At 30.7% G+C, this 57,671-nt stretch carries 58 protein-coding genes and 1 pseudogene (1 of these 59 only partly in view); 49 read left to right on the top strand and 10 right to left on the bottom strand.

The window, feature by feature from the left end; genetic code table 11:
- Positions 1–182: 182 nt before the first annotated feature.
- The 6 genes from J2S72_RS06690 to J2S72_RS06665 all read right to left on the bottom strand — a co-directional run bounded on the left by J2S72_RS06690 (position 183) and on the right by J2S72_RS06665 (position 2,941).
- Positions 183–530: a S24 family peptidase gene (locus J2S72_RS06690; RefSeq protein ID WP_023056474.1), complete on the bottom strand. Its 348-nt coding sequence runs from the start codon at positions 528–530 to the stop codon at positions 183–185.
- A 3-nt stretch (positions 531–533) separates the two neighbouring features.
- Complete coding sequence (locus J2S72_RS06685; protein ID WP_023056540.1) at positions 534–1,331, bottom strand: DnaA ATPase domain-containing protein; 798 nt, start codon at positions 1,329–1,331, stop codon at positions 534–536.
- Entirely contained in the window at positions 1,303–2,043 is a 741-nt protein-coding gene (locus J2S72_RS06680; protein WP_023056498.1) for a hypothetical protein, read from the bottom strand. The genes J2S72_RS06685 and J2S72_RS06680 overlap by 29 nt, the downstream gene beginning before the upstream one ends.
- A 10-nt stretch (positions 2,044–2,053) precedes the next feature.
- Positions 2,054–2,362 carry a phage replisome organizer N-terminal domain-containing protein gene (locus J2S72_RS06675; protein WP_023056501.1) on the bottom strand — a complete coding sequence of 103 codons (309 nt, stop codon included), beginning with the start codon at positions 2,360–2,362 and terminating at the stop codon, positions 2,054–2,056.
- A gap of 168 nt (positions 2,363–2,530) precedes the next feature.
- Positions 2,531–2,716, bottom strand: a complete 186-nt coding sequence (locus tag J2S72_RS06670; protein WP_023056513.1) for a hypothetical protein — start codon at positions 2,714–2,716, stop codon at positions 2,531–2,533.
- Between the two features lie 15 nt (positions 2,717–2,731).
- A complete protein-coding gene (locus tag J2S72_RS06665; RefSeq protein WP_023056521.1) occupies positions 2,732–2,941 on the bottom strand; it encodes a helix-turn-helix domain-containing protein in 210 nt (69 codons plus the stop codon).
- A gap of 169 nt (positions 2,942–3,110) precedes the next feature.
- Here J2S72_RS06665 and J2S72_RS06660 point away from each other — a divergent pair, with 169 nt between their 5' ends.
- From J2S72_RS06660 to J2S72_RS06650, 3 genes are all read left to right on the top strand, one after another.
- Positions 3,111–3,803: a helix-turn-helix domain-containing protein gene (locus tag J2S72_RS06660; protein WP_023056547.1), complete on the top strand. Its 693-nt coding sequence runs from the start codon at positions 3,111–3,113 to the stop codon at positions 3,801–3,803.
- Positions 3,804–3,965: 162 nt separating this feature from the next.
- On the top strand, positions 3,966–5,048 hold the full coding sequence (locus J2S72_RS06655; RefSeq protein WP_023056461.1) for a site-specific integrase: 1,083 nt from the start codon (positions 3,966–3,968) through the stop codon (positions 5,046–5,048).
- 480 nt (positions 5,049–5,528) lie between these two features.
- Positions 5,529–6,206, top strand: coding sequence for a hypothetical protein (locus J2S72_RS06650; protein ID WP_307495214.1), 678 nt, complete (start codon positions 5,529–5,531; stop codon positions 6,204–6,206).
- A gap of 126 nt (positions 6,207–6,332) precedes the next feature.
- On the opposite strand, the gene J2S72_RS06645 is transcribed toward J2S72_RS06650, so the two are convergent.
- Entirely contained in the window at positions 6,333–6,869 is a 537-nt protein-coding gene (locus J2S72_RS06645; protein WP_023056560.1) for a helix-turn-helix domain-containing protein, read from the bottom strand.
- A gap of 177 nt (positions 6,870–7,046) precedes the next feature.
- Here J2S72_RS06645 and J2S72_RS06640 point away from each other — a divergent pair, with 177 nt between their 5' ends.
- The 11 genes and pseudogenes from J2S72_RS06640 to J2S72_RS06590 all read left to right on the top strand — a co-directional run bounded on the left by J2S72_RS06640 (position 7,047) and on the right by J2S72_RS06590 (position 15,756).
- Positions 7,047–7,232, top strand: coding sequence for a hypothetical protein (locus J2S72_RS06640; RefSeq protein ID WP_023056570.1), 186 nt, complete (start codon positions 7,047–7,049; stop codon positions 7,230–7,232).
- Positions 7,232–8,335, top strand: a complete 1,104-nt coding sequence (locus tag J2S72_RS06635) for a site-specific integrase (RefSeq protein WP_023056510.1) — start codon at positions 7,232–7,234, stop codon at positions 8,333–8,335. Before J2S72_RS06640 ends, J2S72_RS06635 begins: the two co-directional genes overlap by 1 nt.
- Positions 8,307–8,756: a plasmid mobilization protein gene (locus J2S72_RS06630; RefSeq protein ID WP_023056534.1), complete on the top strand. Its 450-nt coding sequence runs from the start codon at positions 8,307–8,309 to the stop codon at positions 8,754–8,756. Before J2S72_RS06635 ends, J2S72_RS06630 begins: the two co-directional genes overlap by 29 nt.
- Positions 8,757–8,862: 106 nt before the next feature.
- Positions 8,863–9,795: a hypothetical protein gene (locus J2S72_RS06625; RefSeq protein ID WP_023056545.1), complete on the top strand. Its 933-nt coding sequence runs from the start codon at positions 8,863–8,865 to the stop codon at positions 9,793–9,795.
- Complete coding sequence (locus tag J2S72_RS06620) at positions 9,788–10,249, top strand: hypothetical protein (RefSeq protein ID WP_023056561.1); 462 nt, start codon at positions 9,788–9,790, stop codon at positions 10,247–10,249. The genes J2S72_RS06625 and J2S72_RS06620 overlap by 8 nt, the downstream gene beginning before the upstream one ends.
- Positions 10,162–11,178, top strand: coding sequence for a VapE domain-containing protein (locus J2S72_RS06615; RefSeq protein WP_307495237.1), 1,017 nt, complete (start codon positions 10,162–10,164; stop codon positions 11,176–11,178). Before J2S72_RS06620 ends, J2S72_RS06615 begins: the two co-directional genes overlap by 88 nt.
- Positions 11,179–11,488: 310 nt before the next feature.
- Positions 11,489–11,869, top strand: coding sequence for a hypothetical protein (locus J2S72_RS06610; RefSeq protein ID WP_023056470.1), 381 nt, complete (start codon positions 11,489–11,491; stop codon positions 11,867–11,869).
- A pseudogene (locus tag J2S72_RS06605) lies at positions 11,869–13,329 on the top strand (relaxase/mobilization nuclease domain-containing protein). Before J2S72_RS06610 ends, J2S72_RS06605 begins: the two are co-directional and overlap by 1 nt.
- A gap of 191 nt (positions 13,330–13,520) precedes the next feature.
- A complete protein-coding gene (locus tag J2S72_RS06600; protein ID WP_023056537.1) occupies positions 13,521–13,730 on the top strand; it encodes a helix-turn-helix domain-containing protein in 210 nt (69 codons plus the stop codon).
- 3 nt (positions 13,731–13,733) lie between these two features.
- Positions 13,734–15,266, top strand: a complete 1,533-nt coding sequence (locus tag J2S72_RS06595) for a type I restriction-modification system subunit M (RefSeq protein WP_023056530.1) — start codon at positions 13,734–13,736, stop codon at positions 15,264–15,266.
- Complete coding sequence (locus J2S72_RS06590) at positions 15,256–15,756, top strand: restriction endonuclease subunit S (protein ID WP_307495213.1); 501 nt, start codon at positions 15,256–15,258, stop codon at positions 15,754–15,756. Before J2S72_RS06595 ends, J2S72_RS06590 begins: the two co-directional genes overlap by 11 nt.
- Here the strand turns inward: J2S72_RS06590 and J2S72_RS06585 are convergent.
- Positions 15,753–16,484 carry a restriction endonuclease subunit S gene (locus J2S72_RS06585; protein ID WP_307495212.1) on the bottom strand — a complete coding sequence of 244 codons (732 nt, stop codon included), beginning with the start codon at positions 16,482–16,484 and terminating at the stop codon, positions 15,753–15,755. The two genes, J2S72_RS06590 and J2S72_RS06585, sit on opposite strands and share 4 nt — an antisense overlap.
- A 34-nt stretch (positions 16,485–16,518) precedes the next feature.
- Here J2S72_RS06585 and xerA point away from each other — a divergent pair, with 34 nt between their 5' ends.
- The 15 genes from xerA to J2S72_RS06510 all read left to right on the top strand — a co-directional run bounded on the left by xerA (position 16,519) and on the right by J2S72_RS06510 (position 34,802).
- Positions 16,519–17,502, top strand: coding sequence for a site-specific tyrosine recombinase/integron integrase (xerA, locus tag J2S72_RS06580; protein WP_023056538.1), 984 nt, complete (start codon positions 16,519–16,521; stop codon positions 17,500–17,502).
- 13 nt (positions 17,503–17,515) lie between these two features.
- The gene (locus J2S72_RS06575) at positions 17,516–18,700 is read left to right on the top strand and encodes a restriction endonuclease subunit S (protein ID WP_307495211.1); all 1,185 of its coding nucleotides are present in this window, start codon (positions 17,516–17,518) and stop codon (positions 18,698–18,700) included.
- Positions 18,693–18,899 (top strand): hypothetical protein, encoded by a 207-nt coding sequence (locus J2S72_RS06570; protein ID WP_036740022.1) that lies wholly within the window; start codon positions 18,693–18,695, stop codon positions 18,897–18,899. Before J2S72_RS06575 ends, J2S72_RS06570 begins: the two co-directional genes overlap by 8 nt.
- 38 nt (positions 18,900–18,937) lie before the next feature.
- Positions 18,938–19,468 carry a hypothetical protein gene (locus J2S72_RS06565; RefSeq protein WP_023056472.1) on the top strand — a complete coding sequence of 177 codons (531 nt, stop codon included), beginning with the start codon at positions 18,938–18,940 and terminating at the stop codon, positions 19,466–19,468.
- A 5-nt stretch (positions 19,469–19,473) separates the two neighbouring features.
- Positions 19,474–22,617, top strand: coding sequence for a type I restriction endonuclease subunit R (locus tag J2S72_RS06560; RefSeq protein ID WP_023056557.1), 3,144 nt, complete (start codon positions 19,474–19,476; stop codon positions 22,615–22,617).
- 45 nt (positions 22,618–22,662) lie between these two features.
- A complete protein-coding gene (locus J2S72_RS06555; RefSeq protein WP_023056512.1) occupies positions 22,663–23,340 on the top strand; it encodes a DUF4357 domain-containing protein in 678 nt (225 codons plus the stop codon).
- Between the two features lie 46 nt (positions 23,341–23,386).
- The gene (gene dinD, locus J2S72_RS06550) at positions 23,387–24,247 is read left to right on the top strand and encodes a DNA damage-inducible protein D (RefSeq protein ID WP_023056541.1); all 861 of its coding nucleotides are present in this window, start codon (positions 23,387–23,389) and stop codon (positions 24,245–24,247) included.
- An 896-nt stretch (positions 24,248–25,143) separates the two neighbouring features.
- Complete coding sequence (locus J2S72_RS06545; RefSeq protein WP_307495210.1) at positions 25,144–27,120, top strand: hypothetical protein; 1,977 nt, start codon at positions 25,144–25,146, stop codon at positions 27,118–27,120.
- A 526-nt stretch (positions 27,121–27,646) separates the two neighbouring features.
- Positions 27,647–30,178 (top strand): magnesium-translocating P-type ATPase, encoded by a 2,532-nt coding sequence (gene mgtA / locus J2S72_RS06540; protein ID WP_307495209.1) that lies wholly within the window; start codon positions 27,647–27,649, stop codon positions 30,176–30,178.
- Between the two features lie 143 nt (positions 30,179–30,321).
- Positions 30,322–30,750: an ArsR/SmtB family transcription factor gene (locus J2S72_RS06535; protein WP_023056495.1), complete on the top strand. Its 429-nt coding sequence runs from the start codon at positions 30,322–30,324 to the stop codon at positions 30,748–30,750.
- A 77-nt stretch (positions 30,751–30,827) separates the two neighbouring features.
- Positions 30,828–32,063, top strand: coding sequence for an MFS transporter (locus J2S72_RS06530; protein WP_023056562.1), 1,236 nt, complete (start codon positions 30,828–30,830; stop codon positions 32,061–32,063).
- Between the two features lie 117 nt (positions 32,064–32,180).
- The gene (locus tag J2S72_RS06525) at positions 32,181–32,708 is read left to right on the top strand and encodes a YgjV family protein (RefSeq protein ID WP_023056467.1); all 528 of its coding nucleotides are present in this window, start codon (positions 32,181–32,183) and stop codon (positions 32,706–32,708) included.
- 130 nt (positions 32,709–32,838) lie between these two features.
- The gene (locus J2S72_RS06520) at positions 32,839–33,525 is read left to right on the top strand and encodes an AzlC family ABC transporter permease (RefSeq protein ID WP_307495208.1); all 687 of its coding nucleotides are present in this window, start codon (positions 32,839–32,841) and stop codon (positions 33,523–33,525) included.
- Complete coding sequence (locus tag J2S72_RS06515; RefSeq protein ID WP_023056496.1) at positions 33,526–33,849, top strand: branched-chain amino acid transporter permease; 324 nt, start codon at positions 33,526–33,528, stop codon at positions 33,847–33,849.
- A 23-nt stretch (positions 33,850–33,872) separates the two neighbouring features.
- Positions 33,873–34,802, top strand: coding sequence for a glutathione S-transferase family protein (locus tag J2S72_RS06510; protein ID WP_023056477.1), 930 nt, complete (start codon positions 33,873–33,875; stop codon positions 34,800–34,802).
- A 43-nt stretch (positions 34,803–34,845) separates the two neighbouring features.
- Here J2S72_RS06510 and J2S72_RS06505 read toward each other — a convergent pair whose 3' ends face one another.
- Positions 34,846–35,769, bottom strand: a complete 924-nt coding sequence (locus tag J2S72_RS06505) for a lactate/malate family dehydrogenase (protein WP_023056464.1) — start codon at positions 35,767–35,769, stop codon at positions 34,846–34,848.
- A gap of 185 nt (positions 35,770–35,954) precedes the next feature.
- Between J2S72_RS06505 and J2S72_RS06500 the strand changes: the two genes are divergently transcribed.
- The 8 genes from J2S72_RS06500 (at position 35,955) to J2S72_RS06465 (ending at position 44,899) form a co-directional block, all read left to right on the top strand.
- Entirely contained in the window at positions 35,955–36,893 is a 939-nt protein-coding gene (locus J2S72_RS06500; protein WP_023056544.1) for a putative ABC transporter permease, read from the top strand.
- A 13-nt stretch (positions 36,894–36,906) separates the two neighbouring features.
- The gene (gene pip, locus J2S72_RS06495) at positions 36,907–37,872 is read left to right on the top strand and encodes a prolyl aminopeptidase (RefSeq protein ID WP_023056473.1); all 966 of its coding nucleotides are present in this window, start codon (positions 36,907–36,909) and stop codon (positions 37,870–37,872) included.
- Between the two features lie 2 nt (positions 37,873–37,874).
- Complete coding sequence (locus tag J2S72_RS06490; RefSeq protein ID WP_023056504.1) at positions 37,875–38,162, top strand: thioredoxin family protein; 288 nt, start codon at positions 37,875–37,877, stop codon at positions 38,160–38,162.
- Positions 38,163–38,377: 215 nt separating this feature from the next.
- Positions 38,378–39,532, top strand: a complete 1,155-nt coding sequence (cytX, locus tag J2S72_RS06485) for a putative hydroxymethylpyrimidine transporter CytX (RefSeq protein ID WP_023056523.1) — start codon at positions 38,378–38,380, stop codon at positions 39,530–39,532.
- Positions 39,533–39,653: 121 nt separating this feature from the next.
- Complete coding sequence (locus J2S72_RS06480; RefSeq protein ID WP_023056558.1) at positions 39,654–41,159, top strand: Hsp70 family protein; 1,506 nt, start codon at positions 39,654–39,656, stop codon at positions 41,157–41,159.
- A 7-nt stretch (positions 41,160–41,166) separates the two neighbouring features.
- Positions 41,167–42,426, top strand: a complete 1,260-nt coding sequence (locus J2S72_RS06475; RefSeq protein ID WP_023056531.1) for a hypothetical protein — start codon at positions 41,167–41,169, stop codon at positions 42,424–42,426.
- A gap of 11 nt (positions 42,427–42,437) precedes the next feature.
- Complete coding sequence (locus J2S72_RS06470) at positions 42,438–44,645, top strand: AAA family ATPase (RefSeq protein WP_307495207.1); 2,208 nt, start codon at positions 42,438–42,440, stop codon at positions 44,643–44,645.
- Positions 44,642–44,899, top strand: a complete 258-nt coding sequence (locus tag J2S72_RS06465) for a DUF1294 domain-containing protein (protein ID WP_023056519.1) — start codon at positions 44,642–44,644, stop codon at positions 44,897–44,899. The genes J2S72_RS06470 and J2S72_RS06465 overlap by 4 nt, the downstream gene beginning before the upstream one ends.
- Before the next feature lie 7 nt (positions 44,900–44,906).
- Here the strand turns inward: J2S72_RS06465 and J2S72_RS08755 are convergent, their stop codons facing one another.
- On the bottom strand, positions 44,907–45,908 hold the full coding sequence (locus J2S72_RS08755) for an acyltransferase (protein ID WP_370869447.1): 1,002 nt from the start codon (positions 45,906–45,908) through the stop codon (positions 44,907–44,909).
- Positions 45,909–46,114: 206 nt separating this feature from the next.
- Between J2S72_RS08755 and J2S72_RS06460 the strand changes: the two genes are divergently transcribed.
- The 12 genes from J2S72_RS06460 to J2S72_RS06405 all read left to right on the top strand — a co-directional run.
- The gene (locus J2S72_RS06460) at positions 46,115–46,651 is read left to right on the top strand and encodes a helix-turn-helix domain-containing protein (protein ID WP_023056536.1); all 537 of its coding nucleotides are present in this window, start codon (positions 46,115–46,117) and stop codon (positions 46,649–46,651) included.
- A gap of 8 nt (positions 46,652–46,659) precedes the next feature.
- Entirely contained in the window at positions 46,660–47,697 is a 1,038-nt protein-coding gene (potA, locus tag J2S72_RS06455; RefSeq protein ID WP_023056506.1) for a spermidine/putrescine ABC transporter ATP-binding protein, read from the top strand.
- Position 47,698: 1 nt separating this feature from the next.
- Entirely contained in the window at positions 47,699–48,535 is an 837-nt protein-coding gene (locus J2S72_RS06450; RefSeq protein ID WP_023056486.1) for an ABC transporter permease, read from the top strand.
- Entirely contained in the window at positions 48,529–49,323 is a 795-nt protein-coding gene (locus tag J2S72_RS06445) for an ABC transporter permease (protein ID WP_023056490.1), read from the top strand. The genes J2S72_RS06450 and J2S72_RS06445 overlap by 7 nt, the downstream gene beginning before the upstream one ends.
- Positions 49,310–50,374, top strand: coding sequence for an ABC transporter substrate-binding protein (locus J2S72_RS06440; RefSeq protein ID WP_307495206.1), 1,065 nt, complete (start codon positions 49,310–49,312; stop codon positions 50,372–50,374). The genes J2S72_RS06445 and J2S72_RS06440 overlap by 14 nt, the downstream gene beginning before the upstream one ends.
- 142 nt (positions 50,375–50,516) lie before the next feature.
- Complete coding sequence (locus J2S72_RS06435) at positions 50,517–51,254, top strand: YebC/PmpR family DNA-binding transcriptional regulator (RefSeq protein WP_307495205.1); 738 nt, start codon at positions 50,517–50,519, stop codon at positions 51,252–51,254.
- Positions 51,255–51,905 (top strand): deoxyribose-phosphate aldolase, encoded by a 651-nt coding sequence (gene deoC / locus J2S72_RS06430; protein WP_307495204.1) that lies wholly within the window; start codon positions 51,255–51,257, stop codon positions 51,903–51,905.
- Complete coding sequence (gene lgt, locus J2S72_RS06425; RefSeq protein ID WP_307495203.1) at positions 51,902–52,633, top strand: prolipoprotein diacylglyceryl transferase; 732 nt, start codon at positions 51,902–51,904, stop codon at positions 52,631–52,633. Before deoC ends, lgt begins: the two co-directional genes overlap by 4 nt.
- Before the next feature lie 24 nt (positions 52,634–52,657).
- A complete protein-coding gene (gene hemZ, locus J2S72_RS06420; RefSeq protein ID WP_307495202.1) occupies positions 52,658–54,007 on the top strand; it encodes a coproporphyrinogen dehydrogenase HemZ in 1,350 nt (449 codons plus the stop codon).
- Positions 54,008–54,047: 40 nt separating this feature from the next.
- The gene (locus J2S72_RS06415) at positions 54,048–55,586 is read left to right on the top strand and encodes a Mur ligase family protein (RefSeq protein ID WP_307495201.1); all 1,539 of its coding nucleotides are present in this window, start codon (positions 54,048–54,050) and stop codon (positions 55,584–55,586) included.
- Between the two features lie 263 nt (positions 55,587–55,849).
- Positions 55,850–57,622 carry an aspartate--tRNA ligase gene (gene aspS, locus J2S72_RS06410; RefSeq protein ID WP_307495200.1) on the top strand — a complete coding sequence of 591 codons (1,773 nt, stop codon included), beginning with the start codon at positions 55,850–55,852 and terminating at the stop codon, positions 57,620–57,622.
- A 4-nt stretch (positions 57,623–57,626) separates the two neighbouring features.
- On the top strand, positions 57,627–57,671 hold the beginning of the coding sequence (locus J2S72_RS06405) for a SoxR reducing system RseC family protein (protein ID WP_307495199.1). The gene runs 369 nt beyond the window's last position; only the first 45 of its 414 coding nucleotides appear in the window; it begins with the start codon at positions 57,627–57,629; its stop codon lies beyond the right edge, outside the window.

Genomic DNA, 57,671 nt, shown 5'->3' with positions numbered 1-57,671 from the left:
TGTAGCCGTTCTTTTTATTGCCATAAGCACTAAAAATAATTATATTTAATCATATGATATATTGCATGTATATCAAAAAAATAGACCAACGCACCATCTCCACCTAAACAAGGCTTCACGGACAGTGATTGGTCTATTTTGATAATTATCTAATTGAAGTATACCAAAAATTTAGATTAAAATCAATCAAATTCACATAGCCTATGAACTACTTTACCTAAAATTTTATATTCTTCTTCACTACTTCCAACATTTATAGGTTCATAGATATTTTGTATATCTATTAGTTGTGTAACTTCACCTACTTTTATAACACGTCTTAGAGTAACAATTTGTGAACTTATATTGTTTGTTATAACAGCCACAATATCATTATTTTTTATATCAAGATCTCGTTTAATAAAAATTAATCCGTTGTATAAATTATTTCCAAGATAGCTTAGACAAAAATCAAAATCTTTTAAAAAATCTTTAACTTCAAAGTTATTATTTATTGCAGTTTCTTCAAGCATATTTATTAAATTAGCCATAGTTTACCCCCGTTTTTTAATATCCATAAATAGTCTGTTAAACTCTGCTTGCTTCTTGTCGCCCTCTTTTATTCTTCTAGGTTGACAAGTTAGCTTTATTCTTCTACACATCTCATAAATACGATCATAAGTTCTGGGCACTCCATCACTACTGGTTAACTTCTTTTTTAGAACTGTATCAGGCTCTAGGTTGGTCGTTATAATCAATGGTAGGTTAGACCTATACCTTAAATCTATAACGTCATATAACACTGAATTAATCCATTCTGTGTTATGTTCAGAACCTAAGTCATCAATTATTAGTAGATCCACTTGTTTTAATAATTTATAAAACTGATCTTTTTTATTGCTTCCAAATGTAGAATATTCTCTAACTTTTTCAATAATAGTAGATACTGAACAAGCGATCACAGGAATACTCTTTTCAAGTAAATAATTAGCTATACAAAAAGTTAAATAGCTTTTTCCAGTTCCTGGATCTCCATAAATTAATAATCCATGATTTTTTGCTTTAAATTCATCAAAGTTATAAGCGTAATATCTTCCAAAATCAAAATATTTTTTATTGTCATTGGATATAATGAAGTTTTCAAATTTACACTCTTTGAATCTATTGTCCATCAAGCTATCCATTTTTAACTTTTTTATATAGTCTAATCTTTTTTCTCTTTCTTCGATTAATTTTCTTTGATTTTCTTCATACTGATCTCTTTCACTCATACAAGTAAAATTAAAAGTTTCTCCATTAAACTCAAAGGGTATAACTTTTCTTTCAGTACTCAAGTGCTTTGGTATTTCCATATTTATTCTCTCCTATATCAGTTGAATCAATCTGTTTCTTAAAAGTCCTATATTTTCCACTAATGGCCTTATTAATAAAATCATCATTAAGATTATTGAAGTTAATATTTTCTTTTAAATAGTCGCTTCTTTCTATTTCATTAATCAAAGGACCTAATTTATCAACTCCAAATCGATTTATAAATTTTTCTAAAGATGATGATGATATTTTATTTTTGATTAAACCGTTAATCTTTGTAACATATTCAGCCTTATCATCATCATTGTTATCATTGTTTACATTGTTATCATTATTGTTTATGTTCCTCGGTTGTGCTTTGGTTGTGCTTTGGTTGTTCCTCGGTTGTTCCTCGGTTGTGCTTTCAGTTGTTCCTGTAACTTGATATTTTCCGTAATTTACAATGGTTATAGTTGTATATTTCCCTTGTTCCCTTTTTAGGATTATCATGTCATCTTGTTCTAACGCTTCAAGAAAATTTGTAACTTTCTTTCTTGACCATTTCCACCTCAAAGCTAATTTATTTAAGCTAGTAATTTTTTGACCACGTTTCACAACGATAACACTTCTATCCATAAAGATTTTATTATCCGCATGATTTGCTATCATTAATAAATCAATCCAGGCAGATCGCTTATCAAAAGGGGATTTATCTTTCCATAGCCAATGTTCACATATTTTTCTATGAACACTAACCCACCCTTGATTTTCCATAATGATCAACCTAGTATCTTACAACTTCTGTTTGTTTTAAGAAGTACTCATTTTCAGAAATAACATCAATTAAATCTTTTAATATTAAAATCTCAATTGTTTTTTCTATATCTTCAACTTTCTCATTAATTTTTAAAGATACCTTTTTAATGAAATCTTTTTTTGATCCATTAAATTTCAAATATCCATCAGGACTTAAAAGTAGTAAATCTACATAAATCATTGTATAAAGGATACCGTACTCTTCATCAATGCTTTTAATAACATCATTTTCAAAAAAATCTTCTCTTAGTTCTATATAATCTTTATTATTTGTCATTTTAAAACCTCCTAAAAGTTCCCCTTTAACTTGTAAATATCAATCAATTATGTTAGAATTTATATGAGCAATACCATTTAATTTTGGTGTTACTTGTCATAACCTACCAGGATAGAGTTGGGGAACTTGTTTGAACCTGGTAGGCTTTTTTTATTTCTAACTAAATTATTAATTGACATCTTCATCACATAAATTAAACCTCTCTTTTAAATAGTCTATTGGAACTCTACCTTGAATAGTTATGAACCCTTTTTCTTCAAGTTCCTTGTTTAGCCTCTTCATGATCTGGTATGCTTTACCTTCTTTAACATTTAGAAGCTCTTTAACTTCATCTACTTTTACTAATGTAGCCATTATTTCACCTTCTTTTTAATCTTCTAATAGATCAACTACTGATATACCTAATCCATTAGCTATTTTATTTAACGTTTTTGTGGTTGCTTGCCTTCCATTTAAAACATTTGATAATGTAGATTGAGCAATATTATTTTTATTTGCAAATTCATTTTGTGTTAAATTTAACTCTATTAACTTCTTCTTTATCAAGTGTTTATTTAATTTTAAATTGATATCATTCATAAATTTAACCCCCTTTCACAACAATATGAATAAATTCTTCATTAAGAATATTATTCTTAATACTATTATATTCCTAATATATTCCTTGTCAATAGTTTTTATTGAAAAATAAATAATATTTCTTGATATTACTCATAAGAATATTTATAATTAGTTTAAGGAGGTTGTCATGAATATAGGTGAAAAAATAAAACAGGCTAGATTACAAAAAGGATTAACACTTCAAGAGATTGCTGATGAAATGAATCTTACTCAAGGGACTCTATCAAAATATGAAAATGGAGATATAAAAAATATTCCAAATACAAGATTGAAAAAACTATCTGAAATTTTAGATGTAGACATTTCATATTTTTATGAAGGTTCTAAAAGTAAAAGTGCTATTATTATTGAGAAACTCATAGAATTAACAGAAGATAATAAAGTAAATTGGATATCTCCGAATAATCCAAATGAAAATATAAACTTTGACTTAAACGAATTAGTCCAGGAACTAGCTAAGTATAAGAACGAACAAGAAATATCTTACTATTTTCAAACTGGCGAAAGTTTAGAAACAGATATTATAAACACTATTTTTCTTTTGAAAGTAGGTGAGAATTGGTATGGAATTTATAAAACGGCGATTTCTCATAAGTTATTTGTTTTTAAATTAGGTTATATTACTTTTCCTTTTATTGAAAAAATAGAGTTAATAGCAGATGATTATAAAACTATAAATACTGATCTTTCTTTGTTATATGATTTAGCATCTGGCAATGAAGACTCAAACAAGGGAGCTTTTCTACAAGATTTAATAAATGATTTAGATGAAATTAATTTAAAACATATAAATACAAAATTAGATGATATACCTTTTTAAAGATGATATTTATGGAATTTATTTTTTTAATTAAATCTGAAGTCCTGACAGCCTTTCTAAGCGTCTTTAAATTTAAACTAATGCAATTATACTAAAAAAAAATAAAAGCTTGAAATTGACCCCAAATTTTAAGCCTGGTAACAATTTAATAAAGGAGATATTATGACAAGTAAACGAATGAAGAACGATCCTAACAGGTGGTATTGTTCATTTCGATATGTAAATTTAGATGGTGAAACTAAGCAAAAGAAAAAAGAAGGCTTCAGCACGAAAAAAGAAGCCGATGAGTTCGAAAGAAACTTTTTAAATAATATAAAGTTTAACCCTGAAATGAATTTTAAAAGTCTTTATAAAATGTATCTTGAAGATATGAAACCAAGAATTAAAGAGCATACACTAACAAATAAAGAATATATTACAGAAAATAAAATACTTCCATACTTTAAGGATATGAAAATAAGTGAAATAGGCTCAATAGAAATACAAAGATGGCAAAATTCATTGTTATCAGCTTTAAATCATAGTACAAATAAGCCTTATGCACCTACTTATTTAAAAACAATTAATAATCAACTAACAGCGATCTTTAATTATGCTGTTAAATTTCATAATTTACAAAACAATCCAGTTCATAAAGTGGGAACAATAGGGGAGAAGCACGCACCAGAAAAAGAGATCTGGAGCCTAAAGGAATTTAACACATTTATTAACCTTGTAGAAGATAAAACGCTTCATTTAGGCTTTAATATTTTATATTGGAGCGGTTGCCGTATTGGTGAGTTATTAGCCTTAACCTGGAGCGATATAGACTTTAAAAACAATATGATCAATATTAATAAATCCTATCAACGTATTAATGGTAAAGACGTAATAACTGAACCTAAAACAAAGAAGAGTATTAGGAAGATCACTATAATTAGTAGTGTGATTGAAGAAATAGAAGCTTATAAGAAGTTATTTTATAAACCAGATCCAGATGATAGAATTTTTAATTGTACTAAACACAAATTTGAACATGGTATTACTAATATTTGTAAAAGAAATAATCTTAATAAAATTAGAATCCATGATCTAAGACACTCTCACGCAAGTTTATTGTTAAATGAGGGTATAAACATAGTAGCTTTAAGTAAGAGGTTAGGACATGAAAAAGTATCAACTACATTAAATATTTATTCTCACATGATCCCTAATGATGATAAGATACTTAATGTAATGGAAAATTTAAGCGTAACAAAATCGTAACAATAATTTTAAAATAAGGTATATTATGATAAAAAATGTTAGGTAATAAAAAATAAAATAGCTTAAAATACACATTAAGATTATATAAAAAGTATATATTTGTTGAATGGGAATAGAGTAATAAATATGTTTATGCTATAAAACTGTTGAAAATACAGTATTTCAGCGTTTTATAGGAGCAAAAAACTCTTGAGTGATACTATTTTGATACTAAAAGTAAGAAAAAGTAGGTCTGAAAGGGAGTTGTTGAACCTGAGTATGGGATTTCAGAAGATACTAGATGTGAATCATAATGAAATAGATTATTCTCAAAGTCTGCATTTTAATTTAGATTATTGGAAAGGTTAAAAAGGTGAGTATATAATGGAGAATATAAAATTTGAAGCAGTACTTGTAGAGAGTGCAAAGCTTCCAATGGTTAAGATTGACCGCGAATTATTTCTCAGGAAAGAACTACGAGATAGATATAGTCAAGAGACTGTGGAGAAGGCGATTCAATATAATCCGGCATATGCTGGAATATGTGTAGAAGATATTAATAAAATTGCTAAAAGTTGTATAACAGCAGAAACGACAAAGGTAACTGCTCTATCAGCAGCAGCGGGATTGCCGGGTGGATTTATTATGATAGGTACAGTTCCAGCTGACTTATCTCAATATTTTGGACATATTCTCCGTATACTTCAAAAATTGATATACCTTTATGGTTGGCATGATTTAAGTCTTGATTCTAAAGAAATGAACGAGGAAACAAAAAATTTACTTACTTTATTTGTCGGCATAATGTTTGGCGTAAATGGAGCAGTAAATACCGTAAACAAATTAGCAGCTCAAGTGGCAAAACAGGTTGTAAAAAAACTCCCACAGAAAGCACTAACAAAAGGAGTAATATATCCTATAGTAAAAAAGGTGGCTACTATATTAGGTGTTCAAATGACAAAGCAAATCTTTGCAAGAGGAGTTGCAAAAGGTGTTCCTGTTTTAGGTGCTGCCGTATCTGGTGGGTTGACTTTTGTTACTTTTAAGCCCATGTCAGAAAAACTTAGGAAATATTTAGCATCTAGCGAATTAGCAAGTGTTGAATACTATAAAAAGATGGATGATGAAACTGTAATCGATATAGAAGTATTAGATGATATTAAATGTGATAGTGAGTAAAATCCGTATAAAACTTTGATTAAAATGATATCTACGGATTTGAGTATTTCTGAATAATCATATGAAATAAACAAAGCACATAACTTTAAGACCTAAAAATCTTTCAGTTATGTGCTTTTTCTGTGCTTATTTTATATCCGGTGGAATTTTTGCACTGATACCGCTTTTATAGAATTTCACATTGCTTTCTTCAAAGGGAACGTAATCTTTTTTTAAGCTGTCAGGGTAGTTTGCCTTCCAATCCTGCAAGGCTTCTTTCGTAATTTCATTATTCTCATATTTTTCCTTCATTTCCTGCCACTGTTCAAGCATATTACGGATTCTGAGAATAGCTTCGCTGCCGAAATATATGCCTGTGGTAGTATATTCAGGATCTTCATCATTTAGAATAACAGGTCGTATATTCACTTCAATACTGTCATCCAGCTTAAATAAAAACCGCATTAAATCATGTTCTGTATAGGGATAATCAGGTTCTTTCAAATAATCTTTATTTACATGGAGTGCATCAGAAATATTTTCCAAGACATCATCTTTAGGAGTACGAATATCAAGTTCGTACTGTCTGATTCTCACATCATCTAAATGTGTTCTGTCTCCTAACGCCTTTTGAGTAATTCTTCTTAATTCACGGAATTTCTTTATCAATTTACCCAAACTCAATTTAAACACCTCCTTAGGAGCAAATTTGTTTCTCTTTAATAATATAATCTAAAATAGGCAAAATACAATAGAAAAATAAAATTTAGAAAAAAGTATTGACAGAAACAAAAAAGATACTTGTAATCTAAAATAGAAATAGAAACAAATATGTTTCTGAAAAGAAAGGAGGAAAGTCCGATGGAGAAATTATTTCTTACTTCAAATGAAGTTGCCGATTTACTAAATATATCGCAGCAACAAGCTTATAAAATCATCCGAGATATGAATAAGCAGCTTGCTGAACACGGCTTTCTTGTCCTTAGGGGAAGAATCAATAAGAAATATTTTATGGAACAAATCTACAAAGCGAAGGAGGGAAAATAATGCCTGCATATAAGGACGAAAAAAGCGGGAAATGGTTCGCTTCATTCTATTATAAGGATTGGGACGGACAGAGCAGAAAAAAGCTGAAAAGAGGCTTTGAAACGAAGAAAGAGGCAATTACTTACGAGAAAAATTTCACGGTAAAGATGTCCGGTTCACTCAATATGTTCTTTGAAGATTATTTTGAACTCTATAAGGCTGATGTCATAGGCACAATAAGGTTAAATACTTGGATGATAAAAGAACATATGATAAGAACAAAGATTTTATTGTTTTTCAGCGGTATGAAAATGAGTGAAATTAAGCCGGTTGTAGTAAAGAAGTGGCATAATGTACTCTTAAACATTGAAAATGCGGAAGGAGAAGCCTATAAGCCAACCTATCTTAAATCCATTCACGCACAGCTTAGTTGTATGTTCAACCATGCAGTCAAGTATTATGGATTAAGGCAAAATCCGTGCAAAGTAACAGGGCGAATAGGAAAGCAAAGAAGCGATGAGGAAGTGGAATTTTGGACAAAAGAGGAATACCTACAGTTTATAGAAGCTGTTAAGGACAAGGATATTTCATTTTATGCTTTTGAAATTCTATATTGGACAGGTATTCGATTAGGTGAACTTAGAGCATTAACAAAAGCTGATTTTGACTTTGATAAAAAGACAATGAGGATAAGTAAACCAGCACAGAGAATTAACGGAGAAGAAGTTATTACCGATCCGAAAACACCGAAAAGCAAAAGAACAATTATGCTTCCTGATTTTTTAATCAGGGAACTTAAAGACTATTTCCTGAAAATTGAATATTTTTCGGAAGATGAACAAATCTTTCCAAAATGCAAAACATATTTCAATAAGGAAATGGAGCGAGGAATAAAAAAGTCGAAAGTTAAGAAAATCAAGCTTCACGCATTGAGACACAGCCATATATCGCTGCTTATAGAAATGGGTTTTACACCTGTTGACATTGCAGCGAGAACAGGACATGAAAGCATAAAGGTGTTGATGGATTACAGCCATATGTTCCCCAATAAACAGGTGGATATGGCTGATAAATTGGACAAGGAGGGAGAGTATAGTGAAAGCACCGAAATTTCCAAACTATGATGAAGCGGTTAATCGTAAAAAGAAAAAGCCACAAAACTTGCTGAGTAAAGAAGAATGGCAAGCTTTGGAAGAGGAAAGAAAACAAAAGGAACGAGACAAAGGTAAGAGATTTGCTAATCACAGGAAAAAGGATGTAACCATAGCATTCAGAACAAATCGAAAAGATAGGGAGCTTATTTTCAAAAAGATTGCGATGTCCGGACTCAGCAGACAGGATTATATGACCAATGCAATCCTTGATGCTCCGGTAAAGATATTTGCTACAAGAAATGTCATAGACAGTTGTAAAAATGAGTTACAGGAAATTCTATCGGAACTGAAACGAGTGGAGCAATATGGAGAATTGGATGCGAGTTATAGGCATGAATTGAAAATGATTACTGAAATAATAGAGGTGGCAATACAAGAAAAAAGCCTTTAGCCAAATGACTAAAGGCAAGATGAAAGTACAACTTGGTATTTCATCCCTGACAAGATTATTTTATCAGATTGTACTTCCATCAGCAATATAAAGATTGGAGGTTACGATGATTAACAAGGAAAATTACTTGCGAAATATTCCAATGGAATTAAGAGAATACAAACAGTGGTTATGGTTTAAGAAAATCAGAAAACAGGATTTGAAAGGGAAGGAAAAAATACTGAAGCTTCCTGTAAGTCCGATTACCTTAAAATCTGATGACTGGAATAATAAAGAACAATGGGGAGATTTTGAAACAGCAGTTAATAATATAGAAAGTAGTAGTTGTGACGGATTGTCTTTTGTGTTAAGCAGGGATGATCCGTTTGTGTGTATCGACTTGGACAGTGTAGATAATAAAAAGCAGGATATGTTTATAAATGACTTCAATGGTACTTATGTAGAAATTTCACAATCGGGAATGGGAATACACATTTTTGCAAAGGGAGAAATAGAAAAGAACTTTAATAACCAACTTGAAAAAGTGGAGATGTATCAAGAAAACAGATGTATTGCCATGACCAGTAATATCTATAAATTTAATGATTTTATTGCAGAAAAAGTTCTTTTGAAACAAAAGGAGTTGGATAAATACTACAAGCTATTTTCACCCAAAAGAAGTGTTAGAGAAATTATTAGAAAGTATCAGGAAGCAGCTGAATGTGTTCCTGACAGTAATACGGTTATAGAAATGATGTGCAGGTATAACGCAATGGTAAGAGCATTGTTTGAAGGCTCATACACCAGCGGAGATGCCAGTAAAGATGACTTTTCGTTACTTCTTTTTCTAAACAGTTTTACTCATGGAAATGCAGAAATGATGAAAGAATTATTTTTGAAATCTGCACTTAATCGCATTGGCGATCGCAGCAAAAGAAGAACGGAAAAAGGATATCTGAAATACTTGGAAGACAGTATTTCAAAAGTGATACAGGGAGGAAATAAGAGGTATTGGGATTATAACTATCACAGAAGTAAAGGAGGGTATTTGCTTGAATAATTGGCTTAAATTTGATGATGTGGAGCTTAGCGATTATGTAGATCGTGAGCTTGCAATCACAGAAAAAGGACAAGTCAAAAGTACAGCAACCAATCTCATAACTGTGTTAGTGAATCCCTGTTTTTGTAAAGAACAAGATATTTTATCAGGATATATTTTCTTTGACACTTGCAGTCGAACTATTTGTTTTTACGGAAAGTTAAAAGGCGAAAAAAGCACTGATTTAGAAATACGAAAATGGAATGACCATATGACAAATATCATTGGAGTTGAAATCGAAAGAGAATTTGGAATTAAGTACTCTAAAATCGTATGGAAGATGCAGTTCTCTTTGTTGCTCACAAGAGGTCAATCAATTTACCGGCGATGTATATGGAATCGTTACACTACGACGGGCAAGAATATATTTCAAAACTGCTACCGAAATATCTTGGAGCAGAGGATACAAAATTAAATTCCTGGATTATGCAACATATTTTGGTCGGCATGGTAAAAAGAGCGTTTAATCCCGGATGTAAGTTTGATGAACTGATGGTTCTTACGGGGGTGCAGGGTGTTGGAAAAACTTCATTTATTGAAAAACTGGCACTGTTTCCCGAATGGTATTGCTCGCTAAACAATATAAAAGGGAAAGATGCCATCAGTAATTTGGTGGGAAAGATTGTTGTTGAGCTTGAAGAATTTGTCGCTCTTAGAAATGCAAAAAGTGCTGATGAAGCTAAGTTGTTTATATCTGCAAGGACAAGTACAGTAAGACTTCCATATGAACGATTTTCAACAGATGTAAAACGAACCTGCATACTGATTGCGACTACAAATGATGCAACATTTTTAGGAGATTTTTCAGGAGAAAGAAGGTATTTACCCGTAAAGGTTAATGCTGAAAATATACAAATTCCGTTAATGTATGATCCTGAAAAATATCCAGTATTGGAAACTATCACAAGAAAAGAACATGAGGAAATCATAAAACAGGATTTTGAAGGGGCGATTGCAGAAGCTGTCTATCTTTATGAAAATAAACTTCATGATTTCTATTTGCCGAAAGAGTTGCGTTCAGATTTGGATTTTGTTATTCAAACACATAAGAGCGATAACAGGCATGTCCAAAACTTCTTTGACTTCATGGAATGGAAAACTACAAAGTCCGATACACCGAATTTGTTGTGTTCTGCCGAGTTTACGAGCAGGTATCCTGAAACAAATGAAAAAGTGTTTTCAGAACTAATGGCAAACGAGATGATAGATGAATGGAGACTTGAACCATCTGTAAAAAGTAAGAAGGTAAGAATTGACGGAGTGGTTCGGGTTAGCAAGAAGTTTTATAAACGAAATATTAATACAGATTTTGTGGAGGTTAATGCTGAAGATATACCATTCTAAGAGTTTTGAAAAAGTCCGCTACCGCTACTTTGCTACCAGGCATAAAAGGTAGCGGGGTAGTGGTAGCGACAACTTTTAAACTTTTGTAGAAAAGGAAAAAACATGATTTCTTAGATAAATTGATTATAGCGGTTCATATGTCTTTTCTGTGATAGTCATAAGAGCTTATTAGTAAAAGCATTATTTTCAGTGAGATAGCAAGCATATACTTTCTGACCACACCCAAAAAGTAGGCTTGAAATTTGACAACTCAAATTTGAAATATTTAGGGAGAACCCTAAGACTCCGAAGAAGAAAGGAGTGATGAAAAATGTCAAAGAGTGTTAATCGAAAAAATAATTACACTGTTCATTTTATGATAAATGAAGATGATATGAAAGAACTTAACAGAAGATTTGCTTTGACCAATTTTAAGAGCAAAAGAGAGTTTTATAGAGATAGTATTTTCAAGAATAGAATTATCAGCATTGATTTATCCGGTGAGTTTAGAAAAGAACTGAGAGAGCTTTCTTCCCTTGTAAGTCGTAACTCAGCAAACCTAAATCAGATCGCAAAAATGGTAAACAGCACAGGTGTTATTTACAAAGAGGATATTGAAAGTATCAAGAAAGCCTTGCAAGGCGAACTACTTTTTTTGTCAGAATTTAGAGAAAAAGTTTCCGACTATATCATCAATGAGGTGATTGGCTGATGGCGGTTACGAAGATACACCCGATTAAAACAACACTGAAAAAGGCGATAGACTATATCTGTAACGGAGATAAAACCGATGATGAAATCTATGTTACAACGCATCTATGCAGCAGAGAAAACGCTCATAAGGAATTTGAGCTTACTAAAAAGCAGTTTAACTCAAGAACTAAAACTTTAGCTCATCATTTAATTCAATCATTTGTACCGGAAGAAGTGAGTTTTGAAGAAGCTCATTAGGTAGGAATTGAACTTTGTGAAAAGATTTTAGGCGGGAAATATGAGTATGTTTTAGCGACACATATAGACAAAGACCATATACACAATCACATCATTTTTAATTCCATAGATGTGGATGATGGGAAGGTGTACCATTCCTATTACGGCTCCTATATGAACATCAGAAATCAAAGCGACAGACTTTGCAAGGAGCATAATTTATTTGTCATTGACCAAGAAACACAAAGGGAAATCAACGATATCTGGCGAAGAAAATATGTAAATTGGTACGACTGGAATGAAGATAAAAAAGGAAGTAGCTATAAATCAAGGCTTCAGTTTGATATTGATAGAACTATAAAACAGTCCATCAACTGGCAAGACTTTTTATCTAAAATGGAGAGCTATGGCTATGAAATAAAATATGGTAAGCATATAGCTTTTAAAAGTAAAAATCAGCAAAGATTTACCAGAACAAAGACCATTGGAGTGAATTATACCGAAGAAAGAATTAAAGATAGGATCCTGAATAAAGAAAAAGAAATTGGAAATATCATAGACATTAAAAACAATGAAAAGGCAAAGTCAAGCAAAGGCTATGAACACTGGGCAACGAAACACAATCTTAAAACAGCGGCTTCTACGCTTGTTGAAATCAGGAATAAAGGGTTTGACTCAATGGAAGAATTGGAGCGTGGCATCAGCCGAATTTCCATCGAAAAGAATGACTTGAAACGAGAATTTGATAAGCTGTCATTGGAACAAAAAAGGATAAAGGAAGTAGTAAAGCATATTCAAATCTGCATCAGCAAGCGAGAACATTATGAAGGCTACCGAAAAAATCCAAACGATAAGATTTATATGATGATGAACCGAAAAGATGTGGAAGCCTATCAGAAGTCTTATGAAGAAATAGATATTTTTCTTAAGCAATTTCCGCACTTGAGACATGTTGTAGCAGGAGAGTTAAAGACAAAATCAAGTAAAAATTTGTTCAAAAAGCTGAATGAGCATTCTAAGGATTTACAAACTAAACAAGAGGAAATAATCAAGAAGCACAATTCATTAGCAGCACAGTATGAGGAATTGAAGCATCTGAAAAATAATATGGATGATTATCTTGGCAGGGATAAAACGGAGGAGAAAAAGAGATCCATTATTGGAGCAATTAAAAGGCATCAGGCTGAAGATAAGGAAAAGCTAAAAGAAAAGAAAGAAGCAAGCAAAGAAGTTGAGAGATAAGCTTATGGTCGGTGTGGTCTTATGACGACGCCGACTTCTTGTATTTTATGAGTTCGTATATTTATGTTGGAAAAATATAGAAATTTATAAAATCTAAAATTAAAATAGAGAGAACGCTATATTTGAGTGCCTAAATATGGTATAATGTTCTAAATTAGGTTTGGGGGACTCATAGAAAGTGAGGAAATTTAATGAAAGCTAATTATAAAAAGCTATGGCATATTTTATTGGATAGGGATATGAAAAAGAAAGAATTAGCTCACATAGCTGGAGTTAGTACATATACTATCAACAAGCTTAACAAGAATGATAATGTAACGGTCGAAGTTTTAGGGAAGATTTGCAAGGCTTTGAATTGTACATTAGACGATATTATGGAATTTGAAGAGGATGGTGAATAAATAATGGCTGGGAAAAACAATGCAAATATCGGTTTTGAAAAACAAATTTGGGACGCAGCTTGTGTTCTTTGGGGACATATTCCTGCTGCTGAATATAGAAAAGTAATTGTTGGACTTATTTTTCTCCGATATATATCCAGCGCCTTTGAAAAACGCTATGAGGGACTTCTAAAAGAAGGTGATGGTTTTGAAAACGATAGGGATGCATATGCAGAAGAAAATATTTTCTTTGTACCGGAAGAAGCTCGTTGGAGCAAGATTTCTTCTGCTGCACACACACCTGAAATTGGTACAGTAATTGATGAAGCAATGAGGGCAATCGAAAAAGAAAATGCGAGTTTAAAAAATGTTTTGCCTAAGAACTATGCCAGCCCAGATTTAGATAAAAGAGTACTTGGCGAAGTTGTTGATTTATTCACTAATGAAGTAAAAATGGATGGAACTGAAGCAAGTAAAGATTTACTTGGGAGAACTTATGAATATTGCATTGCTCAGTTTGCAGCCTATGAGGGAACTAAAGGTGGCGAGTTTTATACACCATCAAGTATTGTTAAGACTATTGTTGCTATTTTAAAGCCGTTTAATAATTGCCGTGTATATGATCCTTGCTGTGGCAGTGGCGGTATGTTTGTGCAAAGTGAAAAGTTTGTACAGGCTCATAGTGACAATAGAGGTAATATTTCTGTTTATGGACAGGAATCTAATGCAGATACATGGAAGATGGCGAAAATGAATATGGCTATAAGAGGAATTGATGCCAATTTTGGTTCCTATCATGCAGATACATTTTTCAACGATATTCATAAAACATTAAAATCAGATTTTATTATGGCGAATCCGCCATTTAATCTTTCAAATTGGGGAGCGGATAAATTAAAAGATGATGTAAGGTGGAAATATGGAACACCACCATCTGGGAATGCAAACTATGCATGGATACAGCATATGATACATCATTTAGCACCAAATGGAAAAATTGGATTGGTGCTTGCTAATGGAGCCTTATCTTCCCAATCTTCCGGAGAAGGAGAAATAAGGAGAAAGATTATAGAAGATGATCTTGTTGAAGGTATAGTAGCTTTGCCTACACAGTTATTTTATAGTGTAACAATTCCTGTAACCTTGTGGTTCATTACTAAAAATAAAAAGCAAAAGGGAAAGACTCTATTTATTGACGCCAGAAAAATGGGATATATGGTTGATAGAAAACATAGAGATTTTACGGAAGGAATACAAGAAGACGGAAGCCTTGGAGATATTGACTTATTAGCAAAAACCTTTGAGGATTTCCAAAATGGAATACTGGAAGAGAAAAAAGGATTTTCGGCGATTGCCACAATAGAAGATATTGCAAAACAGGATTTTATATTAACCCCAGGGCGATATGTAGGTATTGAGGAACAAGAGGATGACGGAGAACCATTTGAAGAAAAGATGACAAGATTGACTTCGGAACTTTCCGATATGTTTGAGCGCTCTCATGAACTGGAAGAGGAAATCAGGAAGAAACTGGGGGCGATTGGTTATGAATTGTAAGCTTGAAGAAATTGTAGATGTAACAATGGGGCAATCACCTAAATCTGAATACTATAACACAGAAAAGAATGGCTATCCTTTTTTGCAAGGAAATAGAACATTTGGATTTAAATATCCTACTTTTGATACTTATACAACAGTAATGACAAAATTTGCAAAAGCTGGAGATGTGATAATGAGCGTTAGAGCACCTGTTGGAGCTCTTAATATTACTCCGGTGGATATGTGCTTAGGGCGTGGTGTTTGTTCATTGAGAATGAAGAATGGGAATCAGAGTTTTTTGTTTTATATGATGAAATATTATGTTTCACACTTGATTAAAAAGGAGAGTGGTACAGTATTTGGTTCTGTAAACAGGAATGATATTAACGGTTTGGAAGTTGATATTCCAGAGGATGTAGAAGAACAAAAGAAAATTGCTCGATATTTGGAAATGATAGACGATAAGATTGAGCTAAACAATGCGATAAACAATAATTTAGCAGCTTAAAGATCTATGTCGGAAACATCAAGCTCACCGGACATCAACTTGGGTAAAAGAGTATCACGAAGTGCTGTCAAATTGCTTATTTCAGCTTGATTTGCCTTGATTTTTGCAAACATAGGAGCTGCTAAACTGTGAAATTCAGTTATTTCTTCATCGGTAGGTACTATGAAAGGCATACCTTTAATGATTTTTGAGTTCACAGCAGTTGCGATTGATGAAGTACTTCCCATTGTCTGATAATTAAAGCATTTCAGATAGCAATATAAGTACTCATTGATTTCTTTTTTGTCGGTTTTGAAATGAGCAATGGCTTCGTTGGTAGTCATTTCGCCGTCTGTTATTGCAATTCTGCCAACTGTCAATTTGAAACTAAGCAAAACGGTATTGTCAGGTACGATTTTGACATTATGACGGTCAACGGCTTCTCTTGTAAGTTGTTCGGAACTTTCGCTAATGTATAAACCACAAGTACCCATATCGGAAATAGATACCCAAGTAACATCTTTTGGATTAGTGCTAAACCATTGTGGCTCTTTTCTCGGAGGAGTTTTACCAATGGAAATATCAAAATATTCATCAGCACGATAAGTTTGTCTCAATTCGTTTGTAGTATCTACAAAACGATGACGGTATATGGCAAGCACTTGTTCAAGTAAATTATTGTTTAGCATATAACATACCCATAACTTCCGGGGGTGGCGGAAGTTAATATCGGGGGACTTCCACCCCATAGTCGTTCTCTAAGAATAAAAAGGAGAATTGACTGTGAAACAAGATTTAATCAAAGATGTTGTTCAGGGAATGTTACCATATTTGAACAATGCACAAAGCGAAAGGTTGCAAGAGGTGTTACAATACACCCTTGCAAGGTATGAGGTAACAGAAAACAAGCAAAAAGAAAAAATTTCGGAGCAGAACTATGTAGAGTTGTTCCTGTCGGCAAAGCGAATTGAGGGCTGTTCCGAGAAATCTCTTAAGTACTACAAAGCGACCATTGAAGCTATGCTTGATGACCTTGACAAAGAGGTCAAACACATTGTTACAGATGATATTCGAGGATACCTGACGGAGTATCAGGAAAAGAAGAAATCAAGTAAAGTCACAATAGACAATATCCGCCGCATACTATCCAGCTTTTTCTCTTGGTTGGAGGATGAGGACTATATACTGAAAAGTCCTGTCAGGCGAATACATAAGGTCAAAACAGGCACGAACATTAAAGAAACATACTCTGACGAGGCATTGGAACTTATGAGAGATAACTGTACCGAGCCTAGGGACTTGGCAATGATAGATATGCTTGCTTCTACTGGTATGCGTGTTGGAGAAATGGTGCTACTTAACCGCAATGATATTGATTTCAATGAGAGAGAATGTATTGTTTTTGGCAAAGGTAGTAAAGAAAGAGTAGTTTATTTTGATGCAAGAACAAAGATACACTTGCAAAATTATCTGAATAGCAGAACAGATGACAACCCTGCTTTATTTGTGTCACTGAAAGCACCTCACGAAAGACTAAAAATCGGTGGTGTTGAAGTGAGATTAAGAGAATATGGAAAGAAATTAGGTTTGCATAAGGTACATCCACATAAGTTCAGGCGTACCCTTGCAACAATGGCAATAGATAAAGGAATGCCCATTGAACAGCTTCAGCAGCTTTTAGGGCATAGGAAAATAGACACGACCTTGCAGTACGCAATGGTAAAACAGAGTAATGTTAAGATTGCTCATCGAAAATACATTGGATAAGAAAGGTGAAAATATGGCAGAGTGGAAGAAATATACATTAGAAGAAGTCTGCGAACGAATATATAGTGGTGGAACTCCTTCAACCAAGCACGAAGAATACTGGAACGGCAACATTAAATGGCTTTCTTCTGGAGAAACTTCCCAAAGATTTGTTTATGATACTGATAGAAAAATAACAAAAAAGGGCGTGGAAAATTCCTCGACTAAGCTTGCGACCAAGGGATGTACAGTTATTGCAACTGCCGGTCAGGGATATACGAGAGGGCAAGCAAGCTTTTTGATGATAGATACTTATATGAACCAATCTGTTATAGCTTGCAAAGCAAATGAAAGCATAATATTACCACTTTATCTGTATTACAATTTAGATAGCAGATATGAAGAATTTCGCTTGTTGTCCGATGGAACAAGCACAAGAGGCGGATTGTCTGGTTGGATATTGAAACGAATGGAGATAAAACTACCTCCAATATCATTACAGGAAAAGATAGTTGATATTTTATACTCTATCGATAAAAAAATAGAGGAAAACAATGCGATAAACAATAATTTAGAGCAGCAAGCCAAAGCAATATTCACAAATGAGTTTTTATCAACAGAAACTCTGCCCGATGGTTGGAAACAAGGTAGTCTAATAGACATTGCAGACTATCTGAATGGTCTTGCTATGCAAAAATATCGTCCTTCAAATGATGAGACTGGCATTCCGGTACTCAAAATTAAAGAACTACGCCAAGGATGCTGCGATGATAATAGTGAGCTTTGCTCTCCTAATATCAAAAATGAGTATATTGTCCACGATGGCGATGTGATTTTCTCTTGGTCAGGCAGTCTGCTTGTCGATTTTTGGTGTGGTGGTGTTTGCGGTCTAAATCAACACCTGTTCAAGGTCACATCCAACTCTTATGATAAATGGTTTTATTATGCTTGGACAAAACATCATCTTGACCGTTTCATAGCTGTTGCCGCCGACAAAGCCACAACTATGGGGCATATCAAGCGTGACGAACTCGCAAAAGCTGAGGTAATAATTCCGAGTATCGAGGATTACAATCGAATTGGTGCGTTACTTCAACCTATTTACGACTTGATTATCTCAAATAGAATCGAGAACAAGAAGCTTGCCGAAACAAGAGATTCTCTGCTTCCGAAACTTATGAGTGGTGAAATTGATATGTCTGAGGTAGATTATGAATAAGAAAGACCTCTTAGTACCATTCAATGCTCCGCTTAACGAACAGGACTCTGAAGTGCAAACCTATGGTTGCAGAGCTAATAATCCAGATATTTGTGGAAATAACGGATTGCAAAATGTATGTGCATTTACATCTGATGACTGCATTTGCAAAAAGCCGTCAAGAGCTTGGAAAAAGCAATACAACAAGCTCAAAGATTAAGCCGCTAAATTATTGTTTAGAATAGAAAGGAAGCCAATATGGAAATAATTATAAATTGGTGTAATTATAATAATGGCTTTATTACTGCAATTTTGTCTGCAATAGGACTATTATTAAGTGTAATAGCTGTTGTTGTATCGATAAGAACAGCAAGGTTACCATACAAGAAAAAGCTAAAATTGACTTCATCTGTTGATGTGCTTATTTCTAAAAATACTGTCAACGGAGAAGTTTTTAGTTACATAATGGGGATTTCGGTAAATGCTGCGAATATTGGCTCAAGAAATGTATCTATTACGTATTTGGGAATATGTGTAAAAGATAAAAAAAACAATATGGATAAACAACTAATAACTAAAATTAGAGACGAAATAACTGGAAGCGGAATGATGGCACCTGCTGAGGTTAAAACTGAACTGTACAAAAAAGACGATTTACTATATGCACTCTCGTTATTGAGCGGAGAAGCTTCAATTTATCTATATGCAAAGGATACAGAAGGAACAGAATACTTCGAGAGCGCAGGCAATGCGAAGAGTATGATAATGAATTTAGAAAATAAGGGGTGACGATTATGCCAGGATTTACAGAAGCCAACTATGAAAATTCGGTAATAGAATTATTCGGAAATGAACTGGGATATGATTATGTATACGGACCAGATATTGAAAGGGATTTTAATAATCCTTTATACGAAGATGTGTTAATTGAATCATTATATCGTTTGAACAAAAATCTTCCTGAAGATGCAATTCAAGATGCCATATTTAAACTAAAAAACTTTGAAAATGGAGAACTTGTGCAGAAAAATGCAGTCTTTATAGATTATTTGCAGAATGGCATTCCAGTTCGATATTTTGTTAAAGGAGAAGAACGTTCATCTATTGTTTATCTTGTTGACTACAAAAATCTCGAAAAAAACTCCTTTATAGTTGCTAATCAATGGACTTTTATTGAAAATAGTAACAAACGCCCAGATATTATTCTCTTCTTAAATGGCTTGCCGGTAGTGTTAGTTGAGCTTAAATCACCTTCTCGTGAAGAAACGGATGCATCAGAAGCTTATAGACAGCTTAGAAACTATATGAAGGAAATTCCTTCGATGTTCATATATAACGCTATCTGCGTTATGAGTGACCAGTTGACTTCTAAAGCTGGAACTATTACATCTGGCGAAGATCGTTTTATGGAATGGAAAACAAAAGATGGAAACTATGAAAATACACAATATGCACAGTTTGATACCTTTTTTGAAGGAATGTTCCAAAAAGAAAGACTACTTGATATTATCAAAAACTTTATTTGCTTTTCAAATGAGGGGATTAACACCTTTAAAATTCTTGCGGGATATCATCAGTATTTTGCAGTAAAAAAAGCAATAGAGTCCACAAAGCATGCCACTGTAACGGATGGTAAAGGGGGAGTATTTTGGCATACCCAAGGAAGTGGCAAATCCTTATCAATGGTATTCTATGCGCATTTACTACAGGAAGCTCTTGACAGCCCCACTATTGTTGTGCTCACAGATAGAAACGACCTTGATGATCAGTTATATGGTCAGTTTGCAAAATGTAAAGATTTTCTGCGTCAGGAACCAATGCATGCTGAAAGTAGAGAACACCTTAAAACTCTTCTTGCAGGAAGACAAGCTAACGGAATTATCTTTACAACTATGCAGAAATTTGAAGAGTCCTCAGAAGCTTTATCTGAAAGAAATAACATCATTGTAATGGCAGACGAAGCACACAGAGGACAATATGGACTTGCTGAAAAGATTAAGATTATGAAAAACGATGATGGTGAAGAAATAGCAAAACGTGTAATTGGTACAGCTCGTATTATTAGAAATACTTTACCAAATGCTACATATATTGGATTCACTGGAACTCCTATTTCTTCCAAGGACAAGAGTACACGAGAAGTATTTGGTGATTACATTGATATTTATGATATGACTCAGGCAGTAGAAGATGGTGCAACTCGCCCTGTTTATTATGAAAGCCGAGTTATTAAGCTTAATCTTGATGATCAAACACTTAAGCTTATTGATGCCGAATATGACATTATGGCACAAAATGCTGATGGAGAAGTTATCGAAAAGAGTAAGCGTGAGCTGGGACAGATGGAAGCTGTTCTTGGAAATGATAACACTATTAACTCTTTGGTTTGTGATATTCTAGACCACTATGAAAATAACCGTGAAGATTTACTTACTGGTAAAGCGATGATTGTTGCGTATTCTCGCCCTATTGCCATGAAAATTTACAAGCGAATATTAAAACTTCGTCCGGATTGGACTGAAAAAGTAGGTGTTGTTATGACCTCCGGCAACAATGACCCGGAAGAATGGAGACAGATTATTGGTAATAAACATCATAAGCATGAGCTTGCAAAAAAATTCAAAGATAACGACAGTACTATGAAGATTGCGATTGTTGTTGATATGTGGTTAACAGGGTTTGATGTTCCTTCTCTTGCTACGATGTATATATACAAGCCTATGTCAGGACACAATCTAATGCAGGCAATCGCCCGTGTAAACCGTGTATTTCGTGATAAAGAAGGCGGGCTTGTTGTTGACTATGTTGGAATTGCTACTGCTTTGAAGCAGGCAATGAATGATTATACCTCTCGTGATAAAAAGAACTATGGTGATACAGATGTTGCGAAGGTTGCATATCCGAAATTCTTGGAGAAATTATCAGTTTGCCGTGATAAGTTTCATGGATATGATTATACAAAGTTTATTAATGGTACCGATCTTGAGAGAGCAAAAACTATCAGTGGTGCTGTAAATTTTATTATCAGCAGAGAAAAAGTTGATGATAAAGATTCTTTCGTAAAAGAAGCTCTTATGCTTCATCAGGCTCTTTCTCTTTGTTCTTCTTTAGTTGATGAAGATAGTAGATTTGAAGCAGCATTCTTTGAGGCTGTTCGAGTTCTTGTTCTCAGACTTACCAATACCGGTGTTGGTAAAAAGATTTCCTTACCGGAAATGAATGCAAGAATAAATGAACTTTTGAAACAGAGTATTAAAAGTGATGGGGTAATAAATTTGTTTTCAGATATCAAAGAGGAGTTTTCTTTGTTTGACCCCAAATTTCTTCAAGATGTTGCAAATATGAAAGAGAAAAATCTTGCAGTTGAACTATTGAAAAAATTAATTGCAGAACAGGTTTCTGTTTATCGCAGAACAAATATTGTAAAATCTGAAAAGTTCAGCGAGATTATGCAGCGTTCTCTGAATGCTTATCTTAACGGTATGCTTACTAATGAAGAAGTTATAGAAGAAATGTTAAAGTTGGCAAAACAGATTGCAGCAGCACATCAAGAGGGAGACAGATTAGGATTGACTGCTGATGAACTTGCTTTTTACGATGCCTTAACAAAACCACAGGCAATCAAGGACTTTTATGAAAACGAAGAGCTGATTGCAATAACAAAAGAATTAGCCGATACTCTACGTAAGAATAAGACTATTGATTGGCAGAAGCGTGAATCAGCGAGAGCTAAAATGCGTATGCTGATAAAGAAACTTTTGAAAAAACATAAATATCCGCCTGAAGGAATGGATGATGCCGTTCAGACTGTTATGACACAGTGCGAACTTTGGACAGATAATTACAACTTTGAAGAAGATTACAAGGTTTATTTTAATACTAATTTTACAAATGAAAATCTATCTTTGGTTGCAGAAGAAAAGGGCAAATATAATTAATTAGTTTTATTCTTTGTAAACATGTATGGTGAAAGAGGATAAATTATGGCAAAAGGAATAATATATTTAATGACTACAGTCGTTTCTGGTCTTATCAAGATTGGCAAGACAGGAAATGAGCAATTTGAAAATAGAATGAGATTTTTAGAAAGCAATGGATATGCGAATATAACAGGACTAAAAAGGGAGTTTGCTATAGAAGTAGATGGATATGATGAGAAAGAAAAACTTATTCATGACATCTTTAGCAAAAGTAGAATTGTAGGTACTGAACTGTTTGCGTTAGATATAGAGGTGGCAAAATCCTTATTATCTTCTTTAGACGGTAAACAAATTTATCCTAAAGATAAAAGTAAAAAAGAAGTATTCAAAGAATCCACAGAAGAAATAAAACTTAAAACTGAGGTTGGATTTGTTCCAGATGGAGAGTATGTATTAAATCGTAACATAAAAGGTTTTGGGAAAGTAAATGGGAAAGCCATAGTTAAAGATGGAGTATTCACGGTGTTGAAAGGAAGTTTTTGTGGTAACACTGGCAAAGGTTATGTACCTTCTATTAGAAGAAATGCGAAGATAAAAGATAATATATTACAAGAAGATATTGTATGTATGAATCCATCAAGTGCCGGGTGGATAGTCATTGGCAAATCTAATAATGGATGGGTAGAATGGAAAGACTTACAAGGGAACCTTATTGAAAAATATAGAGATAAAGAAAAGTAGCTGATACATAAATTGGCTATCATAAAATATAACGAGAGGTAAGCTTATGCCAAATTTAAAAGCAAAAGAATATAGGCAATTTGAAAATATTAAATATGTTAGAAAAGACGGAAGCGAGTATTGGAGTGCAAGAGAACTTGCTGATGTACTTGATTATTCTCAGTGGAGAAATTTTCAAAAGGTAATTGATAGAGCGATGATTGCCTGTGAGAATAGTGGACACGATGTAGCATACGATTTTGCTGAGGTCAGCAAAATCGTGGAAGCTGGTGCTACAAGCAAGTCTATTAAAGATTATGAACTTACGAGATATGCTTGCTATTTGATTGTGCAAAACGGCGATCCGAGAAAAGAAGTGATTGCACTTGGACAAACCTATTTTGCTATACAAACATATAGACAGGAAATTGCAGACCATTTTAATCAACTTGATGAAGATAGAAGAAGGCTCGTAGTTCGTGGTGATATAAAACAATGGAATCAGCTTTTGGTAGAAACAGCACATGATGCGGGGGTCATCACAAACGAAGAATTTGCGATATTTCAGAACGCAGGCTATATGGGTTTGTATGGTGGGTTAGATGTAGAAGATATACATGACAGAAAAGGCTTAACCGCAAGACAAAAGATTTTGGATTATATGGGAAGCACTGAATTGATTGTTAATCTATTTAGAATTTCACAGACGGAAGAAAAGCTGAGGAAAGATAAAGTTGAAGGTGCAGAAGCAGCAACAAAAGTTCACTACTCAGTAGGAAAAGAAGTGAGAAGTGCTATTGAAAAAATAGGCGGAACTATGCCGGAAGATTTGCCTGTTCCGGAGAAAAGCATTCAACAAATAGAAAAAGAACAAATGAAACGTCTAAAAGATAAAGCGAAAAAGGGCAAATTGATGTTGGATGAATAATATTTGTCCAAAGAAAATCATTCATATTGTAGTATCACTATTGATACTGTTTTGATACTAAAAAACTCTAAAACTGCAAAAAACAGGTATAAAAATAGCCAAAAATAGAAATTAAAAAGATACTAATACAGAATTAAAGAAACAAATATGTTATGGTAATTATTGAGTGGGAATAATAGCAAAAAAACAAAAAAACTTGTAAAATCAATGGTTATAGAAGATTAAAAACTGTAACCGGGATTAAAATGGGAACATTTGTTAAAAAGAATAAATTGAATAATAGTTCCAAGTGGTTTTCATTTGGACAAAAAAAATAAGACCGTAGTCTTAGGCTGCGGTCTTTTTGCGTACATATTTTATTTTAAAAAATCTGGATTGTTAATTATTATATAGATTCTTCTAAATTAGATTATTAATTAATCTGATTCCAAAAGATAGAAAGGGGCATTTAAGAATTTAGATAATGCCAAAAGATGTGCCGATAGATTTGGTTTAAAAGTATTCGATGTTAATGGCAGGATAGTATATCCCGTTGGAAAGACAATCGACCAATTATAAAGAAAAGTAATTAGAAGTGATTGGGGTAATGGAGAAGAAGAAAATGGAGATTAGCTAATGCTGGATATGATTATAGGAAAGTTCAGAAAAGAGTTAATAGTATGTTATAAATTCAAAAAAATATTAAAAAGTAATAGTATAAAAGCATAATAATTTCTTTTGTTTTGTATGGTAGTTCAATTAAAAAAGCATACGAGTGGCATTACTTTGTAGCTAATTCTATATGAATTTATAAATTTTACAACTTATATGATAAAATATATATTATAAACTGATTAAAAATTTGGAGAAGGAATATGAGTGAAAAAAAGCTAATCATAAACATGAGTTTTAATGAAATGATGCGTTTATTAACTTTAGAAGGTTATGGGGATAAGTATGTAAAGTTTTTTGAAAAAGCGGCAAGTGGTTCACCTGATTTAATTAAAATATGTGAAAGGTTTCTTTATATTTTAAACTTTGTTGAACAAGAGGGTAATTCCTTTGATTTATTAAAGGACATGGTTTATAAGAATGAATTTTTTAATGTTACTACTTATTTAAACTATCACAATGAGTATCTTTCACAAATTGGATTAGGTGATATTGTAGCTTACTTTTATATGAAAGGGTTTGAAGACCTTAAAAATAAATGTAATCAGAATAGTGAATATGAATTTAACAAGCAGTTGGGCACAGTTATTGAAGCATTAAGAACCTATCATTTTATTGAGTTAAATGAATTATTAAGAAGAATAAAATATTTTGACAATAAATCATATGAAAAAGATTGGGCTCAATTAGATAATGATGATATTTTAACCCGGGCTGAAATCTATGATGTAAGTAGAATTTATTCTAAAGATGTTACAGAGGCACTAATACTGGTGCATTCTACTGAGAGATATATACAAGATAATACAGAGTTTATTTTAGTAAAAAATTACTTTGCCAGAGAAGAATATGAAAGGATCATTAATCTCATAGGAAGACGTGTAAACCCTATGATTGATCCATACTATTTAATCCACTCTCATGCAATGCTTGGTCATGTAAAAGAAGTTGAGAAGCTATTAGAGGACATACCTGCATTTAATGAATATAATATTACTTATACGCTATTAATGCTTGGGAATCATTTAGATCTTGATAAAGTAGATGATTATGTAACGGGATTAAAAGATGTTGAAAAAATATATCATAAATTTGAAGACAAGATTCATTGTTATAAAGACCAGGTATATCCTACCAGAGAAAAGAACGAATTCTATTTATTGATGTTTGAATATTTAACATCTTGGCTTTTAGAATTTGATGATATTTCTATAATTAGTAATATATCTAACTCTTATGATGAAAAACTTTATAATTATCTTATGGATAAGAAAAATGTATTTCAATTTGCACCATTAGAAATTAAAAAAGAACTGGATGCCTTTTTTAATTCTCATATGGATAATAATGATAGAAAAGACTTATACATTAAAGCCTATGAAGGGATGGAAGAATTTTTTATAGAAGATCAAATTAAATTTTTTAAATATTTTTGCAAGCTAAATATCAGCGAGGTAATTTATGAAAAAATTTATAACACAGTTTTTAAGAACTTTAAAAGCATGGATCCTTTAGTACAAGAGGAAATGAAGACCCTTATTCTTATGGCTTACTTAGACGCAATAGGAAAAGATAAGGAATTTGAAGAAAAATTCTACAATCTTTTTGATTTTCTAAATATTAAACATGAAGACATTGAAAAAGATAAAACAAGGAAAATTGTTAGAGATGGACTTAGCGATAATGGCAAAAAGGAATATGATGCAGCTTGCATTTTATATGATATGGCCATTGAAAGTAATTATAAAAATAATGATGCGGGTATGATAGCTATGTCATACTATAGAATCATAGAGAATGAATCGAATGAGAGGATAGTTAAACCTTTATTAAATTCTTTGGGGAAAGAGGGATTGGATGAACTTCTTAATTTATCTCACGGCACAAAAAAATGTGATATATTAACAAAAATGTTTAATGATATTATAAAGAATAATGACTCTGGGCTTATGTTTGGCAACCTAAGATATCTATTTAGGATTTTAAAATATGATTCAAAACTGTCAAAGGAATTAGAAAAGAATATAAAACTACTATTAACACCTTATGGAATTAATGAGTATGAGAATAAAAGATTTGATGAATGGTATTCTAGAGAAAAAGTAGAAATGTTTAGAAATCCTCCAGCTCATAACAAATATGTTCATTTTGATATGGCAAAAGAAGCAAAACAATATGTGGAAACTGAATTAGCTAGAATGGAAAGAATGTTTTTGCATTGATGATTACATCACGACAAATAAATCTAATATAAAAATAATTATACCTGCGCCAAGTTATGGTACAGGTTTTTTTAAATTTAAAAACTTTTAACGATATTCAAATAAGAGTGTGCAAACCGATACTTTATGTGTTTAAAAATCAAGAATTAAATTATATCCAAATAGAGAGAGTTTGAGACCCAGCTTGTGAGACTGGGATGGGACTAAAAATTTGAAAACGTCCTATAATTAGGTGAATTTAGTGGTACTCTAAAAATAGAATATAGTATTTTGAATGGTTTGAGATATATCGGACTTTTGGAAAAGAAGAATGGGAATAAAAAAATTGCTTATGAACAGCTTGAATGGATTAATATAAAATTCGAGAGTATCAATAGTGCAACAATAGTTAATTCATCTTGATTTTTTGTTGTTTTGTAAATTCAAACAGATACCAGAGTAGATTTAAATGAACTCTGGTATTTTTTATATTTTCTATTGCTCTTTATTTTTTCTTGGAATATATTTAAGTAAATAGGAGGCAAGTATGAAAGATTTTTGGTCCTATGATAAGGATGCTATTTTAAAACAATTAAATTCAAGTGAAAATGGTTTGTCAACTAAAGAAGCTGAGGATAGAATTGAAAAATATGGTAAAAATGTTTTTGAGGAAAAGAAATCTACTTCTAAATTTATGATTTTTTTGTCTCAATTTAAAAGTCCAATAACTATGATACTTATTTTTGCCGCAATCTTATCTATATTTTTAAAGGATTATTCTGATGGCGTTATTATTTTAATTATAATTTTAATTTCTTCTTTTTTAAGCTATCTTCATGAAAGCAAGGCAAAGGACGCTGTAAAAAAACTCCTTTCTTCTGTAAGTGTTACATCTTCTGTTTTAAGAGATGGAAAATTTCAAGAACTGGATAATGGAAATTTGACTGTTGGAGATATTATTAAAGTTAAAACAGGCGACATGATACCTGCTGATTGTCTGCTTATTGAGGATAATTCTCTCTCTACTGATGAGTCAAGTTTAACTGGTGAGACTTTTCCTGTGGAAAAGCTGACAACAAAAATACCTGCCAATACAAGTCTTTCTGAAAGAAAAAATTCTCTCTGGATGGGCACTCATGTTATTAGTGGCTCTGGCAAGGCAATTATTGTTAACTTAGCTAAAGATACTGAGTTTGGTAAAATTACTTCATCTCTCAGCCAAAAGGATTCTGATACAGATTTTGAAAAGGGCATAAAGGATTTCGGCAATTTAATTTTACATGTTACAACTCTTCTAATTGGTTTAATATTTATATTTAATATTGTTTTAAATAAGTCCTTTTTAGAATCATTTATGTTTGCCTTGGCTCTTTCTGTTGGCTTAACCCCTCAAATGTTGCCAGCTATAATTAGTGTGAATTTGTCACAAGGGGCTAAGAGAATGTCTGAGGAAGGTGTAATAGTAAAAAAATTAAATTCAATTGAAAATTTTGGGTCTATGACAATTATGTGTTCTGATAAAACAGGAACAATAACAAAGGGTAAGGTCAAGCTTGATAGAGCCTTAAATTTTAAGGGTGAAAAATCTGAGGACTTAAATAAATTTGCGGCGATTAATTCATATTTTCAAGAAGGCTACTCTAATCCAATTGATGAGGCTATTTTAAGTTCAAACAAAGATGATTTTTCTTCTTATAAAAAGCTTTTTGAAATCCCCTACTCCTTTGAAAATAAAATTTTAAGTGTAATAGTAAAGACTGGCTCTGATTTTTCAAATAAAAATTTTATGATTACAAAGGGTGCTTTTGAAAGCATTGTAAATATATGTGATTCTTATGAAAAGTCTGACAATTCTATTGGAAACATTAGTGAAATAAAAAGTCAAATATTTGATTTATTTGATGAGTTTTCAAGTAAGGGTTACAGAGTTTTAGGCCTTTCTTATAAAATTTTAAGTGACGACTCTGACTTTCAAAAGGAAAAGGCTATAGGCATGATTTTTAAAGGATTCTTACTATTTATTGATCCCTTAAAGGAAGATATAAAAGATGTAATAAGCCAAATGAATAACCTAGGTGTCTCTTTAAAAATGATAACAGGGGACAATGAAGAAATTGCTAAAAATATTGGCAGTCAAATAGGTCTTAATCCAGAAAAAATTTTGCTTGGTCAAGATTTAAGTTCATATTCTATAAGTCAACTAAATAAAAAAGTTTTAGACATTGATATTTTTGCTGAAATAAGTCCAAATCAAAAGGAAAAAATAATTAGAGCCTACAAAGAAGCTGGAGAGGTAGTAGGCTATATGGGCGATGGCATAAACGATGCACCAGCTATAAAGGAAGCAGATGTTGGCATATCCGTTGACACAGCAGCTGATACGGCAAAGGATGCAGCTTCTATTGTTCTATTGCAAAATAGTTTAAAGGTATTGTTATCTGGAATAAAAGAAGGTAGAAGAACTTTTATAAACACTTTGAAGTATATATTTGTTGCAACTAGTGCTAATTTTGGAAATATGTTTTCCATGGCAGGTGCAAGTATATTCTTAAAGTTTTTACCGCTTTTACCAAAACAAATCCTACTTACAAATTTATTTACAGATTTTCCTTCTTTGCAAATTGCCTCAGACTCTGTTGATGAAGACTGGTTAAAAAATCCGGTAAAATGGGATATGAAATTTATAAAAAGATTTATGGTGGTTTTTGGAATAATATCATCTTTATTTGACTACTTAACATTTTTTGTGTTGATATCAATATTTAAATCAGATGAGAGGCTTTTCCAAACTGGCTGGATGTTAGAATCTGTCATTTCTGCCATGGTAGTTATGCTAATAGTTAGAACAGCAAGACCTGTCACAAAGAGCAAACCAAGTAAAAAATTAATTTTTGCAATAATATGCGTGAGTTTGTGCTTAATTGCAATAATATATAGTCCTATTAATTCATATCTTGGCCTAATAGCACTTCCAATTAAGGTGATATTATCAATGTTTGGAATATCATTTATTTATGCCTTAGTTGCAGAAATATTAAAGAAAAAATTTTATAAAAATAATTCATTTTCAAGAAAATAAATTTAATAAATAATTTGACAAAAGACCCTAGTAAAAAATAGGGTCTTTTACTTTTATAAAATAATAAATTTAACGTTAAAAAAAATTTGACAATCTATTTTTTTTAAGTTAAGATATTTTTAATTAAAGGAGATGATTTTTTTTTGAAAGATGTCCATGTTTTAAATTCTCTTGAAGAAATAAATGTAGTTAGTGATCCTATAAGACTTAATATAATTATGAATTTAGGTTTAACTCCTAAAACTGCTCAAGATTTGTCCGATAAAATGGGAGTAAGTCGTTCAAAAATTCACTACCATTTAAAAATTTTAGAAGAAAATGGAATTATAGAGGTTGTAGATACTGAGCTTATAAATGGAATTACACAAAAATATTTTCTTCCTGTTGCAAAAGCTTTTATACCTAATAGTGAAATATTTAATAAAAATTTAGAAAAAAATATATTTAATTTTAAAATAGATGCAAAAGATTACGATGAATTTAATAAAGAGCTAAAGAATTTAATTAAAAAGTATAATTGCGAAAAATTAGATAAAGAAAGTTTTCAAGTACAAATTTATAAAGTTGATTAAATTGCCGGTAAGATTCAAACTTACCGGCAAAAAAACGCAAGACTGTCAAATAAAACAAAACGTTAAACAAAAGGAGCATGTTAAAAATGATTAGAAACAAAGATTTATATATTTTATTGTTAGGAAGATTAATAACTAATTTTGGAGATAGTATATATTCCATTGCAGCAGCACTTTTAGTTTATGAAATGTCAGGATCAACTTTATATTCTGGTATAACTCTTTTTTTAACTTCATCAACGGCAATTGTTCAACTAATACTTAGTCCGATTTTAGATAAAATTAATATGAAAAAGTTTTTAATAAAAAGTCAATTTATTCAGGCAGTTTTAATTTTACCGATACCTCTTTTATATTATTTTGAAAGGCTTAACATTTACCATATTATGTTTATTATGCCTATTGTTTCACTTATAAATCAGTTGGTTTACCCAGGTCAAATTTCATTACTTCCGAAAATTTTATCTGAAGATGAATTGATAAGTGCAAATTCATTTATGACTATGGCATATCAAGGTTCAAATGCTATTTTTGATACTTTAAGCGGAATAATGATTGCATCCTTAGGTTATATGTTTGCTTTTTTTGCTGATAGTCTTACATTTGTTATTACAGGTTTTTTATTTTGTTTTTTGTCTAAAAAAATTGCTGAAAATAATATAAGTCCTAAAAATTTAAGAGATTCTAATTTTATAAAAGAACATTTTATACAACTTAAAGAGGGTTTGGGTTTATTTAAAGATTCTAAAATATTTGCTTTAGCACTGGGAATAGTTTTTATAAATTTTTCTGCAACTTCTATAAGTGCAGTTTTACCGGCTTTTTCAAAAAATAAAGTATTTTATGGGATTATGTTGGGAGCCATGGGCTTAGGAGTTTTAGCAGGCTCATTATTTTCAGGATTATCTTTTTTTAAAAAATTTTCTTTAGGAAAATTATACATTTTCGGAATGGAATTAGTAGCTTTATCATGGATAGGTGTTTCATATTTTCAAAACAATCAATTAGCAAGTGCTGTTTTATATGGATTTGGTTGGTTTATAGTTGGGATAGTGAATGTTTATGCTCAAACTATGATTCAAATTACGGTTCCTAAAAATAAACTTGGAAGCGCAATGGGAACAATGATTGGAATATCTACTTTAATGGCACCTTTCGGAGCTTTATTGGGAGGATTTCTGGGAGATTTTTTTGGAAGTTCTTATACAATTTTAATTGCAAGTATAATTATTATATCAGTTTCTTTTTATTGGAATTTTAATAAAAGCATAAAAAATTTGCCATCTGTAAATGAATTTAATAAAAATTTTTAATGAATATTGTATAAAATTTTAATTTTATATTATGAGAAATTATTACAAGAAAAAGCATGGAAAATTTGTTAAAATGTGTATTGTATATTTTTATTTAAGGTTTTAGGAGAGTTATTGATGCATATTTTTATACAAATGATAGGTTTTGTGGGACTTTTATTTTTCTTTATTTCTTATCAACTAAAAACAAATAAGTTGTTATTTTTTATGCAGAGTTTAGGTTGTTTGACTTTTAGTTTACAATTTGCTTTGTTAGGGGCATATAGTGGGGCTATAAATCTTTTTATAAGCAGCCTTAGAAATTTTATGTTAATAAGGTTTAAGGAATCTAAGATAATTCGTTGGAGGGGTTGGATTTTTATTTTATGTGGAATTTCAATTTTAACGGTTATCTTAACTTGGAATGGTCCTTTGGGAATATTACCTGCTGTGGGAACTATATCCACAACAATTGGTTATTGGACTAATAATGCAAAAAAACTTAGAATTATAAATTTATTTGTGAATTGTCCTTGCAGTTTAATTTATGATCTTATTGTAAAATCTTGGGGCGGAGTTTTAAATGAAACTATTACTATAATTTCCATTTTAATTTCTATTTTTAGATTTGGATTAAAAGCTCTTGATGGAGATGAAATAAAATAAAATTATAAATTATTGTTAAAAAGAGTTTAGTTTTACTGAATTCTTTTTTTGTTTTAAGTTGGACTAAGAAGGCTTTTTCATATAAACTATATACGTTAAAATAATTATAATAATTTAAAAGTGGGTTGAAATGACTAATAAAAAAAAGATTATAGAACAAGCTTTTATTTCATCCATTCCTATATTTGCAGGCTATTTAGCTTTGGGAACTGGGTTTGGAATGATTTATATTTCAAAGGGTTTTAATTTTTTAGGCGGACTTTTAATGAGTATTTTTATTTATGGAGGTTCGATGCAATATGTGGCTATAGATTTATTTGTAAATCATGTAAGTCTGAGTACAGTTGCAATTACAACTTTACTTGTTAATGCAAGACACCTCTTTTATGGAATTTCTCTTATTGATAAATATAAAAATGCAGGTTTAAAAAAGCCTTATATGATATTTGCCCTTACTGATGAAACTTATTCTTTGGTTGTTGCTGAAAATAAAATCGCAAAAGAGGACAGGCATTTATATTATTTTTTCCTTTCTCTTTTTAACCATATTTATTGGATTTTAGGTTCTTTTGTGGGTATGATGATTGGAACTTTTATTAAATTTGATACTAAGGGAATGGATTTTGCTTTGACGGCTCTTTTTGTAACCATTGTTACAGATCAACTGAAAAATAAAAAAAGTTATTTGCCAAGTTTTATAGGCTTTGCAACCTCTTTAGCTTGTCTTTTAATTTTTGGCAGGGATCATTTTTTGATACCTACAATGCTTATAATTGCAGTTATTCTTTTAATTTTTAGAGAAAGGTTGGAAAAATAAATGGAGAGATCTTATTTTTTTGCGGCAGTTGCCATTATGTCTCTTTTAACAATTTTATTAAGAGCTTTGCCTTTTATAATTTTTTCCAAAAATAATACTCCAAAGACCGTAGAATATTTAGGGAAAGTTCTGCCTTATTCAATAATGGCTATGCTTGTTATCTATTGCTTAAAAGATGTAAATGTCTTGGCTGGAAGTCACGGCTTACCGGAAATACTTGCAATTTTATTTGTTGTATTTTTAGAAAAGATTAAAGGAAATGCCCTTATAAGTGTTTTTTTAGGGACGGCTTTTTATATGTTTTTAGTTCAAGTTATTTTTTAGATTTTTTGTAATAAGGAGGTTTAATGGGACAATTAGTAAATGGAAAATGGCAAATAGAAAATGTATTGGCAGATAAGGATGGTTCTTTTAAAAGAAAGGAATCTTCTTTTAGAAATTTTATAAAGAAGGGAACGAAGTTTCAACCTGAAAAAAATAGATATCTGCTATATGTTTCTTTAGCATGTCCATGGGCTTCAAGGGCTCTTATAATGAGAAAATTAAAGGGACTTGATGATATTATATCACTAGCTATTGTAAGCCCTATTATGGGGCAAAATGGATGGAGTTTTGATGACTATAAAGGTGCTACAAAGGATCCTCTTATAAATGCAAAATATTTAAAAGATATTTATATTAAGGCTGATAACAATTATACTGGAAAAGTTACAGTTCCTTTACTTTATGATTTAAAGGAAAATACCATTGTAAATAATGAATCTTCAGACATAATGAGGATGTTCAACTCTTCTTTTAATGAAATAGGTGGAAATAAAAAAGATTTTTATCCGCAAAGCTTGAGAGAAAAAATAGATGAGATAAATGAAATTATTTATGAAAATGTTAATAATGGAGTTTATAAAGCGGGTTTTGCAATAAAACAAGAAGTTTATGAGGAGGAAGTAAAAAAACTTTTTAAAACTTTAGATTTTCTTGAAAACAAATTAGAAAATAAAAAATTTTTATTTGGTGATATATTTACAGAATCTGACATAAGGCTTTTTGTAAGCTTAATTCGTTTTGATCCTGTTTACTTTGGAAATTTTAAATGCAATATAAGACAATTAAAAGATTATAAAAATCTTTGGGAATATACAAAAAGAATTTATAATATGGAAGGAGTAAAGGAAACGGTTAATTTTGACCATATAAAAAATCATTATTACAGGTCTCATCCTTCAATAAATCCAAATGGGATAGTTCCTTTAGGTCCTTTGGAAGATTTAAATCTTTAAATTTAAAATACAAAAAAACCTCACAAGTATGTGAGGTTTTCTTTTATTTGTATTTATTTCTGTTTGCTTTCAAAACTTCTTCAGAGTGTTTTAATTTTTCTAATTCATCAGGAGTAAGTTCAAGTTCCAAAGCTTTTTCCATTCCATCTTTTCCAATTATACATGGAGTTGAAAGATAAATGTCATTTAGTCCATACATACCGTTTAATAAAGTTGACACTAAAATTATTTCTTTTCTGTCATTTACTATTGAATCGATCATTGAGCAAACGGCACTTCCTATTCCACATTGGGTGTGTTGTTTTCCGTCAATAACTCTCCAAGCTCTTTCTCTTACAAGATTTTCTACAGCGTCTCTTGAAAAGTTTGCAGGATTTTGTTCTAAATATTTTTCAAGTTTTAAATTATTTACAAAAATATTTGACCAAGCAACAAATTGACTTTCACCATGTTCACCTAAAATAACTCCTCTTATAGCAGAAGGATCAACATTTAATACCTTTGAAAGGCTTGTATTAAGTCTTACAGTATCAAGAGCGGTACCTGAACCTATAACTCTATTTTTTGGAAAGCCACTTGTCCTATAAACAAGATCAGCCATTAAATCACAAGGATTTCCAACAACAATAAAGATACCTTTAAAACCTGCATCAACAATTTCTTTTACATAATCTCTTGTAGCATCTTTAAATTTTACATATTCTTCAAGTCTGTCTTTAACTCCACCCAGGTCTCCTGTAGCAGTAACAATAATATCTCTATCAGCCATATCTTTATAGGAGCCATAGCTCATTTTAACAGGGTGGGGATAATATGCAGATGCATCTTCAATATCCATAGCTTGTGCTTTTGCTTTTATTTCAATTATGTCATTATATTTGATGTCTGAAACAATTCCCATTCTTGCAGCTGTATATCCAACAGCAAAACCAACTGCTCCAGCACCAATTATTCCTAATTTTGTCATAAATTTCACCTCGATTTAATATTATAACAAAAATTAATAAATAAGGTTATTTTATTAAATATTTTTTTAAAAAAACAAATTTAATAATTTTAAATAACTAATTTTTTTAAATAACTTTCTATTAATTTGAAATTTTGACTTATAAGTTTATATTTATTAAAATTATTTTCATAAAGGAGAAAAAAATGTTTTTTATAGAAAACTTTATGGACTACATCTTTATATTTTTTATATTTTCAGTTATAGGATGGTCAATTGAAGTAACTTTAAAATTTATACAATTTCATAGATTTGTAAATAGGGGTTTTTTAATTGGACCTTACTGTCCTATATATGGTTTAGGGTCAGTTCTGATTATTTTTATAAATAGTAGTCTTTATAAATTTGAACATTCTATAGGACTTACTTTTTTAGTTTCCATATTAATATGCGGCCTGGTTGAATATTTTGTTTCATATTTTTTGGAAAAAAAATATCATGCAAGATGGTGGGACTACAGTAAAAAACCTATGAATTTAAACGGAAGAATCTGGATAGGAAATTTAATTTTATTCGGCCTTGGAGGATTAATAATTGCTCAAATTTTAGGACCAATTTTCACAAATATTTTTTATAAGTTTTCTTTAAAAAACCGTGAAATAATTTCTCTTATTATAGTTTTAATTTTTACAAGTGATTTTATAATTTCATACTTTGTAATGAAACTTATAAAAACGAATATTGAAGGGTCAGAGGCTGACAATACTGAAGATATACGTAAAGAAATGAAAGTTTTGGCAAGCAATAAAAATATTTTATACAGACGTTTTATAAATGCTTACCCTGAAGTTAAATATAGGACAGATAAAATTAAACAAAGACTTAAAAAAATAGAGGAAGAAAGTAAAAAAATAAGAGAAGAGATAGAAAAAACAATTGATGAAGATAAAGAAAACCTTATTAATGAACTTCAACCTACAAGCTTTTTGAAATCAGAAATTATTGAAAAACAAGGAAGATTAATTGAGCTTTTAGAAGATGAAAACACAAGTAAAGCTGATATTTTAAGTTTGAAAGCAGAAATAGAAGAGAAAAAATCTATTTTGAATAAGAGAAGAAGAATTATAAATCTTGAAGAAATTTAAAAAGGGATAAAATATGAAAAAATTAAGAGAATTATACAGACCCATAGAAAAAAATTTTAGTGAATATATAAAAGTTGATGACTTACATGAAATTTACTTTGAAGAATCAGGAAATCCCAATGGAAAACCTATAGTTTTTTTACATGGAGGACCTGGGTGTGGAACTAGTCCTGATTGCAGAAGATTTTTTGATCCGGATTTTTACAGGATTATTTTATTTGATCAAAGGGGCAGTGGAAAAAGCAGACCTAAAGCTTGTTTAAAAGACAATAATACTGATGCAATAATTTCCGATATGGAAAAAATTAGAGAAAGACTAAATATAGATAAGTGGATTGTGTTTGGAGGCTCTTGGGGTAGCACCCTGGCTCTTTCATACGCAATTAAGCATCCTGAAAAAGTTATAGGATTAATTTTACGAGGGATTTTTTTAGGAAGACAGGAAGATATAGATTGGATATATCAAGAGGGAGGAGCTTCAAATATATTTCCTGACAAATGGGAAAATTTTATTTCAATAATTCCAGAAAATGAAAGAAAAGATTTAATAAAGGCTTATTATAAAAGATTAACGGGACAAGATGAAAAAGTAAAAATTGAAGCTGCAAAAGCTTGGTCCATTTGGGAGGGAAGTATAACTACTTTAAAACCAAGTGAAAAAGTTACAGAGGATTTTTCAGATGAGGATTATGCAATAAATATGGCTTCTATTGAGTGTCATTTTTGGGTTAATCATATGTTTAGAGAAAATATGAATTATATTTTAGATAATGCTCATATTATAAAAGACATTCCAACTCATATTGTTCATGGCAGATACGACATGGATTGCAGATTTATAGGTGCATACCTTTTAAGCAAAAAATTAAATAAAGTAAATTTAGATATAACTATTTCAGGTCATTCATCAATGGAACTTGAAATAATTGATTCTTTAATAAAAGCTAGTGAAAATTTTAAAAAATTATATCAGGAATAAAAATGAAAATTGAAAATTTTAACAAGGAATATAAAAAAGGAAATGTGTTTTTATTTTTTCAAGGACCGGACTGCGGACTTTGTAATGGAATGAAAGAACTTGCTTTAAAAGAACTTAAAGATTTTGACGGAAAGTTTATTTCTGTTAATTTAAAGGACTTTCCTAAATTAAGGGGAGAATTTCAAGTTTTTTCTTTTCCCACACTTTTATATTTAAGGGATGGAGTTGAAGTTGAAAGAGTCGCAGGATTTTTTGATTTGGATAAATTAAAAAGGTCTTTTAAAAGTTAAGGACTTTACAGATAAAGCTATAAATATTATAATCAGTTTTATAAAAATTTAAGATTATCACTGGGGGGTGCTTGAAAAAGCTGAGATCATACCCTTACAACCTGCCAGATAATGCTGGAAAGGGAAGTGCAAGAATACTTCTTTATTCTCTGCCGTAAGGAACTCGGTGAGATAAGGAGGTTTTTTTATGAAAAAATTTGTAGGTGGTGAAGATTTTGAATTCTAAAATAAAAAATCTTGACCTTGGTTTGATTTGGTTTGGAGCTGCAATTTCCATTGCTGAAATTTTAACAGGAACATTATTTGCTCCTCTTGGTTTTAGTCAAGGTATATTAGCCATTGTAATTGGACATTTAATTGGCTGCGGACTTTTTTTCCTTGTAGGTTTAATAGGAGCAAAAAGTGAAAAAACTGCTATGGAAAGTGTTAAAATTGCCTTTGGAGAAAAAGGAGCTATTATTTTTACTTTTTTAAACATTTTGCAACTTATAGGTTGGACAGCGGTTATGATTTCTCAAGGCGCAGGAGCATCTTCTGAAGTTTTCTCATCAAATTCAACTAATATGTGGTCCATTATAATTGGAATTTTAATTATTATTTGGATTTTAATAGGAATAAAAAATCTTGAAAAAATTAATATTATTTCTATGTCCGTTCTTTTTATTTTAACTTTAATATTAAGTTTTAATATTTTTAAGGGAACTTCTTTTGAAAAGACAGGAGGACTTTCCTTTGGTCAGGCAATAGAACTTTCCATTGCCATGCCTCTTTCTTGGCTTCCCTTAATAGGAGATTATACAAAAGATGCAAAAAATCCTTTTGAAGGAACTTTAACTGCAAGTCTTGTATATTTTTTCGCAAGTATTTGGATGTATATAATCGGCATGAGTGCAGCAGGTTTTAGCGGCTCATCAAGTATTTCACAAATAATGCTCAAAGCAGGTCTTGGAAGTATAGCTTTAATTATTGTAATTTTTTCAACGGTAACTACAACTTTTTTAGATGCCTACAGTGGAGGAGTATCTTGTAAAAGTTTGTTTAAAAACATATCTGAAAAGTGGGCGGCATTAATAGTTACAATTATAGGAATTGCTCTTGCAATCTTTTTTGATACTGGTCAATTTGAAAACTTTTTATATTTAATAGGTTCGGTTTTTGCTCCTATGGCTTCAGTTCAAATTGTAGATTATTTTTTAATAAAGAATAAAAAGATAAATTCTGATTTTGACTTTATCAATATTATTTCCTGGGTAATAGGTTTTATTATTTATAGGATATTTTTAAAAGAAGGCCTATCTATTGGGGCAACCTTACCTGCCATTTTAATTACAGGTTTAGTTACTTTTATCTTAAAAAAATTTTTAAAATAAGTTAATATGAAATCTTTATAAAAAATCTCAAAATTTTAAATTTTGGGATTTTTTAATGCCAATTAGGATAAATTAAAAATTTTTCTATGATATAATAAATTTTAGATTAAGGAGGTTATTCATGATAATAGGAATAGATTTAGGAACAACTAATTCAGCTGTTGCATTTATAGACAAGGATAACAATCCGCAAATTATACCTAACAGCGAAGGAGGCCGTGTTACCCCCTCTGTTATTTATTTTGAAGACGACAATCCTATTGTAGGAACGGAAGCAAAAAATGAAGCTATTATTGCACCTGAAGATACCATTCAATATATTAAAAGAAAAATTGGAGATAAGGATTTTAAATTTGCAAGAAAAGATGGAGAACTCTTTTCACCGGAAGAACTTTCAGCAATCATATTAAAAAAATTAAAAAAACAAGCGGAAGGATATTTAGGAGAAGAAGTAACCGGTGCGGTAATAACTGTTCCTGCATATTTTACTGATGCACAAAGAAAGGCAACCCAAGATGCGGGAAACATTGCAGGCTTAAATGTTCTTAAAATTATTAACGAGCCAACTGCTGCAGCTCTTGCTTATGGTTTAGAACAAAACAATGAAAAACAAAGAATCATGATTTATGATTTGGGTGGCGGAACTTTTGATGTTGTTGTCATGGAAATAAACAACAAAGAATTAAAAGTGCTTGCAACAAATGGAAATAGAAATTTAGGTGGCTTTGATTTTGACAATGCTCTTTTAAATTATGTCCTTGAGTACATAGAAAACAAGCATGGAATTGATTTATTTGATGATGTTTACGCCATGGAAGATTTGAGAGAAAAAGTTGAAGAAGCAAAGAAATCTTTATCTAATAAACAAAAGACAAGTATTGTAGTTAATGCTTCTGGAATAAGAGATAAGGTTGAAATTACTCAGGAACTTTTTAACAGTTTAATAAGAGGACTTATTGAGCAGACAATAGACATGGTGAAATTTACCTTAGAAGATGCCGGATTAAATTGGTCAGATATAGATAAAACTATTTTAGTAGGTGGTTCTTCAAGGATAAAGCTCGTTAGAGATAGAATTGAAGAAGTTACTCATAAAAAACCTTCTCTTGAATTAAATCCTGATGAAGTTGTTGCCATAGGAGCAGCATACCAAGGAAAATTTCTTGACGATAAAAAAGATTTAAATCAAGATTTGCAAGGAATAAAGATAATTGATGTAAACTCTCATGGCATTGGATTTTCAGCAATGGACAATGGAGTGGAGAGAAATTATATTATGATTGAGAAAAACACCCCTATTCCCACTGATGCAACAAGATCATTTTATACTTTGGTTGAAAATCAAAATCTAGTTACTTTAAAAGTTTGCGAAGGCGATGAAGAAGATTTAAAGTATGTAAACATTATAGGTGAAACTAAGATTAAGCTTCCTGCAGGTCAAAGGCCTAAGGGATCTGAAATGAAATTTTTCTTATCCTATGATAAGGACGGACTTATAAAATTAAAAGTATGGGATGCTTTTACAGATACAATGATAGATGCTTTTGAACTTAAAAGAGATTCAAATTTAACCAAAGAAGAAGTTGTGGAAAAAACAAATAGAATATCAAATATTGATGTACAATAGGTGAAAAATGAAAAATTATTTTAGTATTTATAATCTACCCCAAGATGCTTCTTTAGAAGAAATAAAGGGAATTTTAAACAAAGAATTAAGAAAATGGACAAGTCGTGCTACCCATCCGAAACTTGAAATAAGACAGGAAGCGGAGCTAAATATTAAAAATGTAAGTGAAGCTATAAAGGTTTTTGAAACCGAAGAAAGTAAAAATGCCTATATTAACCAACTTAATATAGAGTTAAACAAAGCAAAAAATAATAATCAAGGAAGACAAAATACACAAAGCAACACTCAAAACAAAGGTGGAAATTTATCAATAGACCAATCCATAAAACAGGCTTATGAACTTGTTAATATGGATAAAAATAAAGCTTTGTCTCTTGCTCAAAACATTGCTTCTCAAGCTCCGAACTATGAGCCTGCATGGATTGCTTTAAGTAAAATACAAGCTGAAAATAATGTAAATCAAGACATCTTATTTAAGACCTATAATAGGATTATGGAGTTAAATCCAAATAATTATGAAATTAACTATTTGTATTTATATGGACTTTTAGATAGGGCAAGTCTTTTTGTAGACAGGGACAAAAAAATTGTAGAGTATTTGGTAAATAATATAAAAAGGCTCAATCCAAACTCTGATGATACTATTTTTCTTGAGTGCCTTTATTTAAATTATTTAAATGAACATGAAAAGACAATAGACCTAGCAAAAGACAGGGTAGAACACGATTCTCGTTTTAAATATCCTCTTGCCATTGCTTATTATAGACTTGCGGAAATAAAATATCTTGTAAGACACGAACAAAAGTGGCAAGCAATCAATATGGAAGATGCTAAAAAATATATGGCTCTTTTTGATGAAGGAAAAAAATATTATACCAGTGAATTTTTCAACGAAAAATATGAAGCTGTAAAAAAATCTTTGGATAATAGTTTTATTCCTTATTCATTTGTAAGTGTTATTATTAGGATGGGCATTTCAGGTGTTATATATTATTTCTTAAGCAAAGTTGTATATGGAATTTTAGGAACAATATTACCTAAGTTTTTAAGTTCACCTATAATTAGCATAATAGACCTTATAGCATTTTATTTTATTTTTGTATTACCTATAGCTTCTATGTTCGCAAAGGGATACAGAATAAATGCGGACATTGTAAATGGAAAGGACCCTTATAAAGAAAGTTATAGGAGAAAACTTTTATTTTCTTATGGCAAAGCAAAGACAACTGCACAAGAAATTAAAAATAAAGTAAAAAATAATGAATAAGTAGGGAAAAGATGGATTTTAATGAAAATACCCAAGATCTTAAGAGACAAATTGAGCTTAGAATTAATTCTAATAATTTGGACTCTACTTTAAAATTTATAAATGAAGTAAAAGAAAAAAATAAAGATTTTTTAGAAGCAGATAATTATTTGGCTCAGGCTTATATTTATCATAAAGACTATGTAAATGCTCAAAAAATATTGCAAGATTCCTCTTATAAAAATGCAAAATATTATGAACTTTTAGGAGAAATTGCTTACAAGCAAAATGATTATAAATATCTTGAAGAAATAAAAAGAGAGGTAGATAAATTTTTCCCGGATACAAGTTCGTCAAAAAAAGTTAATTTATTATATTTACTTGCAAATAACAAATACTATGATGCCCTTGAAATTATAGGTTCCTTTTCTGATGAGGAATTTTTTGAAGAAAAAATGGAAGTTTATTATAGGGTAAATGAATTAGATAAATTAAGAAAACTTGCAAGAAAAACTCTTTTAAAGCAAGGAAACGGACCCTTAGGTGATATTGCAAATAAATATTTACAACTTTCTAAGTCAAAAAAAATAATAGAAGAAGATTCAAAGGATAGTCTTGAAAAAAGTTTAAATAAATTAAATGCTTTAATAGGCCTTGGAAGTGTAAAAAGAGAAGTGCAAAAAATTGTAAGCACTATTGAATATAACAAAAATCGTGCAGCTCAAGGAATAGTTGATGACAATAAAAAATCAAACCATTTTGCCTTTTATGGTAATCCTGGAACAGGAAAAACTACAGTTGCAAATTTGTTGGGAGATATTTTTAAAGATTTAGGGATATTAGAAACGAACAAGGTTACAGTTGTAGGCAGATCAGATTTAGTAGCAGGATATGTGGGACAAACTGCGGCTTTGACTAAAGAAAAAATAGATGAAGCTATGGGCGGTATTTTATTTATTGATGAGGCTTATTCCCTTGCAAGAGGTGGAGAAAATGACTTTGGAAGTGAAGCTATAGATACTCTTGTAAAGGAGATGGAAGACAACAGAGATAAATTAATAGTTGTTCTTGCAGGTTATACTGATGAAATGCATGAGCTTATGAAAAAAAATCCTGGTTTAAAAAGTCGTATAACAAATGAAATAGTTTTCGAAGATTATAATGATGATGAACTTTTACAAATAGCGGAATTTACTGCTAAAGGTTCTAAATATAATTTAACAGAAAATGGCAAAAAGGCCTTTATGAAAAGAATAAATGAAGTTAAAGACAATCAATTTTTTGCAAATGCCAGATCTGTAAGAAATATTATTGAAGATGCAATTAAAGAAAGAGCTCTAAGAATAGGAAGAAAATCCGTTTCAAAAGAAGAACTCACTACTCTTGATGCCATTGATTTTAGAGTTGATGTAACTTCTTTGGAAGAACAAGATTTAGATTCTTGTTTAGTTGAGCTTAACTCTCTTATAGGTCTGTCAAAAGTAAAGCAAGAAGTGGAAGAAATAAAAAATACTTATATTTATAACGAAAAGTTAAAAGAATTAGGGCAAAAAGTTGCATCAACAAGTAATCATTTAATCTTTACTGGTAATCCAGGAACGGGAAAAACTACAGTAGCAAGAATCTTAGGTAAAATTTATAAAAACTTAGGAGTTGTTTCTTCAACAAATTTTGTTGTTGCAGATAGAAGCAGCTTAGTTGGAGAATATATAGGACAAACTGCTCCAAAGACATTAGATGTCATAAGAAAAGCTTATGGTGGAGTTTTATTTATTGATGAAGCATATTCTCTTGCAAGAGGTGGAGAAAATGATTTTGGAAAAGAAGCCATAGACACCTTAATAAAGGAAATGGAAGACAACAGAGATAAATTTGTTGTGATTATGGCAGGCTACACAAAAGAAATGAATGATTTAATAAATTTAAACTCAGGTCTTAGAAGTAGAATTAAAAAAATAATAGAATTTGAAGACTATACAGAAGACGAAATGATAGAAATTTTTGAATCCTATGTAAAAAATGAAAATAGAAGTATTGATGAAGATGCAAGACAAATAGCTTGCCAATATTTAAGAGATATTACAAGAAATAAGGGCAAAAATTTCGGTAACGCAAGAAATGTCAGAAGCTTTTTTGAAAGAATAAAAATAAAACAGGCATCAAGGATTGTTTTATCTGGAGATCATGAAATTTTAAGAATAAAAAAAGAAGATGTAATTGGAGCAATTGAAGAAATATGAATTTTTTAAAAGAAATAATGTTTTATATAGTTGTGGTAATAAATATAATAACTTTTGCTGCCTACGGTTATGATAAATTTAAAGCAAAAATTAGTGGATGGAGAGTTTCTGAATTTTTTTTATTAACCTTAGGAGTATGCGGAGGAGCTTTAGGTGGATTTGCAGGCATGATAGTCTTTCATCACAAAATTAGAAAATTTTATTTTTACATTGCAAACTTTATCGGCCTTGTAATTTTAAATATGATTTTTTAAATTAAAATTAACTGACAAGCTTTTTAGCAAAAGGCATTTTCAAAACTATAAAAGAAAAAACAAAAGATAAGATGAAAATTATAAAAGACAAAATAAAAGTCGAAGATATGGGATTTTTTTCTAAGAATAAAGGTCCCAAATATCTAAGGATAAAAGGATGTATTAAATAAATGCCAAAAGAGCACTTTGAAAAAATTAAAATAATTTTTTCGGTGCTTTTTTTAATGGAAGAAAAATTAATATTTTTAAAAAATAAAAATATTATAAAAGATTGTAGAAAAACAATAATATTAAAATTATCAAAAAAAATCATAATAGGAGAATTTTCAACTTTGCTGAAATGAAAAGTTAAAAATCCGTTAAAAATTGAAACGCATACAAAAATTAAAAATAAAATTAAATTATTTTTTAAAATAAAATCAAATATTTTGTTAAAATCCTTTTTTAAAAAATAACCTGAGGCAAAATAAATAATTATATTTCCGAAAAAATAAATTTTTAAAGTCGAATATAAATTATATAGAGTCGGATGATTTAAAATATTTATAAAATTTGAAAGACTGTAAGAAATAGGACCAAATAAAATCATAAAGACAATCATATAGTTAAAATATTTTTCAGGTAATTTTTTTAATCCATATAAAAAAGGGGATAACAAATAGCACCAGACAGCAGCCATAAGGTACCAAAGGTGATAGTTCGATGATAAAAATAAATTTATAAAATTTTTAAAAGAAAAATCTCTTAAAATTGCAGGAAAAGTATAGAAAATAGACCAAATTATAAAGAGAATATATATGTGCAAAGATTTTTTTAAAATATAAGTAAGATTTTCTTCCCTTGAAAGAAGAAAATATCCACTAAGCATTAAAAAAACAGGAACACTTGCACGAGTAAAGCTGTTTATAAAAGACAAATACAAAAAATTATTATCTGAAAAGTTTTCAAGTGGCCAAAAAAAAGCACTTGTATGTAAAACAACAACTAAAAAGGCAAGAAAAACCCTCATTAAATCAAAATTAATTTTTCTTTTCAAAATATTTCTCCAAAATTCATTTATTTATTCAATTGTAGCAAAATAATTAAAACTTAACAATTTTTTTGATTTTTTGTAAAATATATTAAATTTTTTATTTAATAGTTGACATAAAAAAACAATTTTGCAATAATAAATTTAATAAATCGAACTTAAAGTTTAATATATGAGGCGAAAAAATGGATATAGGAAATAAATTAAAATTTTTAAGAATTTCTCAAAATTTAACCCAAGAAGAACTTGCCAACAGAAGCGAGCTGACAAAGGGATTTATTTCTCAAGTTGAAAGAAATCTAACTTCACCAAGTGTTGCCACTCTTATTGACATACTTGAAGCTCTGGGAACAAGTCCAAACGAATTTTTTTCAGATATGGAAGAAAAAATTGTTTTTAAAGAAGAAGATTATTTTGAAAATGAAAATGATGAGCTTAAATATAATTTACAGTGGATTGTACCAAATGCACAAAAAAATTTAATTGAGCCAACTTTAATAACAATTAAACCAGGTGGAAGAAGTGAAGAAATTCCTCCTTTTGAAGGTCAGGTAATGGGATATGTTTTAAGAGGAAATATAGAGCTTGTATTTGGAGAAAATATTCAAAAGTTAAAATCTAAAGAAACTTTTTATTTTACTGCAAAAAAAAATCACTATATAAAAAATACGGCAAAAACAGATGCAAAAGTAATCTGGATAGCATCTCCGCCGAATTTTTAGGGGGAAACATGACAAATAATATTTTAGAAATTAAATCAATTAAAAAATCTTTTTCCGATAATTTAATTTTGAATGACATAAGTTTAAGTGTAAAATCAAATGAATTTGTAACTTTACTTGGACCTTCAGGCTGTGGCAAGACTACTCTTTTAAGAATTATAGGGGGTTTTGAAAATCCTGATGATGGACAAGTAATTTTTAATGGAGAGGATATTACGGATCTTCCCCCATATAAAAGAGAAATAAATACAGTGTTTCAAAAATATGCCCTTTTTCCACATATGAATGTTTTTGAAAATATTGCTTTCGGTTTAAAAATAAAAAAATTAGATAATTTTGAAATTACTAATAGGGTTAAGGAATCTCTTTCTATTGTAAGTCTTGACGGTTTTGAAAAAAGAACTATAGACTCCCTTTCTGGAGGACAGCAACAAAGAGTCGCTATTGCAAGAGCTCTTGTAAATCAGCCTAAAGTTTTGCTTCTTGACGAGCCCTTGGGAGCTCTTGATTTAAAAATAAGACAAAAAATGCAAGTTGAGCTTAAAAAAATTCAACAATCCGTAGGTATAACTTTTATATTTGTAACTCACGATCAGGAAGAAGCTCTTACTATGAGTGATACAGTTGTTGTTTTAAAAGATGGAGAAATTCAACAAATAGGTTCTCCTATCGATATTTATAATGAGCCGAAAAATTCTTTTGTTGCTGATTTCATCGGTGAAAGTAATATTTTACCAGCAATTATGCACGAAGATTATAAGGTGGAATTTTCAAATAATATTTTTACTTGCGTTGACAAAGGATTTAAAAAAGACGAAAGAGTTGAAGTTGTTATAAGACCTGAAGATGTGGAGCTTACCAATAATAAGGGAATGTTAAATGGCAAAGTATTGTCTGCAGTCTTTAAAGGAGTTCACTATGAGATGACTGTTGATGTAAACGGGGAAATTTATCTTGTTCAATCCACAGTTGAAAAAAAAGTCGGCTCAGATGTAGGAATAAATATTGAACCGGACTTAATTCACGTTATGAGAAAAGAGGTTTAAGATGAAAAAATTTTCTCAAATTTATGCAGTTTGGCTTTTAATGTTTGTCCTTACACCTCTTTTTATAATTGTAATCTATTCCTTTAATGGGAGAGAAGCTATGGGCTTAAAAGATTATGTTTTTTCTTTGGGAAATTTCCAAAGATTTTTTGAGCCTATTTATATAAAAATTTTGTTAGTGTCCTTAGGAGTTGCTGCAATTTCTACAATTTTTTGCCTTTTAGTAGGCTACCCCTGCGCCTATTATATTTCAAAGCTTGAAGAGAGAAAGAGAAACAATATGATTTTGCTTTTTGTAGTTCCTATGTGGATGAATTTTCTACTTAGAACTTACGCTTGGCTTACTCTTCTTGGAACAAATGGACTTATAAATAAATTTTTAGGAATTTTTGGAATTGGGCCCTTAAATATTATGTACAATATGACAGCAATAATGCTTGGTATGATTTACAATTTTTTGCCCTTTATGGTACTGCCCATTTACTCGGCCCTTGTAAAAATGGATACATCTTTAATTGAAGCTGCAAAAGATTTAGGGGCAACTGATTCACAAGTGTTTAGAAAAGTTATATTTCCTCTTTCTCTTCCTGGAGTTTATACAGGAATCACAATGGTTTTTATTCCAGCCATTTCATCTTTTGTAATTCCAAACTTACTTGGCGGAAATAAATTTTATTTAATTGGGAATTTAATTGAACAACAATACACTTTTACGGGCAATTGGCCTTTTGGCTCGGCAGTTTCAGTAATTTTAATAACAATTATGTTAGCAATTTTAGAGCTTCCTAAATTATTTAACAAAAAACTTTCAAATGACAAGGAGAGTGGAGCATGGTAAAAAAACTTTTCGGAAAAATTTGGACTTATCTTGTTTATATATTTTTGTATGCACCAATAGTTGTATTAATTGTATTTTCTTTTAACGACTCAAAATTAAGGGGATCTTGGAAAGGCTTTACAATGAGATGGTATAGAGAATTAATAGGAGATGAATTAATTTTACAATCACTTTGGACTACAATAAGTGTTGCAATAATTGCAACTTTAATTTCAACAGTTGTAGGCACACTTGCAGCTTTAGGTATTCATGAATTAAGAGGGGCAAGAAAAAAAGCTATATTGGAAATAAATTATCTTCCTGTTTTAAATCCAGATATTGTTACTGCAATTTCACTTATGGGACTTTTCGGAGTTTTAGGTTTAAACTTAGGATACCTTACTATGACAATTTCCCACATTGTATTTTGCCTGCCTTATGTTATTTTATCAATTTTACCCAAACTTCAAAGCATGGATCAAAACATGCTTGAAGCTGCTCTTGATCTTGGAGCAACGCCTATGTATGCCCTGAAAAAAGTTGTTATACCGCAAATAAAGCCTGGAATAGTTACGGGTGCTTTGATGGCATTTACTCTTTCTTTAGATGATTTTGTAGTTTCATTTTTCAATACAGGCCACGGTGTTTCAAACTTATCAATGACAATTTATTCTATGGCAAGAAAGGGAATAAATCCTTCTATAAACGCCCTTTCAACTTTGATGTTTGCTCTACTTTTAATACTTTTACTTGTTATAAATAAAAGGAGTGAGCAAAAAGAAAAGAGGATGTTATATGAAGGTCAATAAAATAGTTACTTTAAATATATTTTTACTTTTAATAATTGTATTTTTAACTTCATGTAAAAAAAATAATCAATCAGACTCATCTGGAGTTTTAAATGTTTATAACGCAGGCTCTTATATTGATCCTATAACTCTTAAAATGTTTGAAAGAGATAGCGGCATAAAAGTTGTCTATGATACTTTTAATTCCAATGAAGATTTGTATGTAAAACTTGTTCAAAAAGATGATGCCTATGATTTGATTTGCCCATCAGACTATATGATTGAAAGGCTAATTAAAGAAGATAGACTGGCAAAAATTGACTATAAAAACATTCCCAACATGAAGGGAGTTGAAAAATCTCTTTTAAATCCTGCTTATGATAAGGAAAATTTATATACTGTTCCATACTTTTGGGGCACAATGGGAATAATTCAAAACACCTCAATAATAAAAGATAAAATTGATTCTTGGAGTGATTTTTGGAACCCTAAGTACAAAGGAAAAATCATTATGTACAACTCACAGAGGGACTCTATAGCCATTGCACTTAAATATTTGGGCTATTCTATGAACTCGAAAAATTTAAAGGAATTAGAGGCTGCTAAAGAGGCTCTGATAAAACAAAAGCCACTTGTATATGCATACCTTACAGATGATGCAAGAGACATGATGGTGCAAGGCGAAGCAGGACTTTGTGTAATGTATTCAGGGGATGCTCTTTTGATGATGAATCAAAATCCTGATTTAAAATATATATTTCCCAAAGAAGGAACTAACATTTGGACTGATGCTTGGTGTATACCTAAAAAAGCCCACAATAAAAAAGCTGCGGAAGAATTTATAAACTATATGCTAAAGCCAGAAATTGCATCTATAAATGCAGCTTGGTGTGAAGGATACACGTCTCCTGTTGCTGAAGTTAAAAACCTTTTGCCAAAAGAAATAACAGATTCTTATGTTGCATACCCGGACATTAAAAATTTACCTCCCCTTGAAGCCTACACAGACTTAGGTGATTTTGTAAAAGTTTATGATAATATTTGGACGGAAGTAATAGCAACAATGAAATAAAAATAAAACTTCAAGATTAATTTCTTGGAGTTTTTTAAAATTAAGTTTGTATAATTTATAAGATTTCTTAATTCTTTTAAATTAGTTAGATTTATGATAAAATACACTATTGTAAATAAATTAAAAATGAAAGGAAAATATTATGTCAGGACATTCCAAATGGAACAATATAAAAAATAAAAAGGGTAAAGAAGATGCAAAAAGAGGTAAAATCTTTACAAAATTAGGAAGATATATAATGGTTGCCGCAAGAGAAGGCGGACCGGATCCTGATTACAATCCTTCACTTAAAGTTGCTATAGATAAAGCTAAAGCTGAAAATATGCCCAATGACAACATAGAACGTGCAATAAAAAAAGGATCAGGAGAACTTGGAAGCGACAGCTTTGAAGAAATAACTTATGAAGGTTACGGTCCATCAGGAATCGCAGTACTTGTTCAATGTCTAACGGATAATAGAAACAGAACTGCACCGGATGTTCGCCATGCCTTTGATAAAAACGGTGGAAATTTAGGAACACCAGGCAGCGTATCATTTATGTTTGATAGAAGAGGGATAATAGAAATAGAAAAAAATTCAGGCCTTGATTATGATGAACTTATGATGAGTGCTTTGGAACTGGGAGCAGATGATGTTACTGAATATGATGATGCTTATGAAATAATTACAAGTCCTGAAGCTTATCTTGATATAAAAAAGGGTCTTGAAGATTTAAATTATGAATTTTCCCAATCAGACATAACTTTCTTACCGCAAAACTATGTAAAACTTGAAGATCCGGAAGATATTAAAAAGATGGAAAAATTAATAGACACCCTTGAAGATAATGATGACGTTCAAGATGTTTATACAAATTGGGACATGCCGGAGGAAATATAAGTGGAACTTAACAGAATGATAGACCATACACTTTTAAAACCAGAATCAACAGAAAAACAAATTGAAAACTTATGTAAAGAAGCCTTGGAATATAATTTTAAGTCAGTTTGTATAAATCCTTGTTGGGTAGCAAAGTGCCATGAAATTTTAAATGGATCTGAAGTATCGGTATGTACTGTTATTGGTTTTCCCCTTGGTGCAAACTCAACAAATACAAAATTTTATGAAACTGAAGAAGCTATAAAAGACGGTGCCGATGAAGTTGATATGGTAATAAATATAGGAAAACTTAAATCCGGTCTTTATGAAGATGTAAAAAGAGATATTGAAGAAGTTGTAAAAGCAGCAAAGGGAAAAATAGTAAAAGTTATTATTGAAACTTGCCTTTTAAGTGAAGATGAAAAAATTAAAGCTTGTAAGTTGGCAAAAGAAGCCGGTGCAGATTTTGTAAAAACTTCAACAGGTTTTTCAACTGCAGGAGCAAAGGTTCAAGATGTAAAGCTTATGAAAGAAAATGCTGGAGGTCTTAAAGTTAAAGCATCAGGCGGAATAAGAGATTTAAAAACAGCTGAAGAAATGATAAAAAATGGTGCAGACAGACTTGGAGTAAGTGCTGGAATAGAAATTATAAAGGAATTAAAGCTTAGATGAATCCAGTAGCATTTAGCATATTTGGCTTCAATGTAATGTGGTATGGAATTTTAATTGCCCTTGGAGCTTTTATAGGAGTTTTTATAGGAGATAAGTTAGTAGAAAGAGAGGGACTAACGAAAAATTCCGCATCAGATTTTTTAATAATTGCCCTTATACCTTCAATTATAGGAGCAAGATTATATTATGTAATTTTTGAATGGGATTATTATAGACAAAATTTAGGAAAAATTTTTGCCATAAGAGAAGGTGGACTTGCCATTTATGGAGGAATTATAAGTGGATTTATAATTGCCTACTTCTTCTGCAAAAAAAGAAATATTAAATTTAAAACTTTTTTAGATTGCCTTGTTCCAGGACTTGTTTTTGCACAGGGCTTGGGCAGATGGGGAAATTTTATAAATGGAGAAGCCCATGGAGGACCAACTAATTTACCCTGGGCAATAATGGTAGACGGAGTAAAAGTTCATCCCACATTTTTGTATGAATCCTTAGTTGATATAAGCTTATCTTTGTTTTTATTTTTCTATTTAAGCAAAAATAAAAAATTTCAAGGACAAATATTTGCAACTTATTTGATAGTTTATGGAATAGCAAGATTTTTTATAGAAGGTCTTAGAACGGATTCCTTATATTTAGGACAATTTAGAATAAGCCAGCTTGTAAGTTTAGTTATTATACTACTAGGGCTTATTGTATATATAAAAAGATCACCTGAGACAAAATAGTCTCAGGTTTTTTTAAGGAGAAATATGATAAAAATAAATATTAAAGATCAGGATCTAAGTCATGAAATTTTTGAACTTTTAAGAATTTATTTTCCATCAAGAGAAAAGGAAAAAGATATAAGTGCAAATTTAGAAAAAAACATATTAACTATTGAACTTGATAATAAAAAATATAAGATAAACATTGAAAATTTAGACAAAAATAAAGTAAAAAAAGAAATTTTATTAATTCTAAAAGAAAAATTAGAAAATAAAATTAATTTCGGAACTCTTACAGGCATGAGGCCCACAAAAAAGTTTTTAAAACTTTTAGAAAATTTTGACTTTGATGAAGCAAAAAAAATTTTAAAAGAAGACTATCTTTTAAGCGATGAAGCCATTGAAATGATAAGTATGGTAGGGAAAAATGAAATGGAAATTTTAAAAGAGGGCAAAAATAAATTTTCTATTTATGTCCACATTCCCTTTTGCCCATCAATTTGCAAGTATTGCTCCTTTAAAACCCTAGTAAATAAAAACAATGAACTTATAAAAAATTATGTAAAATTTTTAATTAAAGAAATTAAAGCTTTTTCAAATAAAAAAGAAAGACCTCACTCCATCTATATAGGAGGTGGCACTCCCAGTGCAATTGGAAAGGAAAATTTAAAACTGATATTAGAGGTTTTAAAAGAGTCTTTTTTAGAACCCTATGAATTTACAGTTGAATGTGGAAGACCTGAAACTATTGATGATGAAATTTTAAGAACTTTAAAAGATTTTGGAGTTAATAGAATTTCAATAAATCCACAGACAATGAATGATGAAACTTTAAAAAATATAGGAAGAAATCATACAAGTCAAGATATAATAAAAGCCTATGAACTTACAAAAAATTATAATTTTATTGTAAACATGGACTTAATAATAGGTCTTCCTTTTGAAAGCCATGAAATGATTATAAATTCTTTAAATAAAGTTTTAGAATTAAAACCACAAAACATTACAATTCACACCCTTGCCTTAAAAAGAGGATCTGAACTTATGAAAGAAGAATTTTTTGAAAAAAATTTAAATATAACCTTTGATGAAATAGGAAATATTATGCTTAAAAATTTTTATAAACCCTATTATATGTACAGGCAAAAGAGAATTTTAATGGATGGTCAGAACATTGGGTGGACCCTTGGAGGTTTTCCAAGTATCTATAACGTTGTAATGATAGAAGAAAAGGAGTCCATTTTAGGTTTTGGAATGTGTGCTTCCTCTAAATTTTTAAATTTTGAAGAAGACAGATTTGAAAAATTTATTAACTTTAAAGACATAAAAGAATATATGACGAGAATTGATGAAATTATTGAAAAAAAGAAGATTTTACAAAAAAATTTTTTGTAAAAATATTTAATAATGTATAATAAACAAAAGAGGTGAAGAGATGAAACTTAAAGAACTTTTAAAATCTTTAGAAATTTTAGATTCAAAAAATTTAAAAGAAGATTTGGAAATAAGTACAGTTGAATATCATACTGATAAGGTAAAAAAAGATTCCCTATTTGTTGCCATTAAAGGCTATAAAACAGATGGACATAAATATATAAAAAAAGCTTTGGAAAAAGGAGCAGTCGCAATAGTTGTTGAAGATTTTCAAGATATAGAAGCTCCTCAAATAAAAGTAAAAAATTCCAGAATAGCCCTTGCAAAAATTGCTTCCAACTTTTATGGAGACCCTTCAAAAGAACTTAACATAGTTGGAGTTACTGCAACAAATGGAAAAACTACAACAGCCTTTATGATTGAATCCATCTTTAAAGAAGCTAAGTTTAAAACGGGAATTTCAGGAACTGTTTATACAAAATATGCAGATACAATTATTCCATCCATACTTACAACACCAGAAAGCAAAGATTTGCAATTTTATTTTAGAGATATGGTAGAAAAGGGTATAGAAAAAGTTGTAATGGAAGTTTCATCTTCAGCAGACGAACTTCATAGAGTTGATAATGTTGATTTTGACATAGTAACTTTTAACAACTTATCCCGCGAACATATAGATCAACATGGAAGTTTTGAAAGATATTATGAAGTTAAATCAAGACTTATAAGATTTGCTCCTGAACATGCTATTGCAATTTTAAATATGGACTTTGATTTAATAGGAGTCTTAAAAGAAAAAACAAGGGCAAAAGTTTTAACATATTCTCTTAAAGAAGAAAATTATGAATATGATTTTTCCATAGGAAATCTTGACTTATCAAGTGGGATGGGAAAATTTACTTTTTATGTAAATAGGGATATAAAGTTAAAAGACTTTACAATAAAAAAACAAAAATTTGAAATTGATCTTAATGTTGCCGGATACTCATCAGTTATGAATGCAGTAGTTGCAATTATTGTAGGTCTTGTTAATAGAATTGACATTAAGATTATAATAAAAGGCTTGGAAAATTTTAAAGGGGTTGAAAGAAGATTTGAAATGATTTATGATGAAAAATTTAAAATTATTGACGATCACTTTGCCAATGTGAGAAATATAGATGTAAGTCTTGAAACCCTTTCTAAGATGAAATATAAAAATCTGCATTTTTTATATGCCATAAGGGGCAATAGGGGAGTTCATTTAAACGAAGAAAATGCTGAAAAAATCGTGGAATGGTTTAAAATTTTAAAACCGAAAAATTTTTATGCCAGCTTATCAAAGGAAACAGTAACTTGGAAAGACGAAGTTTCTAAAGAGGAACTGGAAGTTTTTGAAAAAGTTATGAAAAAAAACAATATTAACTTTAAACTATTTGAAAACTTAGAGGAAAGCGTAATAAGTATTTTAAAATGTGCAAAAGAAGATGACCTTGTATTTCTTGGAGGCTGTCAAGGTATGGACAAGGGCGCAAAATATGCTCTTAACTATATTATTGACTCAGGGCTTACTAAAAAGGCAGACGAATTAAAAGAAAAAATTAATTCGAGAATTTGTTAAAAGCTTCCTTGACAGTTTATATTTTATTAAATATAATTCTACTCATAAATCATTAATATTATTATTCGAAAGTCAGAAGAAAATTTCAGAAATAAGAGAGTTGACGTTTGGTGCAAGTCAACCTGAGGAATTTTGTAAGAGACAACTTTTCTAAGAATAAACGTAAGTAACGTTAAAACATTAAGTGAGGATACCTAATTAGGGTGGTACCGCGAGTAATTCTCGTCCCTTTGTGGACGGGATTTTTTTATTATGGAGGAAAAATGGAAAATCAAAAAAAATTTAAAAGAACAGATTACTGTGGAGATTTAAGAGAAAAAGATATTGACAGACAAGTTGTTGTTTGCGGTTGGGTACAAAAAGAGAGAAATTTAGGCTCTCTTAACTTTGTTGATTTAAGAGATAGAAGTGGCATTGTTCAAATTGTTTTTAATGACAAACCGGACATGGAACTATTTAATAAATCAACAAAATTAAGAAGTGAGTTTGTAATTGGAGTTAGTGGAAAAGTTCGTCTTAGATCATCTGTAAACAATCAAATTCCAACAGGAAAAATCGAAATTCTTGCTGATGATTTAAAAATATTTGCAGAATCGGAAGTTCCACCTATATATGTAAAAGATGATGACAATGTTCAAGAAAACATGCGTCTTAAATATAGGTCTTTAGATTTAAGAAAACCTAAGATGATCTACAATCTACAACAAAGATCAAAATTTTATAAAGTTGTGCGTGACTTTTTCCATGATGAAGGATTTATTGAAGTTGAAACACCTATGCTTACTAAACCTACACCGGAAGGAGCAAGAGATTATCTTGTACCAAGTAGGGTAAACCCAGGAAAATTTTATGCCCTTCCTCAATCACCTCAACTTTTAAAACAACTTTTAATGGTTTCTGGTTTAGACAGATACATTCAAATTACAAAATGTTTTAGAGATGAAGATTTAAGAGCCAACAGGCAACCTGAATTTACACAAATAGACTTGGAAATGAGTTTTGTAGATGTTGACGATGTCCTTGAAGTTCAAGAAAGATTTATACAAAAAGCTTTTAAAGAAATGCTTAATATTGATGTAAAACTTCCCCTTCAAAGAATGAAATACCAAGAAGCCATGGATAGATTCGGTTTGGATAAGCCTGATTTACGTTTTGGAATGGAACTTAACGATTTAAGTGAAATTGTAAAAGACTCAGGATTTGGAGTTTTTGAATCTGCAGTTGAATCAAAAGGCTCTGTAAGGGGTATAAATGTAAAGAACGGATTAAGTTTCTATTCAAGAAAAAAAATAGACAAACTTGAAGAATTCGTTAAAACCTTTGGAGCAAAGGGTCTTGTAAATATAAAAGTTGAAGATGAAATAAGCTCTTCAATAAGTAAATTTTTAAAAGACGGTATTATGGAAAAAATTGTTGAAAAACTTAATGGTCAAAAGGGAGATTTACTTTTAATTGTTGCAGGAAGCAATGACCTAGTTTATGACAGTCTTGGAAATCTTCGTAATCAAATCGCAAGAGATATGGACTTAATAAATGAAAATGATCATAAGCTTCTTTGGATTACAGAATTTCCACAATTTGAATATAGTCAAGAAGAAAAAAGATTTGTTGCAAAACACCATCCCTTTACAGCTCCAATGGAAGAAGATATAAAATACCTTGAAAGTGATCCTTCAAGAGTTCGTGCAAAGGCTTATGACATTGTTATAGATGGTGATGAAATGGGCGGAGGCTCTATAAGAATAAATGACAGAGAACTTCAGAAAAAAATGTTTAAAGCTTTAGGCTTTACAGAAGAAGACGCACAAAATAAATTCGGATTTTTACTTGAAGCCTTTAAATACGGAGCACCACCACATGGAGGAATAGCTTACGGTCTTGACAGACTTATGATGCTTTTCACAGGCTCAAGTAATATTAGAGACGTAATAGCTTTTCCTAAAACACAATCTGCTTCATGTCTATTAACAGGAGCTCCAACAGAACTTTCTCAAGAACAACTTAGCGAGGTGCATATAAAAACTATAGAGGAGTGATTTTATGGTAGAAGCTGCAAAACAATATGGACTTGTTTTAAAATCTGAC

Source organism: Peptoniphilus koenoeneniae (assembly GCF_030812875.1).
GTDB lineage: Bacteria > Bacillota > Clostridia > Tissierellales > Peptoniphilaceae > Peptoniphilus_B > Peptoniphilus_B koenoeneniae.
The sequence above is the reverse complement of the archived record's forward strand: the minus strand, read 5'-3'. Positions and strand labels throughout refer to the sequence as shown.

Excerpts from the sequence above, each read along its gene's own strand:
- J2S72_RS06690 (WP_023056474.1), bottom strand. The coding sequence starts at position 530 with ATGGCTAATTTAATAAATATGCTTGAAGAAACTGCAATAAATAATAAC.
- J2S72_RS06685 (WP_023056540.1), bottom strand. The coding sequence starts at position 1,331 with ATGGAAATACCAAAGCACTTGAGTACTGAAAGAAAAGTTATACCCTTT.
- J2S72_RS06680 (WP_023056498.1), bottom strand. The coding sequence starts at position 2,043 with ATGGAAAATCAAGGGTGGGTTAGTGTTCATAGAAAAATATGTGAACAT.
- J2S72_RS06675 (WP_023056501.1), bottom strand. The coding sequence starts at position 2,362 with ATGACAAATAATAAAGATTATATAGAACTAAGAGAAGATTTTTTTGAA.
- J2S72_RS06670 (WP_023056513.1), bottom strand. The coding sequence starts at position 2,716 with ATGGCTACATTAGTAAAAGTAGATGAAGTTAAAGAGCTTCTAAATGTT.
- J2S72_RS06665 (WP_023056521.1), bottom strand. The coding sequence starts at position 2,941 with ATGAATGATATCAATTTAAAATTAAATAAACACTTGATAAAGAAGAAG.
- J2S72_RS06660 (WP_023056547.1), top strand. The coding sequence starts at position 3,111 with ATGAATATAGGTGAAAAAATAAAACAGGCTAGATTACAAAAAGGATTA.
- J2S72_RS06655 (WP_023056461.1), top strand. The coding sequence starts at position 3,966 with ATGACAAGTAAACGAATGAAGAACGATCCTAACAGGTGGTATTGTTCA.
- J2S72_RS06640 (WP_023056570.1), top strand. The coding sequence starts at position 7,047 with ATGGAGAAATTATTTCTTACTTCAAATGAAGTTGCCGATTTACTAAAT.
- J2S72_RS06635 (WP_023056510.1), top strand. The coding sequence starts at position 7,232 with ATGCCTGCATATAAGGACGAAAAAAGCGGGAAATGGTTCGCTTCATTC.
- J2S72_RS06625 (WP_023056545.1), top strand. The coding sequence starts at position 8,863 with ATGATTAACAAGGAAAATTACTTGCGAAATATTCCAATGGAATTAAGA.
- J2S72_RS06615 (WP_307495237.1), top strand. The coding sequence starts at position 10,162 with ATGTATATGGAATCGTTACACTACGACGGGCAAGAATATATTTCAAAA.
- J2S72_RS06610 (WP_023056470.1), top strand. The coding sequence starts at position 11,489 with ATGTCAAAGAGTGTTAATCGAAAAAATAATTACACTGTTCATTTTATG.
- J2S72_RS06600 (WP_023056537.1), top strand. The coding sequence starts at position 13,521 with ATGAAAGCTAATTATAAAAAGCTATGGCATATTTTATTGGATAGGGAT.
- J2S72_RS06595 (WP_023056530.1), top strand. The coding sequence starts at position 13,734 with ATGGCTGGGAAAAACAATGCAAATATCGGTTTTGAAAAACAAATTTGG.
- J2S72_RS06590 (WP_307495213.1), top strand. The coding sequence starts at position 15,256 with ATGAATTGTAAGCTTGAAGAAATTGTAGATGTAACAATGGGGCAATCA.
- J2S72_RS06585 (WP_307495212.1), bottom strand. The coding sequence starts at position 16,484 with ATGGGGTGGAAGTCCCCCGATATTAACTTCCGCCACCCCCGGAAGTTA.
- J2S72_RS06575 (WP_307495211.1), top strand. The coding sequence starts at position 17,516 with ATGGCAGAGTGGAAGAAATATACATTAGAAGAAGTCTGCGAACGAATA.
- J2S72_RS06570 (WP_036740022.1), top strand. The coding sequence starts at position 18,693 with ATGAATAAGAAAGACCTCTTAGTACCATTCAATGCTCCGCTTAACGAA.
- J2S72_RS06565 (WP_023056472.1), top strand. The coding sequence starts at position 18,938 with ATGGAAATAATTATAAATTGGTGTAATTATAATAATGGCTTTATTACT.
- J2S72_RS06560 (WP_023056557.1), top strand. The coding sequence starts at position 19,474 with ATGCCAGGATTTACAGAAGCCAACTATGAAAATTCGGTAATAGAATTA.
- J2S72_RS06555 (WP_023056512.1), top strand. The coding sequence starts at position 22,663 with ATGGCAAAAGGAATAATATATTTAATGACTACAGTCGTTTCTGGTCTT.
- dinD (WP_023056541.1), top strand. The coding sequence starts at position 23,387 with ATGCCAAATTTAAAAGCAAAAGAATATAGGCAATTTGAAAATATTAAA.
- J2S72_RS06545 (WP_307495210.1), top strand. The coding sequence starts at position 25,144 with ATGATGCGTTTATTAACTTTAGAAGGTTATGGGGATAAGTATGTAAAG.
- mgtA (WP_307495209.1), top strand. The coding sequence starts at position 27,647 with ATGAAAGATTTTTGGTCCTATGATAAGGATGCTATTTTAAAACAATTA.
- J2S72_RS06530 (WP_023056562.1), top strand. The coding sequence starts at position 30,828 with ATGTTAAAAATGATTAGAAACAAAGATTTATATATTTTATTGTTAGGA.
- J2S72_RS06525 (WP_023056467.1), top strand. The coding sequence starts at position 32,181 with ATGCATATTTTTATACAAATGATAGGTTTTGTGGGACTTTTATTTTTC.
- J2S72_RS06520 (WP_307495208.1), top strand. The coding sequence starts at position 32,839 with ATGACTAATAAAAAAAAGATTATAGAACAAGCTTTTATTTCATCCATT.
- J2S72_RS06515 (WP_023056496.1), top strand. The coding sequence starts at position 33,526 with ATGGAGAGATCTTATTTTTTTGCGGCAGTTGCCATTATGTCTCTTTTA.
- J2S72_RS06510 (WP_023056477.1), top strand. The coding sequence starts at position 33,873 with ATGGGACAATTAGTAAATGGAAAATGGCAAATAGAAAATGTATTGGCA.
- J2S72_RS06505 (WP_023056464.1), bottom strand. The coding sequence starts at position 35,769 with ATGACAAAATTAGGAATAATTGGTGCTGGAGCAGTTGGTTTTGCTGTT.
- J2S72_RS06500 (WP_023056544.1), top strand. The coding sequence starts at position 35,955 with ATGTTTTTTATAGAAAACTTTATGGACTACATCTTTATATTTTTTATA.
- pip (WP_023056473.1), top strand. The coding sequence starts at position 36,907 with ATGAAAAAATTAAGAGAATTATACAGACCCATAGAAAAAAATTTTAGT.
- J2S72_RS06490 (WP_023056504.1), top strand. The coding sequence starts at position 37,875 with ATGAAAATTGAAAATTTTAACAAGGAATATAAAAAAGGAAATGTGTTT.
- J2S72_RS06480 (WP_023056558.1), top strand. The coding sequence starts at position 39,654 with ATGATAATAGGAATAGATTTAGGAACAACTAATTCAGCTGTTGCATTT.
- J2S72_RS06475 (WP_023056531.1), top strand. The coding sequence starts at position 41,167 with ATGAAAAATTATTTTAGTATTTATAATCTACCCCAAGATGCTTCTTTA.
- J2S72_RS06470 (WP_307495207.1), top strand. The coding sequence starts at position 42,438 with ATGGATTTTAATGAAAATACCCAAGATCTTAAGAGACAAATTGAGCTT.
- J2S72_RS06465 (WP_023056519.1), top strand. The coding sequence starts at position 44,642 with ATGAATTTTTTAAAAGAAATAATGTTTTATATAGTTGTGGTAATAAAT.
- J2S72_RS08755 (WP_370869447.1), bottom strand. The coding sequence starts at position 45,908 with ATGAGGGTTTTTCTTGCCTTTTTAGTTGTTGTTTTACATACAAGTGCT.
- J2S72_RS06460 (WP_023056536.1), top strand. The coding sequence starts at position 46,115 with ATGGATATAGGAAATAAATTAAAATTTTTAAGAATTTCTCAAAATTTA.
- potA (WP_023056506.1), top strand. The coding sequence starts at position 46,660 with ATGACAAATAATATTTTAGAAATTAAATCAATTAAAAAATCTTTTTCC.
- J2S72_RS06450 (WP_023056486.1), top strand. The coding sequence starts at position 47,699 with ATGAAAAAATTTTCTCAAATTTATGCAGTTTGGCTTTTAATGTTTGTC.
- J2S72_RS06445 (WP_023056490.1), top strand. The coding sequence starts at position 48,529 with ATGGTAAAAAAACTTTTCGGAAAAATTTGGACTTATCTTGTTTATATA.
- J2S72_RS06440 (WP_307495206.1), top strand. The coding sequence starts at position 49,310 with ATGAAGGTCAATAAAATAGTTACTTTAAATATATTTTTACTTTTAATA.
- J2S72_RS06435 (WP_307495205.1), top strand. The coding sequence starts at position 50,517 with ATGTCAGGACATTCCAAATGGAACAATATAAAAAATAAAAAGGGTAAA.
- lgt (WP_307495203.1), top strand. The coding sequence starts at position 51,902 with ATGAATCCAGTAGCATTTAGCATATTTGGCTTCAATGTAATGTGGTAT.
- hemZ (WP_307495202.1), top strand. The coding sequence starts at position 52,658 with ATGATAAAAATAAATATTAAAGATCAGGATCTAAGTCATGAAATTTTT.
- J2S72_RS06415 (WP_307495201.1), top strand. The coding sequence starts at position 54,048 with ATGAAACTTAAAGAACTTTTAAAATCTTTAGAAATTTTAGATTCAAAA.
- aspS (WP_307495200.1), top strand. The coding sequence starts at position 55,850 with ATGGAAAATCAAAAAAAATTTAAAAGAACAGATTACTGTGGAGATTTA.